Annotated in this window: 51 protein-coding genes (2 of these 51 running past the window's edge); 29 read left to right on the forward strand and 22 right to left on the reverse strand. The window is 68.8% G+C overall.

What is annotated here, in order from left to right:
* Both ACMGFH_RS04115 and ACMGFH_RS04120 read right to left on the reverse strand, forming a co-directional pair.
* Window positions 1-1,119, reverse strand: the 5' portion of a protein-coding gene (locus ACMGFH_RS04115) for a sodium:solute symporter family protein (RefSeq protein ID WP_415381509.1). Its footprint begins 387 nt before the window's first position; 1,119 of the gene's 1,506 nt are visible here — the first part of the coding sequence; its start codon is at window positions 1,117-1,119; its stop codon lies beyond the left edge, outside the window.
* Window positions 1,112-1,333: a DUF3311 domain-containing protein gene (locus tag ACMGFH_RS04120; RefSeq protein WP_415381511.1), complete on the reverse strand. Its 222-nt coding sequence runs from the start codon at window positions 1,331-1,333 to the stop codon at window positions 1,112-1,114. Before ACMGFH_RS04120 ends, ACMGFH_RS04115 begins: the two co-directional genes overlap by 8 nt.
* A 335-nt stretch (window positions 1,334-1,668) precedes the next feature.
* Here ACMGFH_RS04120 and dnaG point away from each other — a divergent pair, with 335 nt between their 5' ends.
* Window positions 1,669-3,126, forward strand: coding sequence for a DNA primase DnaG (gene dnaG / locus ACMGFH_RS04125; RefSeq protein WP_415381513.1), 1,458 nt, complete (start codon window positions 1,669-1,671; stop codon window positions 3,124-3,126).
* A 9-nt stretch (window positions 3,127-3,135) separates the two neighbouring features.
* Here the strand turns inward: dnaG and ACMGFH_RS04130 are convergent, their stop codons facing one another.
* Window positions 3,136-3,642, reverse strand: coding sequence for a GNAT family N-acetyltransferase (locus tag ACMGFH_RS04130; RefSeq protein ID WP_415381514.1), 507 nt, complete (start codon window positions 3,640-3,642; stop codon window positions 3,136-3,138).
* Window positions 3,639-4,988, reverse strand: a complete 1,350-nt coding sequence (locus ACMGFH_RS04135) for a DUF92 domain-containing protein (RefSeq protein ID WP_415381516.1) — start codon at window positions 4,986-4,988, stop codon at window positions 3,639-3,641. The genes ACMGFH_RS04130 and ACMGFH_RS04135 overlap by 4 nt, the downstream gene beginning before the upstream one ends.
* A 151-nt stretch (window positions 4,989-5,139) precedes the next feature.
* Here ACMGFH_RS04135 and ACMGFH_RS04140 point away from each other — a divergent pair, with 151 nt between their 5' ends.
* Window positions 5,140-5,748 (forward strand): undecaprenyl diphosphate synthase family protein, encoded by a 609-nt coding sequence (locus ACMGFH_RS04140; protein WP_415381517.1) that lies wholly within the window; start codon window positions 5,140-5,142, stop codon window positions 5,746-5,748.
* A 95-nt stretch (window positions 5,749-5,843) separates the two neighbouring features.
* Here the strand turns inward: ACMGFH_RS04140 and icd are convergent, their stop codons facing one another.
* The gene (gene icd, locus ACMGFH_RS04145; RefSeq protein WP_415381518.1) at window positions 5,844-7,118 is read right to left on the reverse strand and encodes an NADP-dependent isocitrate dehydrogenase; all 1,275 of its coding nucleotides are present in this window, start codon (window positions 7,116-7,118) and stop codon (window positions 5,844-5,846) included.
* A gap of 248 nt (window positions 7,119-7,366) precedes the next feature.
* Between icd and ACMGFH_RS04150 the strand changes: the two genes are divergently transcribed.
* Window positions 7,367-8,032: a hypothetical protein gene (locus ACMGFH_RS04150; RefSeq protein ID WP_415381519.1), complete on the forward strand. Its 666-nt coding sequence runs from the start codon at window positions 7,367-7,369 to the stop codon at window positions 8,030-8,032.
* Window positions 8,033-8,144: 112 nt separating this feature from the next.
* Here ACMGFH_RS04150 and ACMGFH_RS04155 read toward each other — a convergent pair whose 3' ends face one another.
* Window positions 8,145-9,020 (reverse strand): homoserine kinase, encoded by an 876-nt coding sequence (locus ACMGFH_RS04155; RefSeq protein ID WP_415381520.1) that lies wholly within the window; start codon window positions 9,018-9,020, stop codon window positions 8,145-8,147.
* Window positions 9,021-9,200: 180 nt separating this feature from the next.
* Between ACMGFH_RS04155 and ACMGFH_RS04160 the strand changes: the two genes are divergently transcribed.
* Together ACMGFH_RS04160 and ACMGFH_RS04165 are read left to right on the forward strand one after the other, a co-directional pair.
* Window positions 9,201-10,511: an NAD(P)/FAD-dependent oxidoreductase gene (locus tag ACMGFH_RS04160; RefSeq protein ID WP_415381521.1), complete on the forward strand. Its 1,311-nt coding sequence runs from the start codon at window positions 9,201-9,203 to the stop codon at window positions 10,509-10,511.
* 531 nt (window positions 10,512-11,042) lie between these two features.
* Entirely contained in the window at window positions 11,043-12,446 is a 1,404-nt protein-coding gene (locus ACMGFH_RS04165; protein ID WP_415381522.1) for a hypothetical protein, read from the forward strand.
* A gap of 31 nt (window positions 12,447-12,477) precedes the next feature.
* Here ACMGFH_RS04165 and ACMGFH_RS04170 read toward each other — a convergent pair whose 3' ends face one another.
* Window positions 12,478-13,671, reverse strand: coding sequence for a hypothetical protein (locus tag ACMGFH_RS04170; RefSeq protein ID WP_415381523.1), 1,194 nt, complete (start codon window positions 13,669-13,671; stop codon window positions 12,478-12,480).
* Between the two features lie 76 nt (window positions 13,672-13,747).
* Here ACMGFH_RS04170 and ACMGFH_RS04175 point away from each other — a divergent pair, with 76 nt between their 5' ends.
* The gene (locus ACMGFH_RS04175) at window positions 13,748-15,439 is read left to right on the forward strand and encodes a BGTF surface domain-containing protein (protein WP_415381524.1); all 1,692 of its coding nucleotides are present in this window, start codon (window positions 13,748-13,750) and stop codon (window positions 15,437-15,439) included.
* 21 nt (window positions 15,440-15,460) lie between these two features.
* On the opposite strand, the gene ACMGFH_RS04180 is transcribed toward ACMGFH_RS04175, so the two are convergent.
* On the reverse strand, window positions 15,461-16,054 hold the full coding sequence (locus ACMGFH_RS04180; protein ID WP_415381525.1) for a DUF6149 family protein: 594 nt from the start codon (window positions 16,052-16,054) through the stop codon (window positions 15,461-15,463).
* Window positions 16,055-16,252: 198 nt separating this feature from the next.
* On the opposite strand from ACMGFH_RS04180, the gene ACMGFH_RS04185 reads away from it, so the two are divergent.
* The 7 genes from ACMGFH_RS04185 (at window position 16,253) to ACMGFH_RS04215 (ending at window position 23,758) form a co-directional block, all read left to right on the forward strand.
* Window positions 16,253-17,533 carry an NAD(P)/FAD-dependent oxidoreductase gene (locus tag ACMGFH_RS04185; protein WP_415381527.1) on the forward strand — a complete coding sequence of 427 codons (1,281 nt, stop codon included), beginning with the start codon at window positions 16,253-16,255 and terminating at the stop codon, window positions 17,531-17,533.
* A 108-nt stretch (window positions 17,534-17,641) separates the two neighbouring features.
* Window positions 17,642-18,466 (forward strand): hypothetical protein, encoded by an 825-nt coding sequence (locus ACMGFH_RS04190; RefSeq protein ID WP_415381529.1) that lies wholly within the window; start codon window positions 17,642-17,644, stop codon window positions 18,464-18,466.
* A 38-nt stretch (window positions 18,467-18,504) separates the two neighbouring features.
* Entirely contained in the window at window positions 18,505-18,921 is a 417-nt protein-coding gene (locus tag ACMGFH_RS04195; protein ID WP_415381530.1) for a hypothetical protein, read from the forward strand.
* Between the two features lie 75 nt (window positions 18,922-18,996).
* Window positions 18,997-19,530 (forward strand): DUF5815 family protein, encoded by a 534-nt coding sequence (locus tag ACMGFH_RS04200; protein WP_415381531.1) that lies wholly within the window; start codon window positions 18,997-18,999, stop codon window positions 19,528-19,530.
* A 99-nt stretch (window positions 19,531-19,629) separates the two neighbouring features.
* Window positions 19,630-19,860 carry a hypothetical protein gene (locus ACMGFH_RS04205; protein ID WP_415381532.1) on the forward strand — a complete coding sequence of 77 codons (231 nt, stop codon included), beginning with the start codon at window positions 19,630-19,632 and terminating at the stop codon, window positions 19,858-19,860.
* Window positions 19,861-20,172: 312 nt separating this feature from the next.
* Window positions 20,173-23,511 (forward strand): carbamoyl-phosphate synthase large subunit, encoded by a 3,339-nt coding sequence (gene carB / locus ACMGFH_RS04210; RefSeq protein WP_415381533.1) that lies wholly within the window; start codon window positions 20,173-20,175, stop codon window positions 23,509-23,511.
* A gap of 100 nt (window positions 23,512-23,611) precedes the next feature.
* The gene (locus tag ACMGFH_RS04215; protein WP_415381534.1) at window positions 23,612-23,758 is read left to right on the forward strand and encodes a hypothetical protein; all 147 of its coding nucleotides are present in this window, start codon (window positions 23,612-23,614) and stop codon (window positions 23,756-23,758) included.
* Window positions 23,759-23,796: 38 nt separating this feature from the next.
* Here the strand turns inward: ACMGFH_RS04215 and sugE are convergent, their stop codons facing one another.
* Window positions 23,797-24,120, reverse strand: coding sequence for a quaternary ammonium compound efflux SMR transporter SugE (sugE, locus tag ACMGFH_RS04220; RefSeq protein WP_415381535.1), 324 nt, complete (start codon window positions 24,118-24,120; stop codon window positions 23,797-23,799).
* A 130-nt stretch (window positions 24,121-24,250) separates the two neighbouring features.
* Here sugE and ACMGFH_RS04225 point away from each other — a divergent pair, with 130 nt between their 5' ends.
* From ACMGFH_RS04225 to ACMGFH_RS04240, 4 genes are all read left to right on the forward strand, one after another.
* Window positions 24,251-24,655, forward strand: a complete 405-nt coding sequence (locus ACMGFH_RS04225; protein ID WP_415381536.1) for a CBS domain-containing protein — start codon at window positions 24,251-24,253, stop codon at window positions 24,653-24,655.
* A 229-nt stretch (window positions 24,656-24,884) separates the two neighbouring features.
* Window positions 24,885-25,199: a HalOD1 output domain-containing protein gene (locus ACMGFH_RS04230; protein WP_415381537.1), complete on the forward strand. Its 315-nt coding sequence runs from the start codon at window positions 24,885-24,887 to the stop codon at window positions 25,197-25,199.
* A 68-nt stretch (window positions 25,200-25,267) separates the two neighbouring features.
* Window positions 25,268-25,432, forward strand: coding sequence for a hypothetical protein (locus ACMGFH_RS04235; protein WP_179918330.1), 165 nt, complete (start codon window positions 25,268-25,270; stop codon window positions 25,430-25,432).
* Between the two features lie 156 nt (window positions 25,433-25,588).
* The gene (locus ACMGFH_RS04240; RefSeq protein WP_415381538.1) at window positions 25,589-26,302 is read left to right on the forward strand and encodes a hypothetical protein; all 714 of its coding nucleotides are present in this window, start codon (window positions 25,589-25,591) and stop codon (window positions 26,300-26,302) included.
* Window positions 26,303-26,399: 97 nt separating this feature from the next.
* On the opposite strand, the gene carA is transcribed toward ACMGFH_RS04240, so the two are convergent.
* The gene (carA, locus tag ACMGFH_RS04245; protein ID WP_415381540.1) at window positions 26,400-27,470 is read right to left on the reverse strand and encodes a glutamine-hydrolyzing carbamoyl-phosphate synthase small subunit; all 1,071 of its coding nucleotides are present in this window, start codon (window positions 27,468-27,470) and stop codon (window positions 26,400-26,402) included.
* 103 nt (window positions 27,471-27,573) lie between these two features.
* Between carA and ACMGFH_RS04250 the strand changes: the two genes are divergently transcribed.
* Window positions 27,574-27,987, forward strand: a complete 414-nt coding sequence (locus ACMGFH_RS04250) for an Lrp/AsnC family transcriptional regulator (protein WP_415381541.1) — start codon at window positions 27,574-27,576, stop codon at window positions 27,985-27,987.
* 69 nt (window positions 27,988-28,056) lie between these two features.
* Here ACMGFH_RS04250 and ACMGFH_RS04255 read toward each other — a convergent pair whose 3' ends face one another.
* Window positions 28,057-28,725, reverse strand: a complete 669-nt coding sequence (locus tag ACMGFH_RS04255) for a CehA/McbA family metallohydrolase (protein ID WP_415381542.1) — start codon at window positions 28,723-28,725, stop codon at window positions 28,057-28,059.
* Between the two features lie 50 nt (window positions 28,726-28,775).
* On the opposite strand from ACMGFH_RS04255, the gene ACMGFH_RS04260 reads away from it, so the two are divergent.
* The 3 genes from ACMGFH_RS04260 to ACMGFH_RS04270 all read left to right on the forward strand — a co-directional run bounded on the left by ACMGFH_RS04260 (window position 28,776) and on the right by ACMGFH_RS04270 (window position 31,801).
* Window positions 28,776-29,681: a diacylglycerol/lipid kinase family protein gene (locus ACMGFH_RS04260; RefSeq protein ID WP_415381543.1), complete on the forward strand. Its 906-nt coding sequence runs from the start codon at window positions 28,776-28,778 to the stop codon at window positions 29,679-29,681.
* Between the two features lie 80 nt (window positions 29,682-29,761).
* Window positions 29,762-30,367 carry an isopentenyl-diphosphate Delta-isomerase gene (idi, locus tag ACMGFH_RS04265; RefSeq protein WP_415381544.1) on the forward strand — a complete coding sequence of 202 codons (606 nt, stop codon included), beginning with the start codon at window positions 29,762-29,764 and terminating at the stop codon, window positions 30,365-30,367.
* A gap of 60 nt (window positions 30,368-30,427) precedes the next feature.
* A complete protein-coding gene (locus ACMGFH_RS04270; protein WP_415381545.1) occupies window positions 30,428-31,801 on the forward strand; it encodes an NAD-dependent succinate-semialdehyde dehydrogenase in 1,374 nt (457 codons plus the stop codon).
* An 81-nt stretch (window positions 31,802-31,882) separates the two neighbouring features.
* Here the strand turns inward: ACMGFH_RS04270 and ACMGFH_RS04275 are convergent, their stop codons facing one another.
* From ACMGFH_RS04275 to ACMGFH_RS04285, 3 genes are all read right to left on the reverse strand, one after another.
* Window positions 31,883-33,673: a histidine kinase N-terminal 7TM domain-containing protein gene (locus ACMGFH_RS04275; RefSeq protein WP_415381546.1), complete on the reverse strand. Its 1,791-nt coding sequence runs from the start codon at window positions 33,671-33,673 to the stop codon at window positions 31,883-31,885.
* 115 nt (window positions 33,674-33,788) lie between these two features.
* Complete coding sequence (locus ACMGFH_RS04280) at window positions 33,789-34,085, reverse strand: hypothetical protein (protein WP_415381547.1); 297 nt, start codon at window positions 34,083-34,085, stop codon at window positions 33,789-33,791.
* A complete protein-coding gene (locus tag ACMGFH_RS04285; RefSeq protein WP_415381548.1) occupies window positions 34,078-35,124 on the reverse strand; it encodes a zinc-binding dehydrogenase in 1,047 nt (348 codons plus the stop codon). The genes ACMGFH_RS04280 and ACMGFH_RS04285 overlap by 8 nt, the downstream gene beginning before the upstream one ends.
* 125 nt (window positions 35,125-35,249) lie before the next feature.
* Between ACMGFH_RS04285 and ACMGFH_RS04290 the strand changes: the two genes are divergently transcribed.
* Together ACMGFH_RS04290 and ACMGFH_RS04295 are read left to right on the forward strand one after the other, a co-directional pair.
* Complete coding sequence (locus ACMGFH_RS04290; RefSeq protein WP_415381549.1) at window positions 35,250-36,491, forward strand: molybdenum cofactor synthesis domain-containing protein; 1,242 nt, start codon at window positions 35,250-35,252, stop codon at window positions 36,489-36,491.
* A 225-nt stretch (window positions 36,492-36,716) separates the two neighbouring features.
* Window positions 36,717-38,858 carry a beta-glucosidase gene (locus ACMGFH_RS04295; protein ID WP_415381550.1) on the forward strand — a complete coding sequence of 714 codons (2,142 nt, stop codon included), beginning with the start codon at window positions 36,717-36,719 and terminating at the stop codon, window positions 38,856-38,858.
* On the opposite strand, the gene ACMGFH_RS04300 is transcribed toward ACMGFH_RS04295, so the two are convergent.
* Complete coding sequence (locus ACMGFH_RS04300) at window positions 38,855-39,520, reverse strand: HD domain-containing protein (protein WP_415381551.1); 666 nt, start codon at window positions 39,518-39,520, stop codon at window positions 38,855-38,857. The genes ACMGFH_RS04295 and ACMGFH_RS04300 overlap by 4 nt on opposite strands.
* 87 nt (window positions 39,521-39,607) lie before the next feature.
* On the opposite strand from ACMGFH_RS04300, the gene ACMGFH_RS04305 reads away from it, so the two are divergent.
* Window positions 39,608-40,315, forward strand: a complete 708-nt coding sequence (locus ACMGFH_RS04305) for an MBL fold metallo-hydrolase (protein WP_415381552.1) — start codon at window positions 39,608-39,610, stop codon at window positions 40,313-40,315.
* A 31-nt stretch (window positions 40,316-40,346) separates the two neighbouring features.
* Here ACMGFH_RS04305 and ACMGFH_RS04310 read toward each other — a convergent pair whose 3' ends face one another.
* Both ACMGFH_RS04310 and ACMGFH_RS04315 read right to left on the reverse strand, forming a co-directional pair.
* Window positions 40,347-41,021 (reverse strand): hypothetical protein, encoded by a 675-nt coding sequence (locus tag ACMGFH_RS04310; protein WP_415381553.1) that lies wholly within the window; start codon window positions 41,019-41,021, stop codon window positions 40,347-40,349.
* A 51-nt stretch (window positions 41,022-41,072) separates the two neighbouring features.
* The gene (locus tag ACMGFH_RS04315; RefSeq protein WP_415381554.1) at window positions 41,073-41,411 is read right to left on the reverse strand and encodes a CTP synthetase; all 339 of its coding nucleotides are present in this window, start codon (window positions 41,409-41,411) and stop codon (window positions 41,073-41,075) included.
* Between the two features lie 110 nt (window positions 41,412-41,521).
* Between ACMGFH_RS04315 and ACMGFH_RS04320 the strand changes: the two genes are divergently transcribed.
* Window positions 41,522-42,856: a PQQ-binding-like beta-propeller repeat protein gene (locus ACMGFH_RS04320; RefSeq protein WP_415381556.1), complete on the forward strand. Its 1,335-nt coding sequence runs from the start codon at window positions 41,522-41,524 to the stop codon at window positions 42,854-42,856.
* A 30-nt stretch (window positions 42,857-42,886) separates the two neighbouring features.
* Here ACMGFH_RS04320 and guaA read toward each other — a convergent pair whose 3' ends face one another.
* From guaA to ACMGFH_RS04340, 4 genes are all read right to left on the reverse strand, one after another.
* Window positions 42,887-43,804 (reverse strand): glutamine-hydrolyzing GMP synthase, encoded by a 918-nt coding sequence (gene guaA, locus ACMGFH_RS04325; RefSeq protein ID WP_415381558.1) that lies wholly within the window; start codon window positions 43,802-43,804, stop codon window positions 42,887-42,889.
* The gene (locus tag ACMGFH_RS04330; protein WP_415381559.1) at window positions 43,804-45,489 is read right to left on the reverse strand and encodes a CTP synthase; all 1,686 of its coding nucleotides are present in this window, start codon (window positions 45,487-45,489) and stop codon (window positions 43,804-43,806) included. The genes guaA and ACMGFH_RS04330 overlap by 1 nt, the downstream gene beginning before the upstream one ends.
* Before the next feature lie 132 nt (window positions 45,490-45,621).
* Window positions 45,622-46,293 (reverse strand): alpha/beta hydrolase, encoded by a 672-nt coding sequence (locus tag ACMGFH_RS04335; protein WP_415381560.1) that lies wholly within the window; start codon window positions 46,291-46,293, stop codon window positions 45,622-45,624.
* 41 nt (window positions 46,294-46,334) lie between these two features.
* The gene (locus ACMGFH_RS04340) at window positions 46,335-49,139 is read right to left on the reverse strand and encodes a GAF domain-containing protein (protein ID WP_415381561.1); all 2,805 of its coding nucleotides are present in this window, start codon (window positions 49,137-49,139) and stop codon (window positions 46,335-46,337) included.
* A gap of 307 nt (window positions 49,140-49,446) precedes the next feature.
* Here ACMGFH_RS04340 and ACMGFH_RS04345 point away from each other — a divergent pair, with 307 nt between their 5' ends.
* On the forward strand, window positions 49,447-50,328 hold the full coding sequence (locus ACMGFH_RS04345) for a PspA/IM30 family protein (RefSeq protein ID WP_415381562.1): 882 nt from the start codon (window positions 49,447-49,449) through the stop codon (window positions 50,326-50,328).
* Window positions 50,329-50,369: 41 nt separating this feature from the next.
* Here the strand turns inward: ACMGFH_RS04345 and ACMGFH_RS04350 are convergent, their stop codons facing one another.
* Window positions 50,370-52,442 carry an SLC13 family permease gene (locus tag ACMGFH_RS04350; protein WP_415381563.1) on the reverse strand — a complete coding sequence of 691 codons (2,073 nt, stop codon included), beginning with the start codon at window positions 52,440-52,442 and terminating at the stop codon, window positions 50,370-50,372.
* Between the two features lie 128 nt (window positions 52,443-52,570).
* Here ACMGFH_RS04350 and ACMGFH_RS04355 point away from each other — a divergent pair, with 128 nt between their 5' ends.
* The 3 genes from ACMGFH_RS04355 to ACMGFH_RS04365 all read left to right on the forward strand — a co-directional run.
* Entirely contained in the window at window positions 52,571-54,421 is a 1,851-nt protein-coding gene (locus ACMGFH_RS04355; RefSeq protein WP_415381564.1) for a threonine--tRNA ligase, read from the forward strand.
* 83 nt (window positions 54,422-54,504) lie between these two features.
* Window positions 54,505-54,939 carry a universal stress protein gene (locus ACMGFH_RS04360; protein WP_415381566.1) on the forward strand — a complete coding sequence of 145 codons (435 nt, stop codon included), beginning with the start codon at window positions 54,505-54,507 and terminating at the stop codon, window positions 54,937-54,939.
* 10 nt (window positions 54,940-54,949) lie between these two features.
* A protein-coding gene (locus ACMGFH_RS04365) for a CBS domain-containing protein (protein WP_415381567.1) crosses the window boundary here: on the forward strand, window positions 54,950-55,205 show its 5' portion. 179 nt of this gene lie beyond the right edge of the window; 256 of the gene's 435 nt are visible here — the first part of the coding sequence; the start codon lies at window positions 54,950-54,952; its stop codon lies off the right edge, out of view.

Here is a 55,205-nt window from a genome sequence, read left to right on the forward strand (position 1 = left end):
CACGCCGACGCGACCGAGGAACGCCTCCCGTTGCTCGCTCGCTTCTTCGACGAGCGGGCGGTACACGTCGCGGGTGAAGTACGACGAGCCCGAGAGCAGCATCGAGTCGCTGGAACTCATCATCGCGGCCATCGCGCCGGCGACGACGAGGGCGGCGAACCACGCGGGCGTATACTCCGCGAGCAGCAGCGGCAGGACGTTCTCGTTCGGTCCCGCGGCGATGCCGAGGCCCTTGGCCCACGCCCCGAGCATGAACGCGGGAACGAACAGCAGGACGACCAGCACGGGCCACAGCGGCAGCGTGCGCTTGATGACGGCCTTCGACTCGGCGACGAAGAAGCGCTGGTTGACCTGCGGGAACATCGTGACGCCGAAGGCGATCGAGATGGCCGTCGACAGGACGTACTGGGGCGAGTACAGTCCGCCGCCGAGCGCGAGGAAGTTGCCGTCCACGTCGCCCAGCGTCGCCGTCGCACTCCCCATGCCGCCCGCGGCGGAGGCGACCCAGACGAACGCGGCCCAGACCATCACGAGCATGAACGCGCCCTGGAGCGTGTCGGTCCAGGCGACGCCGCGCATCCCCGAGAGGGCGACGTAACCGATCATGAACAGCGTGATCCCGCCGGCGCCGGCCCAGTAGGGGACCGCGCCGCCGGTCAGCGCCTCGATGGCGGTGCCCGCGCCCTGCTGCTGGAGCATCACGTACGGGAACAGCCAGAAGATGCTGATCGCGGCGACGAGCACGCGCAGCGCCAGCGATCCGAAGCGGTCGCCGAGCATCTCGCCCAGGGTGACGTAGCCGTTGGCCTTGCCGACGAGCCACTGCTTGTACCCCAGCACGTACCAGAGGATCCCGAAGATGACGCCGTCCATCAGGCCCATGACGAGTATCCACTCGGGACCGGCCGCGTAGCTGATGTTCGGGCCGGCGAAGAACGTGAAGGCCGAGAGGAGCGTGGCGAACGTCGTGAACAGGAGGACGACGGTGCCGAGCGTCCGGGACGCGAGGTAGTAGTCTTCTGCGGTCCGTTCGGTGAGTCGGTACGCGACGACGCCGATGCCCAGCGCGACGAGCATGTACCCGAGGATGATCCCGATCTGCAGGGTCGCCTCAGCCATCGCGACTCACCTCTTCGACGCCGAGCCCCCACGCGCGGCGCGTGAAGGCCCAGAAGACGACCGCGGTCAGGCACAGCCAGCCGACGTGCCACCAGACCCAGACCGGGAGCCCGGCGGCCACGCCGTCGCTGCCCCACATGAACCACGGTACGGCCAGCGCCGCGAGCAGTACTCCGACCGCCGACCAGCCGAGCAAGCGCGCCCGTTCGTGCATACACCCCGTGTCCGACTGCGTTCCCGTTAACTTTTCGCCGATCGCAAACGAAACACCATTTCGAAGAGGAATTCTCTTCAACATCGAGGCGCCGTCGGCGGGCGCGACGGGCCGCCATCGTCGGTCGCGCGGGTCGCCGCCGGAGACCCGCCGAGATATCGGACAAAGCCGGACCGAACGGGGGAGTCGGCGGACGCACGTCCGGGTGGATTCGGAGGGAGTCCGCCGATCCGCAGATATTAGAGTGTTCGAGTGACAAGTTAGGAGTGGTTCCATGAGACGGTTCATGGACGGACATTCACCATCACAGCGCCCCGATGAAGGGCAGTTCATCAATGTACGATTCAGCGAAATATCTCATTCACGCGGACATCAGGACGAGCGGGGTGGTCGAGCGGAGTGACGTCGTCGGCGCCGTCTTCGGCCAGACCGAGGGCCTGCTGGGCGGCGAACTCGACCTCCGCGACCTGCAGGAGTCGGGGAAGCTCGGTCGGATCGACGTCGAAGTCGAATCCGAGCGCGGGAGTTCCTTCGGCGAGATCACGATCGCCAGCGGACTCGACCGCGTCCAGACCGCTATCCTCGCGGCCGCCCTGGAGAGCATCGAACGCGTCGGCCCCTCCCAGTCCGACGTCGAGGTACGAGACATCGAGGACGTGCGCTCGGCCAAGCGCCGGCAGGTCGTCGAGCGCGCGAAGGAGCTCCTCGCGGAGTTCGACGCGACGACCATGTCCAGCGAGGACCTCGTCGAGGAGGTCCGCCGGAGCGCCCGCGTCGAGGACATCACCGAGTTCGCGGGCATGCCCGCCGGCCCGCGCGTCGCGGACAGCGACGCCATCATCGTCGTCGAGGGCCGCGCCGACGTGCTGACGCTCCTGAAGTACGGCATCAAGAACGCCATCGCGGTCGAGGGGACGGACGTGCCCGACGCGGTCGCGGAACTGACCGCCGACCGCACGGTAACCGCCTTCCTCGACGGCGACCGCGGGGGCGACCTCATCCTCAAGGAGCTCGCGCAGGTCGGCGACATCGACTACGTCGCGCTCGCGCCGACCGACCGCTCCGTCGAGGACCTCTCGCGCGCCGAACTCATGAGCGCGCTCCGCGACAAGGTGCCCTTCGAGACGGTCTCGGCCGCCGACGCCGAGACCGACGAACCCCACGGGCTCGCCGCGACGGACGGGAGCGCCCAGCCCTCGCCGCCCGACGGCGACGCCGGGATGGTCGACCCGGACTCGCCCGTCGAACCCGACGGCACCGCGGCGACAGACGAGGCCGCCGTCGACGCGACCGACGCCGGCGCCGCGCCGACCGACGCGGACCCGAGCGGCGACGCAGCGCCGACTGGCGACTCCGCGGACCTCGCCGGAAGCGGCGACCCCTCCACGGAATCTCCGGGATCCGAGGGCGATCCGACGACGGACTCGACGGGCGGGTCCGCGGAGGCCGCCGTCGCCGAACCCGACTCCGAGGCGACCGACCAGTCCACCGACGCGGTCGCGCCGGACACGCTCGCGGCCCACGTCGAGGAGGTCGTCGGCGCCGCGAGCGGGACCGTGCGACTGCTCGATGCGACGTACGAGCCGATCGCCGAGGGGCCGGCCGACGATGCGTTCGACCTCCTGGAGTCGGCCGACCAGGTGCCGTCGTCGGTCGTTCTCGACGGCGAACTCTCCCAGCGCGTGCTCGACGTGGCCGCCCAGCGTGGCGTCGACGTCGTCGTCTGCGGCGCGGAAGGCGAGTACGTCAAACAGCCGGTGAACGTCCGGGTGCTCACCGCGGACGAGGTCTGAGTCCCGGACTCACTCGTTCTCGCCGCCGATCTCGCGGACGAGCAACAGGCCGTCCCCTGTCTCGTAGTGGTCGGCGATCCGATCGCGCCGCTCGAACCCGCGGTCGCGGTAGAACTCGCGGGCGCGCTCGTCGACCTCCCTGACGGTCACGCGCAGCTCTCCGACGCCCGCGTCGCGGAGCCGCTCGACCAGCGCGTCGACGAGCGCCGAGCCGAGACCGCCGCCCTGCGAGTCGGGCGCCACCGCGAGTTCCGCCAGATAGCCGGCGTCGCCGTCACCGTCCGTGACCGCGAGCGCGTAGCCGACCGGGGTCGCGGGTCCGTTGCTCGTCGCCGCGGCGTCGTTCGGCGCCGCGTCGTTGCCCCCTTCCGTCTCCGATCCAGTGGCGACCAGAAGTATCGGCGGCCCGTCGACGGCCACGGCGAGGAGCTCCTGCCAGGGTTCGGCCAGCACTACCTCTTGAATGGCTCGCAGCGCGGGCAGGTCCCCTGGTCGCCCCTCGCGGATCCCGGTCATACGGCGACGGAGCCGACGACGGCGACCGCGGCGAGTCCCGCTGCGATGCCCGCGGCGAGCGTCGCGAAGAAGTTGACGCCCTCGTTTTCGAGGAAGACGCCTTCGACGGTCGCGCCCAGCAGGCTGTCGACCGTCATCCCGACGACGCCGCCGAAGACGACGATGCCGGCGCCCAGAGCGCCGACCGTCTCGAAGACGCCCAGCGAGATGGCGGCGATGAGGACGGCGCCGGCGAGGCCGGCGACTTCGCCCTGCCAGGTGACCGCGCCGTCGGTGCCGGGTTCGACGCGCTCGAAGGTCGTGATCAGCCGCGGGTCGTCGAAGACGCCGCCGATCTCGCTGGAGAGGGTGTCGCTCATCGCCGCGGCGATGGACCCGGCGAACGCGAACAGGAACAGCTGTGGTTCGAGCCCGGTCAGCGTCGGGCTGGCCGACCACCCGAGCAGGGCGAACAGGCCGACCAGCGAGTTGGCGAGGACGTTCCCGCTGCCGCGGGCGCCGTCGTTCTCCTCGGCGATCCCGCGGGCTTCCTTCTCCTCGTAGCGGAACTTCGTCGAGAGCCCGCCGACGCCGAAGAAGGTGACCAGCAGGAGGAACCAGCCGGCGTCGCCGAGCACGATCGTCTGCAGACAGAGGAAGACGCCGGTGATCATCCCCGGGAGCGACGCCGTCTCGAGCGCGTAGGCGAGCGCCCCGAGCAGGACGGCGACGGCGAGTGCGACCGCGACGCCCGAGGTGTGGACCGACAGCGGCAGGTCGGCGAACAGCCAGAGGAGCAGGCCGACGGAGATCATGACGAGCGGGTCGTCGCGCTCGAAGAGGACCGCTCGCAGGAGCGCGCCGAGCAGCGCGCCGCTCGCCGCGAGGAAGGCGACCAGCGGCCAGTCGACCGCGGCGTCGATAAGCAGCGCGGCTGCGTACTGTCCGGCGGTGCCGGCGGCGAAGCCGGAGACGACGAACCCGGCTGTCGCGATGACGGGCTCGTCCCGGACGGTCCGGACGAGGTGGCCGCCGAGATTGCCCCACGACAGCAGGAGGACGGTCCCGACGAAGACGGGCGCGGGCATCGCGAACTGCACCACGAGGAGGGCGAGCGCGGCGGCCGCGAGAGCGAAGCCGGCGAGTCCGTAGAGTCGGCCGTCGCGGCGGTCGCCAGGCCTGGCGAAGAGTTCGAACAGCGGTCCGTCGTCGACGACGTAGAGTGCGAGCGCCGTGACGAGGAGGAACGGGCCGGGCGCTGCGACGGTGGCGAGCGCCCGGCTCGTGTTGCTGACGATCGGTGGGACGGCCAGCGCCAGCGTCCCGACGAGGGCGAACGCACCCGCACGTCGGACTGTGGGTGTCACGCTACTGTCGGTATCCCGCGGAGAGCTACTTACCGTTTCCGAACCGTCCCGCCCCGTACAGCCGGCGTGACACGTTCCTCGACTCCCTCGCCGCTCGCCGTCGCCCGCTGCCGAACGTGAGATTTAGGGCGCATCCGACGGAAGCCCGGTTGTGGTCCTCTACGACCGATACCTCGCCCTCCGCCTGCGCTACAGCGACGCGGACCTCCCGGAGACCGTCGCGGTCATCGTCACCGAGCGCGACCTCCTCGAACAGGACGGCTACCGCACGCTCGAACGCTCTTTCGAGTGGGCCGTCGAGTTCGGCGCCGAACGGATCGCCGTCTACGTGAGCGTCCTCGACGCCGAGGTCGTCGAGACCATCCGCGGCGAACTCGCGGACGTGCGAGCCCCCCGCGAACTCGCGGTCCGCGGTCCCGACGACGAGGAGCAGGCCGACGCCCCCATCGTCGTGAGTATCGGCCTCGGCGGGAAACACGAGTTCGCGACCGCCGTCCAGAGCCTCGCTGCGGAGGTCGAGGCCGGCGAGTTGGCCCCCGAGGACATCGACGAGACCGCCATCGAGCGGGAACTGGTCTTCCCGGTCCAGCCCGACCTGGTCATCAAGACCGGCGCCGAGCGCCTCTCCGATTTCATGATCTGGCAGTCCGTCTACTCCGAACTGTACTTCACCGACGTGAACTGGCGGGACTTCCGCCGGCGCGACTACCTCCGCGCGCTCCGGGACTATCAGAACCGCCAGCGGCGATTCGGTCGGTAGGCCGAGTCACGTAGGTCTTTAATTCGCGGCAGTTCGCCGCTCAAATGGTGAGTACGTCGAGTCAGAGATCCGTTACGTTCCGGCGACGCTGTGTCTCAGGTCGACGACCGAGCGGCGATCCGCTCGGCGACTTCCGTCGCGAACTCGCTGGTCCCGAGTCGTTCGCCGCCGTCGAGGTTCCGTTCGATGTCGTACGTCACTCGACCCGACTCGATCTGCGCTCGCAGGGCGGTATCCACCGCGTCGGCCGCATCGTCCCACCCGAGGTACTCGAACAGGAGCGCTCCCGAGCGGATCATCGCGGTGGGGTTGACCTTGTCCTGGCCGGCGTATCTCGGGGCGCTCCCGTGGACGGGTTCTGCGAGCGCGCGCCCGTCACCGACGTTTATGCCCGGCGAGATGCCGAGGCTGCCAGTCTGCGCGGCAGCGGCGTCCGAGAGGTAGTCGCCGTTAAGGTTCGGCATCGCCAGCACGTCGTACTCGTCAGTCCGCGTGAGCAGTTGCTGGAGCATGTTGTCCGCGATACGGTCGTTGACGACGACGGCGTCGTCGGGGACCTCGCCATCCCGCACCTCCCAGAGGGTATCTTCGGTGATCACCTCCTCCCCGTACTCGTCTTCGGCGACCTCGTAGCCCCAGTCCCGGAACCCGCCTTCGGTGAACTTCATGATGTTGCCCTTGTGGACGAGCGTCACCAAGTCTCGATCGCGGTCGAGCGCGTAGTCGATCGCCTCGCGGACCAGCCGCTTCGTCCCGAACTCCGAGATGGGCTTGACGCCGAACCCGGCCGGACCGTCGTGGAGCAGCCCCTCCTCTCCCATCTCGTCTTCGACGAACTCGCGGACGCGTTCGGCCTCCTCGGTGCCCGCTTCCCACTCGACGCCGGCGTAGACGTCCTCGGTATTCTCCCGGAAGACGACCACGTCCAGTTCCCCGGGGTCGCGCCGCGGTGACGGAACGCCGTCGAGGTAGGTTGCCGGCCGGACGTTCGCGTACAGGTCGAGTCGCGTCCGGAGCGCGACGTTCAGCGAGCGGAACCCCGCACCCACCGGCGTCGTCAGCGGTCCCTTGATCCCGACGCGGAACTCTTCGAGCGCCGTCACTGTCTCGTCGGGTAGGTTGGCACCGTACCGCTCTCTGGCGGATTCACCCGCGTAGACGCGCATCCAGTGGATCTCTCGTCCGCTCGCTTCCGCCGCTTCGTCGAGCACTCGCTGGGCGGCGGGACCGACCTCCGCGCCCGTCCCGTCGCCGTGGATGATCGGGACGATGGGGTCGTCCGGAACGTCGAGTTCGTTCGCGTCCGCGTCACTCACCGCGACAGGTTCCCCGCCGGTCGGGACATCGACTCGTTCGTATCGATCGTTCATCGCTCGCACTTGTCTCCGAGTCGAACAAGTAGTTGATAATCGAACAAATATTACGTCGAGGACCGGGCGCTCCGGGACTATCAGAACCGCCAGCGGAGATTCGGTCGGTAGACCGACCGCCGCCCGTCGAGCGGAGCGAGTCTCTCGGAAGGTTGGCCGATGGGCCGCGCCTCTTGTGGAGCGTTTCGCGGGGCGGACGCTGGCCGATACGGCAATTTATGCCGCTGGTGGCCGAAGTGGGTTCTGTAATGAGCGACCCACTCCAGCCGCGGATCATCGACGAGTTACTTCGCAGGGGTCGGTACCTCTATCCGACCGACGTCGTCGACGTGATCGAGCGCTTCCACGGGGTCGCGGGGCCCGGCGTCCCGCGGACGGTCGTCAGGCAGTACGTCGGCGAGCTGTTGAACCAACTCGGGGCCAGGGCACCGTACACTCTCGAACGGTTCGAACGGATCCTCGACGGCCGCGTCACCGATCTCGATCTGTGGCTTCCGGACGCCCTCTACGAGGTCGGGGCCGGCCGGGTGAGCGTCTACCCCGCCCACTGGCACCGGGCGCTCGGAGGCGTCCGCGATCCCGTTCGGTACGTGGAAGTTATCGCCGCCGATCTGGCGGCCGCCAGGGGCGCCACCCCGGACGAACCGTCGCCGCCCGTGCCGAGACCGATCCTGGTCGACGCGATGATGGTTCTGGGCGGGACGAGTCGCCCCGAGGCGGGCGGGGCCCTCCAGGCGGCCCGCCTCGACGGCCGGCTCGTCGTCGAACCCTTCCAGAACCCGGAAGCCGACGTCTGGGTCGCCAAGGCGAGTAGGCGTCGACCCGCGCCGGTCGATTCGACCCCGCCGGTCCGCTCGACGGGCGCGGCAGATCCCACCGGGCGACCGGCGGAACGCGACGTTAGTCGACCGTAGCCGACGCTCGGTCCGGTGTTCGAGGTAGGCAGTAGCCGCCGAGCCGGAGAACGGGCGATCGGGGCGGACCGGAACGACTCGCGGTCGGACCCGCGATGAGAGGGGAACGGGTTCAGTGAAAGGTCGCGCCGTCGCCGATCCGCGTCTGGTAGACGCGAGATTCGACGCCGACGTCCTCGAAGGCGTCGACCATGGCCGAAGCGATGGTCCGCTGGTCGGACTCGTAGCAGGCGGCGATCACGCTCGGGCCGGCGCCGCTGATGGTCACGCCGGTCGCGCCGGCGTCGAAGGCGGCCTGCCTGACGGCGTCGTAGCCGTCGATGAGCTTCGCACGGGCCGGCGTGACGACCGCGTCTTCCATCCCGCGGCCGACGAGTTCGGGGTCCGAGCGGTGCATCCCCGTGGTCAGCGTCGCGGCGTTGCCGACGGTCTCGACGATGTCGCTGACGCGCGCCCCTTCGGGGACGACCTCGCGGGCGTCGCGGGTCGAGACGACGATGTCCGGCAGGCACGTCACCAGCGGGATGTCGGCGTCGACCTTCGAGACGCCGTGAGGTGTCGCGATCGTGAACCCGCCGAGGATCGCCGGCGCGACGTTGTCGTCGTGGGCGTCGCCCGAGACGACGGCCTCGCCCTCCGCGGCGATGGGGACGAGCTCCTTGCGAGTGAGACCGCGGTCGTAGAGGCGGTTGAGCGCGACCGCGGCGGCGGCGGCGCTGGCGGCCGAGGAGCCCAGTCCCGAGGCGGGTCGGACGCCCTTGTCGATCTCGATGTGCGCCGGGGCGTCGAGCGCCTCGGCGACCGCGCCGACCGTGTTCTCGTCGGGGTCTTCGGGGATGAACTGGCTGCCGGCGCCAGTCACGTCGATCGTCGTCTCCGAGGCGCGCTCCACTCGGACCACGTCGGCGGGTCTGTCCAGAGCCACACCGAACACGTCGAAGCCACTCCCGAGGTTCGCGCTCGTCGCCGGCGCCCGCACCGTCACCATATGCGTCGCAATTCCCGGACTGCGGGCAAAAAGGTAGCGGACTGCCGTACTGCCGCGCCAGTGATCAGACGCGCCGTCCGGGAGTTGGGTCGGAGCGTTCGCTGCAGATTGCTCCACCACGCGTTCGCCCGCGGGTAAGCGAACGAAAGTGCTATTCCCGTCACGGCGGAACGTGCGGGTATGATCGGTGTCGTCGGCGGCGGTATCGCCGGCCTCGCGGCCGCGTATCGCCTCCAGCAACGCGGCCGCGACGTGCAGGTCTTCGAGGCGAGCGACCAGGTGGGCGGGCTAGCCGCGGTCTACGAGACCGCCGGCGACCCCATCGAGACGTTCTACCACCACCTCTCGGCCTCCGAGGGAACCATCGTCGAACTGATCGAGGAACTCGGCCTCGGCGAGGACCTGGAGTGGCGCTACAAGACCGACTCCTACTACGTCGACGGGGTCGTCCACCCGATGGAGAAGGCGTGGGAGATCCTCGCCTACCCCCACCTGTCGATCTACGACAAGTTCCGCCTCGCCATGCTCGTCAAGGAGATCGACGTCCGCGGCGGCTGGCCGAAGTTCGACACCTACGACGACATCACCGACTTCGAGGACGTGCCCATCAAGGAGTTCCTGCTGGAACACACGACGCGGCACGTCTACGAGTCGTTCTGGGAGCCGCTGCTGGACGCGAAGTTCGGCTCGCGCAAGGAAGACGTCTCCGCGGCGTGGCTGCTCGGACGAGTGAAGTTCCGCGGCGAGCGCGACCCGATCCGCGGCGAACAGCTGGGCTATCTCGACGGCGGATTCGGCCGACTCCTCGACGAACTGCTGGCCGCGGTCGGCCGCGACACGGTCACCACGGGTGCGCGCGTGACGGAACTGGTCGAGTCCGACGGCGCGGTCGAATCGCTGACCGTCGAGCGCGACGGCGAGCGGGAGACGCACGACGTCGACGGCGTCGTCGTCGCGGCGATGCCGAACGTCCTCGAAGACCTGACGGGCTATCCCTGCGAGATCGACTTCCAGGGGACGGTGTGTTCGGTCTGGAGCATGGAGGAGTCGCTGTCGGACACCTACTGGCTCAACATCAAGGACGAGGCGCCGTTCGGCGTGTTCATCGAGCACACGAACTTCGTCCCGCGCGAGCGCTACGGGGGCGAACACCTCTACTACACGGCGAGTTACATCCAGGACCCCGAAGAGGATCTCTGGCAGATGTCCGACGCCGAGGTCGAGGCCCACTGGCGGGAGGGGATCGGCGATCTCTTCCCGCAGTTCGACCCCGACAGCGTCAACTGGGTGAAGACGGCGCGCAACCCGCGGACGGCGCCCATCTACGAGCGCGGCTACCTCGATATGGTCGTCCCGTACGATCTGGGCGACGAGGTGGCCGAGGGCGTCTACTACGCCGGCATGGCCTCCCGGGCCCAGTACCCCGAGCGGTCGCTCAACGGTGGAATCGAGGCCGGCTACGCCTGTGCGGACCTGATCTCCGAGAAGTAGCCGAATCGAGCGTCCGATTCGGGGCTATCACTCCGGGAGCGAGACGCCGGCCGCCCACAGACCCGCCCCGTCTGTGTCGTCTACCAAGTCGAGCCGGCCGGCGACGAACAGCTGTCCGTCGGCGACCGTTGCGACCCGAGGTCCTCGCGGACGAAGTCGTACGTCCACCGGCGCCGTCCGAACCGGTCGGTCCCGTGGACCGAGTGTCCGGCCCCGACGACGAACCCGTCGCCGACGCGCACGAGGCCCCGACCGGGAATGACGGACGCGAGTGCGTAATTGAGGGCGCAAGCGCGGAACCGAGGCCGCGGAACCGAGGTTGCTGGCTCAGAACTGGGACCGATCAGGTTCACACGACTGACCGTCTCTTCGACCACCCTTTCCCGACCGTCTCGGTTGGTACGCACTCCGCAAACAAATGAAATAATTCTGCGAGTATGTGTCTGATTGTGGTATTGTCAGTAAGTGAGAACGGGTTATGACAGCAATACTGAAGGACCTGGGACCGTTGATTGTGGTCGTCGGTGACGAATGACCGAAACCCTCTCTCTGGCGGTCTCGAAGCGGCTCGTGACCGACGGGTACGCGTATCCGTCGGTCCGCCTGCGAATCGCGGCAGACGCGGGTGAACCGGTCGCGGTTCGGCTCGTCGAGTCGCTTCCCCCGGGTGTGGACGAGACCGCCGTGGGATTCCACGAGGACGAGGGGTACGAACACTGGTCCGTGACGGGTGAGTCTCGGATCGTCTACGAGGACGTCGTTCGGGAGTCGCAGCCGGCGTCGACGCTCTACGCGATCGTCGACGCCTCGCGAGACCTGCTCGCCGCGTGTCTGGAGACCCCGGACGTCGAAATCGCGCGGACGGACGATCTCGACGCAGTCGACGCCGCCGACTGGACGCCGCTCGCCGACGACCGGATCGACGTGTCGATCGGTGGCGCGTCCGGCGGCGACGCCCGCCCTGTGGACCGACAGACCAGTCCTGGGGGCGGGGATTGGGGCGGTTCGGAAACCACGATGACCGAGGACGAACAGCGGACGACAGGTGAACAGAACGGTGAATCGACGGAGTGGGGCGAGCGGACGGACGGTGACGAACGGACCGAGCGCGACGATCAGACGATGCGCGCGACCGAGTCGGGCGAACAGCGGGGAGACCCTTCACAGGCGGCCTCTGATGGCGGATCGGGGGCCCTGACTCGCGGTGGGTCGGCCGACACCGAAGCGTCGGCGTCGGACGAACCGACGACGAAGCCGGACGAGACTGCCTCGGCCGGGACTCCCGTATCTGATGCGACTGCAGCCAGCGAAACAGTCGATCCCGGCGAAACGACCGGTGAGACGGCCGGTCCGGCGGTACCGACCCAACCGGAACCGCACGGGTCGGTGGTCGAGCAGTTCGCCGAGGAGCTCCGGCGCGACGAGCCGTCGTCGCAGGCGGTCGCGACGCTCCGGGACCACCTCGGCGCGGACACCTCGGGGAGCGTCGACGCGAAACTCGACCACTGCATGTCGCGGATCGGCGAACTCGACGCGTACGTCGACGCCCTCGAAGCGTTTCTCGACGACGAGGGCACCGCCGAGCAACTACTGACGGAAGTACGCGAGGACCTGCGGACCATCGAGTCGCGCGTCGAAGACGTGGAGCGACGGGTCGACTCGGTCGAGGCCGCCCAGTCGCGGCTGGACGACCGACTCGCGTCGGTCGAGTCCGACCTCGATACCGTTGCGGAACTCGACGATGCGGTCGACGACCTCGACGCGTCGGTGGCCGAGACGCGCGCGGAACTGACCGACGCGGTCGCGGAGGTCGAAGCGGAGGTCTCGGCGCTCGGCGAGGACGTCGAGAGCGTCGAGGAGTGGCGTTCGACAGTCGTACAGGCGCTCTCGGCGGCCCAGGAGAATTCGTCGGACGGCGACTCAGACGCGGACTGACCGGCCGCCGTCTCGCCCGATTTTTCGCGGGTTACGACTCCGGGAGCGAGACGCCGGCGGCCCACATCTCGGGACTCCCCCCTCGACTCATGGAGTCGACCTGCCCGGCGACGAACAGTTGCTCCTCGGTGGCCGTCACGACCTGCATGTCCTCGTACTCGAACGTCCGGTCCCAGTCGCGTCGCCCGATTCGATCGGTCCCGAACAGCCGGGTGCGAGTCGCCACGGCGAACCCCTCGTCGAGGGGGACGAAGTCGGTCGGTGCGAGGCCTTCGAACCTGCGGCGCCAGACGGGGGAGCCCCGGTCGTCGACGACGGACAGAACCACCTCCTGTCTGTCGTGGTCGAATATCTCCCCGAGGATGGCCGCGCCGCCGGACCGGGGGAAGACACGGAGCGCCCCCTCGGCGTATCCCGCGAGCGTCCGGCGCCACTCCTCGCGGCCGGACTCGTTGGTCGCGAGGAGCGCGGGGACGGTCCCCTCGACCGAGGGCGGTCTCGACTCGCCGACGAAGAGGTAGCCGCCGTCGTGACGGGCACTGACGTCGTGAACGTCGAATCCGTCGAAGGAGTACGTTCGGAACCACTCCCGGTCGCCGTCAGAATCGGTCCCGACGGCCCACGCGACACGGTCCTCGTCCTCACCCATGCCGCCGCCGACGACGACCCCTCCGTTCGGTCGCCGACCACTCGCCGTCGAATTCGGTTCGAGTGCGCTACCTAGCTCGATGTAGCTGTCCCATCGGCGCTCGCCGTCGGGCCCGAGCGACAGGATCCACGGCCGGCTCTCGTCGCTCGCGTGGGTGACGGCGACGTACCCGTCGTCAGTGCGGACGAACCACCCCTCGTACCACTCGGGGGCATCGATGCGAGCGTCCACGTCCGTGGTCCCGTCGTGCAGGAACTGAACCACTCGGAGTCCGTAGTCCGTCTCGCGGGGGCTGACGAGGAGGGCGGCGCCCTCGCCGTGTGCAGGCACCGCGCCGATGGGCTTGTCGTCCAGCGTTCCCAAGGTCTCCGTCCAGACCGCGTCGGACCGCGAGGTCGTCCGCGGCGTAACGGTGTCGGTGCCTCTGTCGACGGATCCAGCGCGACCCGACCCGCGCCTCCCGGCTCTTTGCGCGTCGGCTGTCGACGCCGAGCGAGCGACGGCGCCGAGGACCCCGACGCTCGCGACGCCGCCGAGCGAGGCGAGGAACCGTCGGCGAGGCTGTTCGGAGGGCATCGTCGGCGGGACGCCGCCCGCGGACAAAACCGTTCCGACAAAAGACATTTATCCCGGCCGGCCGGGCGAGCGATCGATGCCCTCCACGCAGACGACCGGGTTCTCGATAGCCGCGATCACCGTCGCGGTCGTGATACTCGCCGCCGCCGTTCCACCCGGCGTGGCCGCGGCACCGGAACCCGACCCGCCGACCGAGGCGACGGCCGATCGGACGGCGGTCGAGAGCGACGGACTGAATCTCACCTTCCGGACCGGAGCGCGCGTCGAGTTCGGCGACCTGGACTCGACGGGCGCCGTCCGCCGACAGGTCGCGGCCGGGCGCCTCCCCGAGGAGGCGATCTTCCCGGTCGGCGACCCGTTCGTCGTCGAGATCACGCACGCCGGTCTTGCGGAGGAACTCGGTGACGGGAACGCGACGACGGCGTTTCTCGACACGTTCGGGACGCCAGCGGCGAACCTGACGTTCGAGGGGAAGACCGGACCGATGCGGGCCTCCAAATGGATCGACCCGTTCCCGAACGGGACGCGTGCGTTCGTCGACGCGGCCAACGACACGACGTACGTCGTCGTGGACACGGACCGCGTTGCGGTCGTGTACTCGGACGCGCCGGGCCCGGGGGTCAACCGGAACGTCTCGCAACCGATCGTGGATCTCCCACCGAGTCTGGTGCAATCCGACCACTTCCGCGCCAAACTGACCCTGGCTGGCGGGTCGAACCTGACGGCGGGCGACGAGCGCCTCGTCGCGACGCGGGATTTCGTCGTCCGGATCCGGACCGCCGAGATCCGGTACGACGACGAACTGCGCGAGCGGGTCTACCTCGACTCGGCGCCGAACCAGACGATACGAGGAGTGACCAACGTCCGGCCCGGGCTGAACATCACCGTCCGTCTCCGGTCCGACTTCACCGCGTCGGATTCGGACGACTGGGTCGCCCGCCAGACGACAGCCACCGTCGCGGAGGACGGGACGTTCTCGGCGGTGTTCGACCTGAGCGACGTCTCGGACGGTACAGTGGTAGACGCGACCGTCCGTTTCGACGAGCGAAACATCCTGGACCGTGAGGGCTACGATTCGCCGGAGTCGGTGACCGTCGTCGTGACTGCTCCGACCGGGAGCGTCGAACTTCGGGGGACCGAACGGAACGCCTCCGGGAGTTACGACGCGGTCACCGTCGACGCGACCCTCTCGCGCGGCGGCTTCGTCGTCCTCCACAGGGGGACGGCGACGGGACCGATCGCTGGCGTCTCGGGGCATCTGTCCCCGGGGAACCACGAACGGATTCCGGTGTACGTCGGCTACGCCACGGAGAGCACCGACGCGCTCGTCGCCGTCGTCCACCGCGACGAGAACCAGAACGGGTGGTTCGACAACGCCTCAGTCGACCGACCGTACGCCACGAGCGGTGACGCCGTCGCGGACACCGGCTTCGCGCCCGCGTCCCCCGAGCCGACGATCAAGACCGCGACACCGGGGACGGCGACTGACACGCCCGCGTCCACCGCGACGGCCACCCCCGCCACAAACGGGACGGGAACGCCCACGCAGGCGAGAGTGGATACGGATACAGGGGCGCCGATGTCACCGACGGCAGATGTGTCTGCGGGCGCGAGCGGATCGACCACCGTGAGCCAATCGGCTTCGCCCGCGTCGGCGACTGAAACAGAAACGAAGGGGACGACCACAACGGGAGCCGGCCCCGGGTTCGGCGTCGTCGCGGCACTCTTCGCCGCAATTATCGTGATCTGCCGTCTCCGACAGCGCTGACGCCACAGCGCTCCGATTTTGTCAGACTTCGCTATCTTCGCCCTCGACGCCCGGCGCCGCCTCGACGTCGACGTCCTCGGGTTCGTCCCGTCCGCCGACCACGAGGTCGCCGTCGGCTGTCTCCACATAGGCGTCGTCGGCGAAGCCGCCCTCGGCGTGAGGATGCTCGGGGTCCTCCAGTTTCTCGGGGGTCGATGGCGCGTCGGCGACGCCGTCGGCCGGGCGGAACTCGCCGAGCGGGTCGTCGATGGTGATGCCGTGGCCCTCGAAGAAGTCGGCGTAGCGGTCGTAGTGAGCCTCCAGTTCGTCGCTGGGGAACTCCATCATCTCCGTCCAGCCGTGGTTGTAGAAGTCGAAGTTGGCCTGGATATGGGTGATCTCGCGAGCTTCGGCCTCGGGGAACCCCTCCTGGAGTGCCGCGACGTAGGTGTCCATCGTCGCGGCGAAGAAGTCGTCGAGGTGGGCCCGCCGTTCGTCGCGTCGTCCCTCCTCGGCCTTCCCGGCGAAGATGTCCGTGTGCATCCCGACGAGCCGGTCGGTTACCTTCTCGCCGACGACCGGGAGCGTCAGCGCCTGCTTCGCCGCGAAGTGACGGACGTTCTGGCGGAGTTTCATCTCGTCGGAGCGGTTAGGACGGGACGCTCTTGAACGTCTCGCTCGCGCGGTCGGTCACTCGATCCGTGTTCACTCCCGGGTACGAATCCCGTTCCAGATGACGGAACGATCAGAATTTCCGTTCATGGCGTGCGTTTGCCAACCAACCCCATGGAGAGATAGCAACCCACATTAACCACGGTTACGAAGATGTCGGGCATGAGCGCATCCCACGTCATCATCGGTGATGGCATCGCGGGGAGTTCGGCAGCGGAGACGATTCGCGAGGAGGACCCCGACGCGGACATCACCGTGATCACCGATGAGGGGGAGGCACTGTACAACCGGATTCTGATCAAGGAGTTCGCCAAGGGGAAACTCCCCGAGGCACCTATCTCTATCCACGAGCCGGAGTGGTACGACGAGCGCGACATCGACCTCCAGCTCAACACGTACGTCACGACAATCGACACCGAGGCCAACGAGGTACACACCCACGAGGGCACGGTCTACGACTACGACAAGCTCCTCGTCGCGACGGGCGGGACGCCCGCCAGCCTGGCGAGCTTCGGTATCGAGAACGCCGACGCCGAGGGCATCGACCACTTCTGGACGTTCCAGGACGCCCGCTCGATCAAGGAGAACGTCGAGAACGCCGACCAGGGTATCATCGTCGGCGCGGGCCTGCTCGGCATCGACCTCGCGGCTATCTGCGGCGCCCAGGACCTGGAATCCAACTACCTGATGCGCGGCGAGTGCTGGTGGCGCTACGCCCTCGACAAAGAGGGCGCCGAGATCCTCCACGACGCGATGCGCGAACGCGGCGTCACGCCGGTGTTCGACTCCGGCGTCGACCGCTTCGAGACCGACGAGACGGGGCAGGTCGAGGCGGCCGTCGACCCCAACGGCGAGCGCTTCGACGGCGACTGGGCCGGCGTCGCCATCGGGCTGAGCTTCAACACGGAGTTCCTGCAGGAAACGCCCGTCGAGACCAACGACAACGGTATCGTCACCGACGAGTTCATGCGCACCAACGTCGACGACATCTACGCAGCCGGTGACATCACCTGGTTCTACGACACCATCCTCGGCGAGATGGGCGAGAACGGGTCGTGGGGATCCGCCAAGGAACAGGGCTCGATCGCGGGCGAGAACATGGTCGAGGACCTCCGCGACGGCGGGGAGACCGACGACCCCGAGGAGTTTCGCTGGGTCTCCTCGTACTCGATCACGCACTTCGACTTCCCGTTCCTCTCCTTTGGCCACCCGACTATCGGCGACGACGAGGCCAGCCAGAAGTTCAGCGACACCGAGTGGCGGCGCCTCGCGTTCAAGGACGGCAAGATCGTCGGTGGCGTCCTGATCGGCGACCTCTCCCAGCAGTCCAAGTACAAGAAGCTCATCCGCGAGGAACGCGAGGTCGCCCAGCACAAGGACCTCCTCATGGAGGAAGACGTCGACATGGACAAGCTCGAAGAAGCGGCGCCCAAGGCCGAGTAAGGCTCCGGTTCGAATTTTCCGCGATTCGGTCGATTTTCGGATTCGCCGCAGAGCAGTCAGCTAGACTGAATGAAATCCTTTAAGTGACAGAGCCGTCCAGTCCGCGCCATGTCAGTTTCGGTGGGTGACACGTTGGAGGACGCGGTGCAGCGACTGTTGACCGTCCCGGGGCTCCTGGTGGTGGTCCTCTTTCTGGGGTTCAGGCTCGCCAACCCGGTGATTTACGAGACGTTCTTCGCGCGCGGGATCGAGTTCGCGCTCAGGGAAGCGGGGGGGTACACGATCAGGGAACTGGAAGCCGAACTGATCGAACGGGGGTACAGCTCGTTGCTCCCGCTCCTCGACGGCCTGACGGAGACGGGGATGGACGTCTCCTTCCCGATCGCCGTGGCGATGCTGGCGGTGCTCCCCTTCGTCGCGGAACTCCTGCACGTCGTCGGAGTGCGGGCGCTGGCGGCGCGAGACCCAAACAGCGTCCCGCTGGAGGAGATCACGTCGGGCCTACCCGGCGCGTACGCGAAGTCGCTGGTCGCGAACTTCGTCGCGCTGGTGTTGATCGTCCTCGGAGCGCTGTTTTTCCTGATTCCGGGTATCGCGCTGGCGGTCCTGTTTTTCTTCGTTCGCCACCGGATCGCGCTGGCGGGCGACGGGGTCTTCGAGGCGATCTCCCAGAGCTACGCGCTGGTGAAGGAGAACGCCCTCCAGATGTTCGCGCTCGCGGCGGTCTTCTGGTTGACGTACCTCGTCGTGACGTTCATCAGCGGGCTGGTCCCGCTCGGTGATCTGACGGGGCCGTTCCGACGGGCGGTCGAGACGGGCGTTATCGTCTTCGGCATCTCGATGCTGACGAGCGCGTACCTGCAGGCGGTCGGCGGCGTCGGCGGCCGGGCGAGCGCCGCGGCAGCGGGTCAGACCGACGGGCTCGGGGCCTGATCGAAGCCGTTTTCCCCCGTCCTGTGCGTCTGTCGAGTATGGACAGCGGCGGCAGCAGCGACATGACGCTCGCGTTCGACCTGGACGCGCTGAAGGAACTGGCCTACCCCGATCGAGTGTTTCAGGACGCGCGCCAGTGGAGCGAGTACGTCGGCGTCGTCTCCGACCAGCCGACCTACGTCGTGACGAACTTCACGCGCAAACACCGGATCCGGCAGGACTTCTTCTCGGGACCCCGCTCGCGCGCCGAGAGCCTGGAGAACGTCCAGCGCCAGTTCGGCACCGAGCGGCACGTCTTCGTCGGCATCGACGACGAGGACGCCGACCTGGCCGAGGAGGTCGGCTGGGAGTACCTCGCTATCGAGGACGCCGCGGAGGCGGCCGACTGGGAGCTCGGCGAACCGGAGACCCCGGACGACGTGGCCGGCGACGACGAGCGCGACGACTGGCCGTAGTGCTCCCAGTCCCGCCGCGCCGTTCTCGCGACCCGTACCGCGGCGTTTAAACGGCTGACAGCGGTACCTCCGACAATGGCAGAGCCGCGCGTCCCCGGGAGCGAGGGGGCCGACATCGAGTTGCCCTGCGGCGAGACGGTGGCCGTCCACGACCTGGACATGGGCCTGCGGGAGTACGACTGCACCTGCGGCGACGTCCACGCCGTCGTCATGGACGTCCACCCGCTGGGCCGGTTCGTCCCCGAGTTCCTCGTCGAGGTGCTGACGGACACCATCGAGACCGCCGACGAGTTCCCGGAGTTCACGACCGCCCACGTCATGGCCAGCGTGATGGAGGAGTTCCCCCAGGAGGTCGTCGTCGAGGACGTCTCCGACGACGGACAGGCCGGCTACTCGATGGTCTGGCTCACCGACTTCGACGCGCGCCGTCTCCACGAGGTCGTCGTGGAACTCGTCGTCGAACTGATGGACCACGCCGTGAGCCACGCCGACGACGAGGAGGCCACCGCGCAGTTCGAGCAGTGGCTCCACGAGTTCGACGTGGCCGCGTTCGTCGACCAGTACCGCGAGGAACGCGAGTTCGAGACCGAACACGACTCCGCGGTCTGAGGAGCCCTACCGACTTCGATTGTCACACCCTCGACGATGCTCGGCCGTCAGACGGCTGTCTGACGGCGTTTGATGATATCGGCGACCGAAGGGTCCCGCATGCGCACCCGTCAGCGCGAGTTCGAGCGCATCCGCTCGGTGCTCCGGGAGGCCGACGCCGAGGAACCGCTGACGGCGCGGGAGATCCTCGACGTCCTCGAAGCGCACGGCGAGGAGTTCGACAGCGCCCACCGCGTCGCGACCGTCCTCGGGCAGCACGCGCGGTCTGGCGAGGTCGAGGTCGTTCGCGACCAGCCGTTCCGGTACCGCGTGAGCGACCGGACCGGCTGACCGCTGCCGACCCCGAATCGGGCCCCGCCGACGCTCGACGAGGGGGCCGGCCGCTCCGAACCGTCGGTGATTTATGCGTCGTCGCGCTGGATTCGGTAGCGACGCGGCCGCCGTACCGACCCGCGCCGGCGGCCGGCCCGATCACCCGGAGGGCCCCTCGAATCGGGGCCGGAACCAGCCATGGGCGACACCGTTTTCCTCGAATCCGTCGGACAGACGGACGACGCCCGTAGAATACGATTTTCGAAACTGGGTTTCGATATCCGTATTCTTTCGCCGGGTTTATTACGACGAGCGGACTCCCCCCGAGTAATGACACAGGAAGAGGACCGTACGATCTTGCTCATCGGGAGCGGCCCGATCAAGATCGGGCAGGCGGCCGAGTTCGACTACTCGGGGGCACAGGCGTGTCGCGCGCTGCAGGAAGAGGGCGCCCGCGTCGTGCTCGTCAACTCGAACCCGGCGACGATCATGACCGACCCGGAGATGGCCGACGCCGTGTACATCGAGCCGATCAACACGGAGGCCATCTCGGAGATCATCCGGAAGGAACAGCCCGACGGCGTCATCGCCGGCCTGGGCGGCCAGACCGGCCTGAACGTCACCGCGGAACTCGCCGAGGAGGGCGTCCTCGACGAGTACGACGTGGACGTGATGGGCACGCCGCTCGACACCATCTACGCGACCGAGGACCGCGACCAGTTCCGCCAGCGCATGGAGTCCATCGACGAGCCGGTCCCCGAGTCGGTGACTATCGAGTCCATGGACGAGGTCGAGGAGGCCGTCGAGAAAGTCGGCGGCCTTCCGGTCATCATGCGCACGACCTACACCCTCGGCGGTGCCGGGTCGGGCGTCATCGACGACATGGACGAACTCAAGAAGGCCGTCCGCAAGGGCCTGCGACTCTCGCGCGACGACCGCGTGATGATCACGGAGTCCATCGACGGCTGGATCGAACTGGAGTACGAGGTGATGCGCGACGCCGACGACTCGTGTATCATCATCTGCAACATGGAGAACCTCGACCCGATGGGCATCCACACGGGCGAGTCCACGGTCGTGACCCCCTCGCAGGTCATCCCGGACGAGGGCCACCAGGTCATGCGCGACACGGCCCTCGACGTCATCCGCGAACTCGGCATCCAGGGCGGCTGTAACATCCAGTTCGCCTGGCGCGACGACGGCACGCCCGGCGGCGAGTACCGCGTCGTCGAGGTCAACCCGCGCGTCTCCCGGTCCTCGGCGCTCGCGTCGAAAGCGACGGGCTACCCCATCGCCCGCGTCACCGCGAAGGTCGCGCTCGGCAAGCGCCTCCACGAGATCGAAAACGAGATCACCGGCCAGACCACGGCCGCCTTCGAGCCCGCCATCGACTACGTGGTCACGAAGGTGCCGCGCTGGCCCAAGGACAAGTTCGGCGACGTCGAGTTCGAACTCGGGCCGGCGATGAAGTCCACCGGCGAGGCGATGGCCATCGGCCGCACCTTCGAGGAGTCGCTCCTCAAGGCGCTGCGCTCCTCGGAGTACGACCCCGCCGCGGACTTCTCGACGGTCTTCAACGACGAGCTCGAAGACCACTACCTCGAACGCCCCTCGCCCGACCGCCCCTACGCCATCTTCGAGGCGTTCAGTCGCGGCTACACGGTCGAGGAGATAAACGAGATCACCGAGATCCGCGAGTGGTACCTCGAACGGTTCCAGCGCATCGCGGACGCGGCCGAGGCCGCCCAGAACGGCGACTACCAGGCCGCGGCCGACGTCGGCTTCACCGACCAGGAGATCACGGCGCTGGCCGGCGGCGAGTTCAACGACACGCACGCGTCCTGGCTCCCGGTTGTCGAGGGCCCGGACGCTCCCGACGACGATACCGCGATGGCCGACGGGGGTCTCGCGAGCGACACGAGCGAGACCTCGTCAGAGCCACGCTCTGACGGTGGGGCGGAGACCGAGTCCGCGGATGCAGCGAGTTCGCCCGGTCCCGATGCGACCGTCGACGAGGTCGACGCCCAGACGTCGGACCGCGACTTCAAGCTCGTCGACACCTGCGCCGGCGAGTTCGCGGCGACGACGCCGTACTACTACTCCTCGCGCGACCCCATCTCGGGGCTCGGCCGCGACGAGGTGCAGGTCGACCGCGACCTCGAGAGCGTCGTGGTCGTCGGCGGCGGCCCGATCCGCATCGGACAGGGCGTCGAGTTCGACTACTGTTCCGTCCACGCCGTCCGCGCGCTCGAAGAGGTCGGCGTCGACGCGCACGTCGTCAACAACAACCCCGAGACCGTCTCGACGGACTACGACACTTCCGACGGGCTGTTCTTCGAGCCTATCACGGCCGAGGAAGTCGCCGACGTGGTCGAGGAGACCGGCGCCGATGGCGTGATGGTCCAGTTCGGCGGCCAGACGTCCGTCGACATCGGCCACCCGCTGAAAGCGGAACTCGACCGCCGCGGCCTCGACTGCGAGATCATGGGCACCTCGGTCGACGCGATGGACCTCGCCGAGGACCGCGACCGCTTCAACCGCCTGATGGACGATCTTGGCGTCGCCCAGCCCCAGGGCGGCTCCGCCACGAGCGAACAGGAAGCGCTCGACCTGGCCCACGAGATCGGTTATCCGGTCCTCGTGCGTCCCTCGTACGTTCTCGGCGGGCGCGCGATGGACATCGTCTACAGCGACGAGGACCTCAAAGAGTACATCGAGGAAGCTGTCCGCGTCAGTCCGGACAAGCCGATCCTCGTGGACGAGTTCCTCGAGGGCGCCGTCGAACTCGACGTCGACGCCGTCTCCGACGGCGAGGACGTCCTCATCGGCGGCATCATGGAGCACGTCGAATCCGCAGGCGTCCACTCCGGCGACTCGGCCTGCATGATCCCGCCGCGCTCGCTCGGTCGCGACGTGAACCGCAAGGTGCGCCAGGTGACCGAGGACATCGCCCGCGCGCTCGACACGGTCGGGCTGATGAACGTCCAGCTGGCCGTCAAGGACGGCGAGGTGTACGTCCTCGAAGCGAACCCGCGCTCTTCCCGTACTGTGCCGTTCGTCTCGAAGGCGACCGGCGTCCCCATCGCGAAGCTCGCGGCGAAGGTCATGGCCGGCGAGACCCTCGAAGACCTGGACGTCCACGAGCAGGTCCCCGAGCAGGTCTCGATCAAGGAGGTCGTCCTCCCGTTCGACCGCCTGCCGGGCTCGGACCCGCGTCTCGGCCCCGAGATGAAGTCCACCGGCGAGGTCATGGGCACCGCCGACTCGTTCGGCAAGGCCTACCAGAAGGCCCAGATGTCCGTCGGCAAGGCCATCCCGCTCGAGGGGACCGCCGTCGTCGACCTCTCCGAGAGCGAGTTCCCCGGCCGCGAGACCGAGGCCGGCGAGGAACTGGTCGAGGGCTACGCCGAGCACTTCGACCTCGTCCAGTTCGACGACGAAGACGAGTTCGTCGCGGCCATCGAGAACGGCGAGGTGGACATCATCGTCTCCCGCCAGCGCAAGCCGCTGCAGACGGCCGTCGAGGAGGAGATCACCTACTTCTCGACGCTCGCGAGCGCCCGCGCGGCCCTGGAGGCCATCGAGGCCGCCGACGAACCGCTGGACGTCCAGCCCGTCGGCCAGCGCGTCAAGCGCGACGAGTACTGGGGCCAGCCCAAGGAGAACTGAGCGGCGGCTGACTGCGGCGACCGAGCCCCCCTCCGCTCTCCTCCGCTCCCGTTTCTATCGCCGGCCGAGCGTCTTTCCGTTCACGCCACGAACGAGCCGTATGGCCTACCAGACGACGATCGGGTGGTCGCTCGTCTCGTCCGGAATCGTGACGCTACTGCTCAAAGCGATCCCGGGCGACTCGCTGTGGTGGGGCGTCCTGTTGCTGGTGGTCGGTGTCGTCGTCCTGCTGTATCGGCAGTTCTGAACGCCGACAGCTGGTCGGAAGCGGAGCCCGGTTCCGCGTCAGTGGCCGCCCGAAGAGAGGTTGAGGCCGACGATGCCGACCACGATGAGGCCGATGAAGGCGATGCGGAGGGGGTCGCCGGACTCGTCGAAGAGGACGATCCCGAGCGCCGCGGTCCCGACCGCGCCGATGCCCGTCCAGACGGCGTAGGCGGTCCCGACCGGCAGGGACTCGACGGCCTTCGCGAGCAGGACCATACTGATGACGAGCGCGACGACCGTCGCGGCCGTGGGGACCGGTCGGGTAAGCCCCTCGGAGTACTCCAGCCCGACGGCCCACGCGATCTCGAACAAGCCGGCGATACCGAGCAGATACCAGGACATGTCGCCGTGCTTGCGGCGGGTCGGGCCTGTGCCTTCCGGTTCGGTCCGTGGAGCGCGATGAGGTGTGATCGTCGCCCGTCGAGCGGTGAAAATCGTCGGTGTTTATATTCTGGATATGTGATGAACTGGTATGGACGACATCTTCGTCGCTCGACTGATGAGTTCAGGAATCCAGTCGGTCGGACCGGAAACGCTCGTCGAAGACGCCGCCGAGCAGATGCTGAGCCGCGATATCGGGTCGCTGGTCGTCGTCGACGACGACAACCAGTTGCTGGGCATCCTCACGACGACGGACTTCGTCGACATCGTCGCCAAGAGCAAGCCGAAGGCCCAGACCACCGTCGAGCGCTACATGACGACCGACGTCGTCACGACGACGGCACAGGCCTCGATCGTCGACGTCGCCGACCTCATGATCGAACACGGGATCCACCACGTCCCCGTCATCGACGACGAGGAAGGCGTCATCGGCATGATCTCTACGACCGACCTCACGGGCTACATCTCGACCGTCCAGACGCCGTCGCCAGCCTGAACGCCTTCGCCCTCTCCTCGGTCGCTCCGTCCGCCGCTGTCGGCGACCGGACAGCGTGTCGTCGGTCGGTGTGCACCGGGTCGGCAGATCGCTTCCGTTCGGGCGTCCCGATGGCCCCGAACCCGCAACTCGACCGCGTCACTCGGTCACTACTCGCGCGGTTACCGGTCCGTAGCTGACCGAACGGTGGCAACTACACTTGTCCCGGGCGCTCCGTATCTCACAGTGTATGGGACAGGGCCCGTCCGACGAGGCTGACGAGACAGGAGGGGACCCCCCAGGGATCGTGCGGGCACAGATCGAACCGCGGTCTGCGACGGCCGAGAACGAGTTTCTCGAACTGATCGCGCGACTCGAAGGGGTCGACCCGACGGAGTTACCGTCGCTGTACCGCGAGGTCGACCACGCCGTCGAGAACCTCTTCAAGCGGCCGCCGTCGTCCGAGGCGCAGATGGAGATCGCCTTCTCCTACGCGGGATACAGAGTCACGATCGACCAGCGAGGGCACGTCAGGCTGGTCCGGGTCGGCGACACGGTCCCGTAGCCCGCGAGCGGTCCAACCCGTTCGGTGACCGGTCAACGTATTTCCCGGTCGCCCTCCAACGGCAGCACATGGCCTTTCCCAGCTACTCCGAGTACTGGAACGAGATCGAGCCGAGCCTGCTGATCCTGGTCGGGTTCGTGCTGTTCGTCTTTCCCGAACCGGCCACGTCCGTGCTCGGCGCGGGGCTCCTGCTGCTCGGCGCGTCGTGGTGGTTCTACGAGTGGGAACGGTGACCGCTTCGCCGGCTCAGGACCCCCTGGTCACCCGACCGAGACGTATTAGGACGTACCCTGTCCACAAGGAATCGTAGGCGTATTCTGATAAGATCCGGGTGACAACGTCGGGGTAATGACCGCCGAGACGTGCGCGACGTCGCCCGGAGGGAGTCGATGAGCGACGGTAGTCCCCTCGACAGGGCGATGACACTGGCGGAGATGGCGCCTCACGCGTCCGTGACCGTCGGCGTCCTCGCTGGACGCGAGGAGTCGTTTCCCGACGGGCGGCTGCACCAGCCGCCCGTCACGCGCCTCGACGGGACGGAGGCGCCGGCGTACGTCCTGACCAACGGGAAGCGCGGTATCGGCCTGGGAACGAAGCGCAACACGACGAAGCCGGCCGGCGACCGCGGGACGGCGATCGTGGTCACGGACCGCCGGACGCTCTGTCTGGTCGGCGGCGACGAGGCGGACAGCGTGATAGAGGTACCCCACGATTCGGTCGTCGCGGCTTCGTACCACACGGGGCTGCTCGCTACCCGGTTCGTCCTCCGGACGCCGCGCAAGCAGTACCACTGCTGGGCCAAGCGGTCGACGAGCGAGTCGCTGCTCGCGGCGGCCGCGGAGTACGTCGAGGAGCGCACGACGGAGTCGCCCGAGGAGATCGAGACCGACGACGGCGCCAACCAGCTGACCTATCGCGGCCAGCCCATCAGTCGCGAGAATCACCCCGGCGTCCCCGACGACCCACCGTCGGATTCCGGGGCGACGGACGACGGTGAGGGGACGGATAGCGCGACGCAGAACGGGAACGGCACCGACCACACCGAGGAAGGGTCGGAGTCGCGGATCCAGTACCGTGGGAAGCCGGTCGACCGGTCCGAGTGAACCGGTCCGGAGAAGGGTTCGGAGCGCCGGAAAAGCGCGTAGAGCGGTCGGAAAACGGGTAGAGCGGCGGAGAAGGGGTCGAAGGCGGTTCCCGTCGTTAGTTCGTCTGCGTCGCGACGGTGTCGTCCTCGGCCATCGCGAGCACGTCGTCGAAGAAGTCCTTCGAGTCGTTGGGGCCGGGGTTGGCCTCGGGGTGGTACTGGCGGGTGATGATGTCGAGTTCGTCGTTCTCCAGGCCCTCGGGGGTGTCGTCGTTGACGTTGATCTGCGTGACGTCGAGGTTGTCGCCGGGGTCGGCGACGGTGTAGCCGTGGTTCTGGGTGGTCATGACGACCTGGTCTGTCCGCAGGTCGCGGACCGGCTGGTTGACGCCGCGGTGGCCGAACTCCATCTTCTCGGTCTCGCCGCCGAGCGCGTTGGCGACGACCTGCTGGCCGAGACAGATGCCCGCGATGGGTTTCTCGCCGACGTAGCTGTCGACGAGTTCGTTGGCCTGGTCGAAGTTCTCCGGGTCGCCGGGGCCGTTGGAGATAAAGAGGACGTCGGGGTCGAGGTCGGCGACCTCGTCCTCGGTGGTGTCGTGGGGCATGAGGTGGACCGTCGCGTCGCGCTCGACGAGCGACGTGATGATCGACCCCTTCGCGCCGCAGTCGATGAGCGCCACGTCGGCGCCGTCGCCCTCCTCGTTGTAGACGACTGTCTCGGGCGTGGTGACCTGGTCGCCGATGTCGACGTGGTCGCTCATGTGCTTGCACTGGTCGAGTTCGTCGAGCGCGTCCTGCTCGGTAACGCCCTCGCCCGCGGCGATGCCGCACTTCATCGCGCCGGAGTCGCGGATCTCGGTGACGAGGTCGCGCGTGTCGAGCTTGTCGACCGCCGGGACGCCTTCCGCTTCGAGCCACTCGGCCACGTCGTCGGTGAGGTCGCGCGCGACGACGCCGCGCGGGTGGACACGGTCGGACTCGAAGCGCTCCTCTCGGACGCCGTAGTTGCCGATCAGGGGGTAGGAGAACGTGAGGATCTGCTCCTCGTAGGACGGGTCGGTCAGACTCTCCTCGTACCCGGTGTACGCTGTCGTGAATACCAGTTCGCCGCGAGTCGTGCCCGGAGCGCGAGCGCGCGCCTCGACGACGCGTCCTCCCTCCAGTGCCACGTAGGCGTCCGTCATTACGAGATGCGTATACCACCTCCGTGCATAAGCCTTGCTTTCGAAGCCAGGTTACGAATTTCGTAACGGTCAAGTGGGGGCGCGGGGAAGCCACGGGTATTCGATGGACGACCTCGACCGGCAGATCCTGACTATCCTCCGCAGGGACGCGCGGACGCCGTACACGGAGATCGCGGACAGCGTGGGGACCTCCGAGGGGACCGTCCGCAACCGCGTCGAGTCGCTCGTCGACGAGGGCGTCATCGAGCGCTTTACCGTGGCGACGCGGACAGGGAACGTCAAAGCGATGATCGAGGTCGGCGTCGACGTCAGCGTCGACACGCACGACATCAGCGAGCGCGTCGCAGAGTGGCAGGAGGTCGACTTCGTCTGGCAGGTCTCCGGCGAGGAGGACGTCGTCTTCGTCGTCGACGCCCAGGACACCGAGCGCGTCAACGAGATCATCACCCAGACCCGGGAGCTGGAGGAAGTCGTGAGCACGAAGACGAGACTGATTCTGGACGAGCGGGTCGGATAACTGCCCCACCCCGAAATCGACAGAACTCGGCCGGTTCTCTGCAGACCCGTCGGCCGACGTCGCTTCTCCTCAGCCGGGGACCGCTCGCTGTAGTACGTCGCGAGCGTCGTGGATCGCGTCGTACATCGGTAGCAACAGCCTGTCGGTGAGGTACGTCTGTCGCCGGGGCTCGACCCGCCCGTCCCGGATCGCGGCGACGAGGCTCTCGGGCGTGAGTTCGTCGGCGTAGACGAGCGTATGGACGCGGCCGAGTTCGAACGGGAAGTGGGCGTCGCTACCGCCGACGACGGGTATCTCGCGCTCGTCGGCGATCCGCTCGATCTCCGACCGGCGTTCGGGGTGTTTGCCGTTGACCTCGATGGCGTCGAAGGGCGCGTCGGCGTCCAGAACGGTGCTGTCCCGGAAGGGGTGCGCGATCACGGCCACACACCCGCGGCCGTGGGCGTCTTCGACGACCGCGGCGGGGTGGCTCCTGTCGCCGTACGTCCGGTCCGGGGGGTCCGGTCCGACGACGAGGACGTGGCCGTGGCGGGTCGTCACCTCGATGCCGGGGACGAACACCGGGTCGTCGTTCACGTACGGGACCCGGTAGTTGTGGTTCGTGAAGGCGACCCCGTCGATCCCCCTGTTGCGGGCCGACGCGGCCATCAGCCTCGCTCCGTACGGGTCGAACGCCGTCGGGGCGCCACGCGGGTTGTGGAAGGGTCGCGTGTGCAGGTGGAGGTCGACTGCGAACACGTGCTAGCAAGGGGCGATAGTCGTAAAGACCTGCCGCCCCTCGTCTCCACATGCGCCGCGTCATGGTCCGAAATCCGACCGGCGGCGACGGGACTGACACCGAGACCGCCCGCGAGCGCGCGGGCGAACGGGGTATCGAGGTTCGAGACAGCGACGAACCCGGAGACGCCGTGACGCTGGCGCGAGCGGCGGCGGACGAGGCCGATCAGATCCTCGCGTGCGGCGGCGACGGCACGGTGAACGAGGTGGTCCGCGGCGTCGCGGAGGCCGACGCGCTAGACGAGGTTGAACTCGCCGTGGTCCCGGCCGGGACGGGCAACAACTTCGCCGAGAACCTGGGGATCGAGTCCGTCGAACAGGCGTTCGAGGTCGCCGAGGAGGGGGACCGTCGGCGGCTCGACCTCGGCGTCGCGGACGGGGACGTCTTCGTCAACTCCTGCATGGGCGGCCTGATCGCGGAGGCCAGCGAGGACACCGACGACGAGACGAAGGCGCGGATCGGGTCGCTCGCTTACGCGCTCCAGACGCTCTCGGACGCCCGCCACTACGAGGGGCCGCTGCTGGAGATACGCGCCGGCGCGTCTCACGATCCGCTGTGGTCGGGGACGGCGCTCGTGTTGCTGATCGGGAACGGCCGCCGCTTCCTCGGTGGCGGCCGCGGTCAGGCGAACCTGGAAGACGGGCGACTGGAGGTCGTGATCGTGGAGCAGGCGCCCGCTATCGACTACCTCGCCGAGGGCGCGCTCCAGCGATTGCTGAAACAGGATGCCTCGCACCTCACGCGACTCACCACCGAGGAACTACTCGTCACGACGACCGACCGGCCGATGGCGTTCAGCTTCGACGGCGAGATCGTCGAGCGACAGTCGATCGACGCGAGCGTCCGCGACGGGGCGATGCAATTTCGCGTCGGCGACACCTACGAGCCGACACCGTCGCCGTGGCCGGACGAGTGAGGCGGATCGGCCGTGGTCCGCGTCTCGACGGACCGCCGTGAGTCGAAGACTGTTTGAACCCGCTCGCCGATGTAAATCTCATGAGTTCGGAGGACGCGGGGGCTTCTAGCGGTCCCGACGACGCGCCGGGCGCCGGTGCGAACGACGAGTACCACGAGAACGCCGAGCAGGCCGTGATCGCGGTCGACGAGAACGACGAGGAGCAGGGCCTCGTCAACCGACTCGACGCGCACACGGGAGACGGACGGCGCCATCGGGCGTTCACGTCGCTGCTGTTCGACGAGGAGGGACGGATCCTGCTCGCCCAGCGCAGCCCGAAAAAGCGCCTCTGGGACACCTACTGGGACGGGACCGTCGCGTCGCACCCGGTCCAGGGCCAGACCCAGGTCGAGGCCACCCGCCAGCGCCTCGAAGAGGAACTGGGCGTCACGCCCGACCAGTACGACGACCTCCGCGTGACCGACCGCTTCGAGTACAAGCGCTACTACATGGACGAGGGCGTCGAACACGAGGTCTGCGCGGTGCTGAAGGCCACCCTGCTCGACACGTCCCTCGATCCGGACCCCGACGAGGTCGGCGGGCTGATGTGGGTCCCGTACGAGCGCCTCTACGAACACCCGCGGTGGTACCGCCAACTGCGCCTCTGTCCCTGGTTCGAGATCGCGATGCGCCGCGACTTCGAGTGAGGCACCGGGCCCGGCTTTTCCTGCCGAAACTACATTCGGTGTCGCCACGCTAGCTAAGGCATGGCACGCGTCAACCCGGCGACCGGCGACCCCCTGGAACCGGTCGCGACGGACGACGGCGAGGACGTGGAAGCGGCGCTCGCGACCGCGACAGAGGCGTTCGAGTCCTGGCGAGAGCGACCGATCGAAGAGCGGACGGAACTGATCGAACGCGCCGGCGAGGTCCTCCGCGAGCACGTCGACGAGTACGCCGAACTGATGACCGCGGAGATGGGCAAACCGATCGACAGCGCGCGGGGCGAGGTCGAGAAGTGCGCCTGGGTGTGCGACTACTACGCCGAACGGGCGCCCGAGCACCTGCAGGACCGGCGGATCGGCGGCCAGTCGGGAGCGAAGACGTACGTCGCCCACGAGCCGCTGGGGCCGATCCTGGCGGTGATGCCCTGGAACTTCCCGTTCTGGCAGGTGTTTCGGTTCGCCGCGCCGCACCTCACGGCGGGTAACGTCGGCCTCCTGAAACACGCGTCGAACGTCCCGGGCTGCTCGCGAGCGATCGCCGAGGTGTTCGAGCGCGCGGGCTACCCCGACGGCGTCTTCCAGTCGCTCGTGGTCGATTCGGACGCCGCGAACGAGGTGATCGCCGACGACCGCGTCGCCGCGGTGACGCTGACGGGGAGCGAGCGGGCGGGCCGCGCCGTCGCCGAAACCGCCGGCCGCGAACTGAAGAAGTCGGTGCTCGAACTCGGCGGGAGCGACCCGTTCGTCGTCCTCGACGACGCGGATCTCGCGGCGGCGGCCGAGACCGGCGCGCGCGCCCGCTGTATCAACTCCGGGCAGTCCTGCATCGCGGCCAAGCGCTTCGTCGTCCACGCGGACGTGGCCGACGCGTTCACCGAGCGGCTGGTCGCCGAGATGGAGTCGCTGACAGTCGGCGATCCGACCGACGAGGCGACCGATCTCGGCCCGCAGGCGCGCGAGGACCTCCTGGAGGACCTGCACGACCAGGTCGAACAGAGCGTCGACGCCGGCGCGACCGTCGAGTGCGGCGGGGAGGTGCTCGACCGCGAGGGGTTCTACTACCCGCCGACGGTGCTGACGGGCGTGCCGCGCGACGCGGCCGTCGCGACGGAAGAAGTGTTCGGACCGGTCGCGGCCGTCTTCGAAGTCGAGGACGAGGCGGCCGCGATCGACCTGGCGAACGACACCGACCTGGGACTGGGGGCGTCGGTCTGGACCGGCGATCTGGACCGCGGGGAGCGGGTCGCCCGCGAGATCGACGCCGGCTGTACCTTCGTGAATGAACTCGTCAAGTCCGACCCGCGGCTCCCCTTCGGCGGCGTCAAGAACTCGGGGTACGGTCGGGAGCTCGGTCGGGACGGGATCCGCGAGTTCGTCAACCGCAAGACGGTGTGGGTGCAGTCCGCCGGCGAGTGATCGGGCGGCGAGTGCTCGGGCGGCGGCTAATCGGCCAGCCAGTGAGCGGCCAGCGGGTGAGCGGTGGTCGCGACGGGGGACTCAGTCGTCGGCTCCCAGTCCGGCGCGCTCGTCCGCGTCGAGCAGTGCGTCGTCCGTATGGACGTCACCGGAGGCGTCGCCGGATCCGCTCCCGGCGCCGAGCCCACCGTCGGCGTCAGCGTCGGGTAGCGTGACGACGACGACCGTCCCCTCGTCGCACTCACCGAACTCGATGTCGCCGCCGCACTCCTGGACGACCCAGTTGACGAGCCAGAGGCCGACGCCGCTGCCGTGTTCGAGCGCGGTCTCGCGGCCCTCCTCGATGACGACCCGCTCCTGTCGGTCGATCCCCGGTCCGTCGTCCTCGACCCGCACGGCGGCGAACGGGCCGTCGGTCCGATCGGCGGTCACCTCCACGGTCGGGGCGTCGCCGGCGTGTTCTGCCGCGTTCTCGAAGAGCTCCTCGAAGGCGCGCTCCAGCGACGGCCCGCCGACGACGGTCAGGCCGTCGGGGACGCGGACGCGGACAGTCAGGTCGGGGTGACGGTCCTCGACGGCGGCGGCGAGTCCGTCCAGTCTCGTCGCCGCGTCGAAGTCTCCGTCGCAGTCGCGGTCGAGCGCGCGAGAGACCTGCCCGATCTTCTCGCTGCGGGCGGAGACGGTGTCGACGGTGCCCTCGATGCGGTCGAGGCGGCGCTCGACGTCGGTGTCTGTCGGTTCCACCTCGCGGCGGAGCAGTTCGGCGTTGCCGCGGACGACGTTGAGTTCGTTGCGGAGATTGTGGCGGAGGACGCGGTTGAGCACGTCGAGGCGCTGTTCGTGCAGGCGGCGGCCGGTCACGTCGCGGACGCTGACGACGCGGCCGGCGACGCCGCCGTAACTCCGGTACAGCCGCGAGACGCGGACGTCGTAGTAGCGGCGGCCCTCGGGGCCGTCGATGGCGAGTTCGGCCTGGCCGTTCTCCAGGGCGTCGATGGCGTCGGCGAGCCTCGCGGCGATCCGCTCCAGCTTCGCGCCGACGACGTCGTCGGGGTCGACGTCGAAGAGTCGAGCGGCGGCGGGGTTGACGTCCACGATCCGGTCGGCGTCGTCGAGGATGACGATCCTGTCGTCCATCTCGTCGATGACGGCTTCACGACCGAGCCGGCGCATTGCCGGCGTGATCGAGAGGAGCCGTCCCCGGAAGAGCGTCGCTGTCATGACGAGGCCGGCGAAGACGAATCCGAGCCCGATGAGTTCGTACTGCGCCGGGACGACCCCGTAGAGCGAGAGCGCGACGATGCTGACGGGGACGAAGGCCGCCGCGAGGAGGGCGGTGCCCTGGCTGCGGAAGTAGTCGTTCGAGCGGACGGTCACGCGGAGGAGTTCGAGTCCGCCGACGGCGACGAGCAGAAAGGCGTACCCGACGTGGGCCCACATCGCGAGTCCGAACTCGGCGACGAGGACGGAGGCGCCGTCGACCGTCTCGATCCAGCGGTCGGTCCAGACGAGCGCGTGATCGGCGTTCGTCCAGACGAGTGCGGCGAAGAGAGCCGGTTCGAGAAGCAGGACGGCGAGCGTACGCCCGCGGACCGCGCGGTCGCTCTCGGCGTACGCGAGGACGGTCGCCAGCCACGCCACTGGGAGCGCGGTCGAGACTGTCGCGGCGACGTTCGACCAGTAGATCTTGGTCGCGAGCGGCGGCGTCGCGAGCGACATCCCCTGCGCGAGCGCCATCACGCTCGCGGCGATCATGAACACGCCGAGCGGTTTCGCGCCCGGCGTGTCGCGGAACACCCACACGAACGCGGCGACGCCGCTCCCCAGAATCGCCCCCAGCAAGACGACCGGTGTGAGCAGCGGCGTCGACATCGATACTGGGGAGGTTCTCCGGTCCCCGAAATAAGTGTAAGTGGCTGGATATCAAAATTGGATCGGCGGCCGGGCGGATCGCGCCGCGGGTCCGCTCCTCGAGACGGTCCGACCGTCAGGAACGGCGGTTGGCGACGGCCGTCCAGGCGCCGATCAGGCCGAGGAACAGGGCGGGAACGAACGGCAAGACGAGATAGGCGTCGCGCCACCCGAGCGGCAGCGATTCGAGGACGTGATCGGCCCCCGGCAGCGCGACGATGGCCACCGGAATCACGATCAGCGTCACGACGAGCGTGAGGACCAGTCCCCAGCCCCGGAGTCCGAACTCCTGTTCTTCCGGGTCGGGAACGTCGTACCCCGCCGTGTCGGGATTCGAGCGGACCGCCTCGTCCGCGTCGGTCGCGTCACTCATCGAACTCACTGTCCGGGACGACGACGACTTTTCCGAACCCTTCGCGGTCTTCGAGGAGTTCGTGCGCGCGCGACGTCTCGCTCATCGGCAACCGCCCGCGGACGCGCACCTCGAACGTGCCGTCCCACACCTTCGAGAGGACGTCGTCCACCTCGCCCGGGGTCGCCATCGTCGACCCGAGAATCGAGAGCTGATTCCAGAACACGCGGTTGACGTTCGTCTCCGGTCGACTGCCCGCGGTCGCGCCGCAGGTCACGAGCCGGCCGCCCTTGGCGAGGCTCTTCAGCGAGTCGTCCCAGGTCTCGCCGCCGACGTGGTCGACCACGACGTCGACGCCGCGGCCGTCGGTCAGGTCGTCGATCTGCGCCGCGAAGTCGGTCTCCGCGTAGTTGATCGCGTGGTCGGCGCCGACCTCGCGGGCGTAGTCGAGCTTCTCCGCCGTGCTCGCGGTCGCGACCACCTCGGCGCCGGCGAAGTCGGCGATCTGGACGGCGGCGTGGCCGACGCCGCCCGACGCGCCGAGGACGAGCACGGACTCGCCGGCGCGGACGTCGGCGCGCGCCATCAGCATGCGCCAGGCGGTCTGGAACACCAGCGGGGCGGCCGCGGCGGTCGCCCAGTCGACGCCCTCGGGGACGGCGACGAGGTTGTCCTCCGGGACGGCGGCGTACTCGGCGTGGACGCCCGGGACGTGCTCGCCGATGATGTAGTAGTCGACGCACTGGGACTGTTCGCCGTGGCGGCAGAACTCGCAGTCGCCGCAGCTGACGCCCGCGCTGACCGCGACGCGGTCGCCCGGTTCGAACCGCGTCACGCCCTCGCCGACGGACTCGACGACGCCCGCCGCGTCGCTCCCGGGAACGTGCGGGAGTTCGAGGTCGATCCCCGGGAGGCCGCGCCGGGTCCACACGTCGAGGTGGTTGAGCGCGCCCGCCTTCACGTCGACGAGCACCTCGTCGCGCCCCGCGGAGGGCTCGGGCCGCTCGGCGTACTCGATGACGCCGCGGTCGCCGTGGTCCGCGAACTGGACTGCGTGCATACGTGCAGCCAGTCGCGCGCCGGGCAAAACTGTGGCGACCGGCCCGCGCCCGTCTGACCGACGTAGTGGGCCCGACGCCGCCCTGGCATGCTGGGGTTTTTGGTCCGCTGTCGGGTATCGATCCCATGGTCGATTTCCAGTCCCGCGACACCAGCAGGGGGTACGGTGACGACGAGGAGCAAGGGGACTCGGCAGCGGACGGATCCGCCGAGGGGGACGAATCCGCCGGAGAGTCCGGCGAGCAGGAAGGGGACGAATCCGCTACAGATATCGACGAGCAGGAGGGGGACACGGCCGAAGCGGCCGACCAGCGCGCGTCGGACGCCGCTTCGGCCGAGTCGTCGCCGGATCCGGAGCCCCGGGGATCCGACACGGCGGAACCGAGTTCGGACCCGCTTGCGCCGTCTGGATCGGCCGGGGCAGCCGAATCCGATCCGGACGCGTCGGGCGAGTCGGACACCGATCCGCTGGCGCCCGGGGGTTCGGACGGGGAGACGCCGCCGACGGCCGACGACGCCGATCCGCTCGCCGACTCCGGGGACTCGTCGACCGAGCAGACGGCTTCCGGCGAGCACGCGGAGCCGCCGAGTCGGGACTCCGCCGAGCCGGAGAACGGTCGAACCACCGGAGAGAGCCGACCCGAGGACTCTCTCCCCACCGGTCACAGCGATCCCGACGAACACGGGCACGACGACAGTCACGGCGCCGGCGATAGCCAGGGCGACGGTAGACGCGCCGATAGCGACGTCCATTCGCACGATGACGGTCAGTCACACGATGACGGCCACTCGCACGATGACGGCCATTCGCACGAAGACGGGCACTCGCACGAAGACGGGCACTCGCACGAAGACGGCCACGACCACGGGCACACGCACGCGGCAGACGTCGACCTCCTGGGCGTGGCGGTCGTGACAGTCTCGTCCACCCGCACGGCTGACGACGATCCGAGCGGCGACGTCATCGAGGCGGTCGTCGAGGCGGCGGACCACGAAGTCGTCACCAGGGAGATCCTCCGCGACGACCTCGACGGCGTCCAGAACGCCCTGTTGCACCTGACGGGCCGGGACGACGTCGACGTGGTCGTCACGACCGGCGGGACCGGCGTCACGCCCGACGACGTGACCGTCGAGGCCGCCCGGCCCCTCTTCGACCGCGAACTTCCGGGGTTCGGCGAGCTGTTCCGCATCCTCTCCTACGAGGAGATCGGGACCCGGGCGATGGCCTCGCGAGCGACGGCGGGGATGGTCGAGGGCGTCGCGGTGTTCTGCCTCCCCGGCAGCGAAGCCGCCGTCAGACTCGCCACCGAGGAACTCGTCGTCGAGGAGATGGGTCACCTGGTCGGTCTCGCCCGCCGCGACGACTGAGCGCCGGCGGCACCATCGTCGAGCACTGACGCCGGACGCTCGAACCTGATCCGCGACGGGCCGCTCTCCCCACTCTCGCTTTCACTCCCCACGCTCCGCCTTCCCCGTCTCTCTGTTGCGACTCTGTTCGATCCCGTTTTCGCCGGTTCGCGTCGACAGTAGCTGGACCGTCCCGCTGGAAGCCGGGAGTAACGATTAAGTCGGTCCTGACTGAACGTTCAGTCAATGAGTTCAGCCGCAGTGAAACGGCTCCTGTCAGCGCTCACGATCGAAGAGAAGGTACGGCTCACGCACGGTGCGACCGACACGGACGGGACGTCGACCGGCTTCGTTCCCGGGGTGGAACGGCTCGATATCCCGAACGTCCGGCTCTCTGACGGGCCGCTCGGCGTCCGGACGGACGAACCGGCGACCGCGTTCCCGGCGTCGATAGCCCTCGCCGCTTCGTTCGACGCAGACCTCGCCCGCGAGTTCGGCGCCGCGCTCGGCCGCGAGGCGACCGCCCGGACCCAGGACGTGTTGCTGGGCCCCGGACTCAACCTCGTCCGGGTGCCCCACTGCGGACGCAACTTCGAGTACTTCTCCGAGGACCCGGTCGTGACGGGGCAGTTCGCGGCTGGCGTCGTCGAAGGAATCGAATCAGAAGACGTGATCGCGACGCCGAAGCACTTCGCTGCGAACAACCAGGAGACGGCCCGTGCCTCGGTCAGCGCCGAGGTCGACGAACGCGTCCTCCGGGAGCTGTACCTGCCGGGCTTCCGCGACGCGGTCGAGGCGGGCGCCGGCGCCGCGATGTCCGCGTACAACCGCGTCAACGGGACGTTCATGAGCGAACACGAGCATCTCCTCAGCGAGGTGCTCAAAGACGAGTGGGGCTTCGAGGGAGTCGTTATGTCCGACTGGTTCGGCACCGAGAGTGTGGTCGGCACGGCCAACGGAGGCCTGGACCTCCAGATGCCCGGCATCTCCGCCGAGGAACTGTTCGAGTCGATGGGGATGCCCGCCGACGAAATCGACCCCGGCGGCTTCGACTACGCCGACGGGATGCCCGACCCCAGGACCGGCGGGCTCTTCCGCGAGAAACTCGCCGACGCCGTCGAGGCCGGCGACGTGCCCGCGTCCCGTCTCGACGACATGGTCGAGCGGTACCTGACCCAGCTCGAACGCCACGGCCTGCTCGGCGAGAGCGGTGGCGGTAGGGCCGACGACGAGGGCGGAGCGGACCGTGGCGAGGGCGCCATCGACACACCGGAACACCGGGAACTGGCGGAGCGGATCGCCGTCCGCGGGACGGTCCTGCTGGAGAACGACGGCGTCCTCCCGCTCGCCGACGACGCCGACGTGGCGGTGATCGGGCCGAACGTCGACGAGGCCATCCTGGGCGGCGGAGGGTCCTCGGAGACGACGCCGTTCACCGACACGAGCCCGGTCGAGGGGATCGAGGCTCGCGCCGACGGCGATGTCTCGGTCGCCCGCGGCATCCCGCGGATCGAAGACGTGTCGCTGTTCGACGGATTCGGCGGCGACGACGAAGCCGAGGACGAGGAGAGCGCGGACGCGTCCGTCGACGACGCCGTCGCGGCCGCCGAAGACGCGGACGCGGCGGTCGTGTTCGTCCGCGACCAGGCCACGGAAGCGGCGGACCGCGAGACGCTCGCGCTCCCCGGTGAGCAGGACGAACTGGTCGACGCGGTCGCGGCCGCTAACGACCGGACGGTCGTCGTCCTCGACACGAGCGGTCCCGTCGAGACGCCCTGGCGGGAGGACGTGGCCGCGGTGCTCGCGGGCTGGTACCCCGGGCAGGCCCACGGCGACGCCGCCGCGTCCGTCCTCTACGGCGACAGCGACCCGGGCGGTCGGCTCCCGGTGACGTTCGCGCCCGAGGGCGAGTACCCCGCGAACACCGAGCGGCGGTTCCCCGGCGTCGACGGCGAGGTTCACTACGAGGAAGGGCTGCTCGTCGGCTATCGGCACTTCGACGCGACCGACGCCGAACCGACCTATCCGTTCGGTCACGGCCGCTCGTACGCCGAGTTCGCCTATCGCGACGCCGTAGCCGTCGACGACGCGACCGTCGAAGTCACCGTCGAAAACACGGGTGAGCGACCGGGTCGAGAGGTCGTGCAGGCGTACGTCGACGCGCCCGAGGCGCCGGACGATCTGGAGCGGCCGCCGCGGGAACTGGCCGGCTTCGCCGCGCTCTCGCTCGACCCGGGCGAATCCCGTCGGGTCGCCGTCGCCCTCGACGAGCGGGCGTTCGGACGCTACGACGAGTCCGACGGCTGGACCGTGGATTCGGGCGAACACGTGGTCTCGGTGGGCCGTTCCTCGCGAGACCTACGTCTCGGCGTCTCCATCGACCGCTAGCGCTCCCCGCGCCACTCGGCCTCGAACCGATCGACGAATTCCTCGACGTAGGCCGCCCGCTCCGCGGCGAGTTCGCGACCGGCGTCGGTCTCCATCGCCTCGGGCAGGCGCAGCAGTTTCTCGCGGACGTGCTGGATCACGGTGTTGTCGCGGTCGCGCCGGTCGTACGTTTCGCGCACCTCACGGTCGGGGTCGTACATTCCCTGGCCGTGGTGGGCGCCGAAGGTGAACGCCCGGCCGATCCCGACCGCGCCGAGCGCGTCGAGGTTGTCGGCGTCCCGCAGCACTCGCTCCTCGGCGGTCGGTTCGTGGTCGAGGTGGGTCGTCTCGGCGAAGTCGTACTCCTCGTGGTGGGCGACGCAGTGACAGACCGCGTCGCGCCCGTCCGTCGGGAAGTCGGCGTCGGCGAGGACCCGCCGGACTTCGGGGATCGTCTCGCGCGGATGGACGAACCCGTCGCCGCGCAGACGGTGCAGGTCGTGGACGAGCGCCGCGGCGCCCACCACCTCGAAGTCCGCGTTCTCGCGCTCGGCGAGGCGACGACCCAGCCGATAGACCCGCCACGCGTGGGCCGTGTCGTGGCCGGTGTCGTCGCCGTCGAAGTGGTCGCGGACCTCGCCGGCGACTCGCTCGTGGACCGGCGGCACCTCGTCAGCTCGCATAGGTCACCCGCCGCGGGGACCGAGCAAAAACGTGCCGGCCTGTCGACCGGACGACGCTTTATCAGTGCCGCGGCCGAACGCGACGACATGGTGACGCAACTGCGCGAGGGGGTGTGGTGGATCGACCTGCGCGGCGTCAACGCGTATCTCGTCGACGACGGCGGCGACCTGACGCTCGTCGACGCGGGGATGCCGTGGCAGGGCGGGGAACTCGTCGACGCCGTCGTCGAGGCCGGGTTCGCCCTCGACGACCTCGACCGGGTGCTGCTCACCCACTACGACGTCGACCACGTCGGCGGCCTCTCCCGACTCGACGGTCTCGATGTCTCGATATACGCCGGTCGGCACGACGCACCGCTGGTCACGGGCCGGGGGACACCGCCGTTCTCGATCCCGAAAGGCGCTCTCCAGCGGTTACTCGGCCCGCTGTACACCCCACCGAACAACGGGGTCATTCCGCTCGCCGACGGCGACGAGATCGGGTCGTTCACCGTCTACGAGACGCCGGGGCACACCTCCGGGCACGTCTCGTACGTCAGCGAAGAACTGGGCGTCGCCCTCTTGGGCGACCTCGTCTCGGAGTCCGACGGCCGCCTCGATCCGATGCCGTGGATCGTCACCGACGACGCGGGACAGGTCCGCGAGAGCGTCCGCCGACTCGCCACGGACGCGCCGGCGTTCGACGTCGCGGCCGTGGGTCACGGTGTTCCGTTCGACCGGGGCGGGCGAGCGCGGTTCGACAAACTCGCGGCGCGGTTCGGCCACGACCGTGAACCCGCGCGAATTCGCCGCTAACGAGCGCCCGCCGACGGCGACCGAGTGGGGGTCACATGTAGTCGCCGTCGATCGAGTCGTCGCTGCCGACGTTGCTCTCGGCGCCGCGATCGTTCGAGGCGTGGCCCGGTGACTGGCGACTCGTGCCGCCGGTGAAGTCGGCGCTCACGCCGCCGCCACCGCCGGGGAAGTTGCCGTTCTCGAGGTCCGCGGCGGTGACGCCGGACGGACGCGAATCTCCGGCGCGAGCCACCTCGGACCGCTCGATCTCCTCCCCCGCGTGCAGCCGTTCGACCAGGTCGGGGTCCGTCACGACCGCCGAGCGGGGGAGCGGTTCGTCCTCCGGCCAGCGTCGCCAGGCGACGCGCTCCCGCTGAAGCGCCGTCCGAACTGCCTCGTCGTCGGCCGCCTCGGCCCGCTCCCGCGGCGCCGGCACGCGGCCGCCGAGCGCCCGCTCCACTCCGTCGGGTTCGGCGAGGTGGGAGAGCCTGACCGTCGGCTTCCCCGATCGGATCAGGTCGTAACTCCCGGCGCCGAGCAGCCGGTCGAGCCGCCCGTCGCGGCGAACGACGAGGTCGACCTCCTCGGTAGAGACGGTCTTCGACCCCCAGACGAGGCCGCGCAGTCCGCCCCGATCGTACTCGAACCGGTCGCGGAAGACCTGTAGCTCGGACCGGACCCCGGGGACGGCCCCGGCGAACCGCTCGCTCGGGATCTGATCGGTCATCGTGCTAACTATTCGGCGACCGGGTAAAAGCTTCGTGGGGTCGCTCCGGCGTCAGCCGTCCGTGTCGGTCTCCGCGGTCAGTTCCTCGGCGACGGTCTCGGCGTCGAACAGCGCGGGGTCCATCCCGAGGACCTGCTGGCCGCTGACGAACTCCGGGAGCGACTCGTCCGTGTACGTGACGACCCGGATGTCGGGGTTGAGGTCCCGCGCGACGACGATAGAGGTCGCCTGGGCGACGTCGGTGAGGACGTACAGGTCGGCGTCGACGACGCCGGCTTCTTCGAGCGCCGGCCGGTTGACGACGCCGTCGACGACGGCCACCGACGCTCCCCGGTCGCGCAACTCGTCGGCCAGCCCTTCCGTGTCGCTCCCCGCGAAAACTGCGTTCATACCGACACCGACGATACCAGGGGGCTTGTGTCTCACGTTTCGGGCGGCCGCCCGCGAACTAGTCACACAGTCATGAAAAAGCACTTACCAGTCGGTCTGAATTGTCCGATATGGAACGGTCCCTCCGACGGCGGTCCCTCCTCCGCGCGGCAGGTGCGGTCGGTGCGGCCGCACTCGCGGGCTGTCCGGCCGGTATCGGCGAATCCACCGAGTTCGAACCCGGCGAGACCGACTGGCCGAGCTACCGGTTCGACGCGCGCAACACCGCGGTCCATCCGACGGCCCCCGGACCGGGCGGCGACCTCTCGGTGGCGTGGACGGCGCGCTTCCGGGCGGACGCGGGCGGCGAGTTCGCCGATGTGGGCACGGCGGGCCACCCGATAGTCCTCGACGGGACCGTCGTCGCCGCGGCCTACGACTTCACCGGCGAGGTGCAGTTGACCGTCGTCTCCGCGTTCGACCTATCGAGCGGCGAACGACAGTGGGAGCGGACGTTCCAGGTCGGTGAGGCCGACGCCGAGAACGGCATCGAACCGGCGCGAACGCTCGGGTCCGACGGCGAGCGAGTGTTCGTCGAGACGCTGTCGGACGGCCCGACGCTCACCGCTCTCTCGCCGGAGTCGGGCGAGACCGAGTGGGCCCACCCGCTCGACCGCCCCATCGCGTCTCCCATCGTGACCGACGCGGGATCGGTCCTGGCCGGCGAGCGACTGTACGCGAGCTACGACCCAGCGGACGGGACCCGGCAGTCGCGCTATGAGACCGGCGACGGCCGGTACTGGCGGAGCAGGTTTCCACCGACGGTGACTGAGGACGCGATATACGCTCCCGCGTTCGACGAACTCCACGCGGTCGACCGCGAGAGCGGCGAGCGCCGCTGGACGGCGACCAACGACTTCTACTCGATCCTCTACCAGCAGGAGGGAGCGCCGTTCCACCCGCCCGTCGTCGCCGACGGCGTCGCCTACGCGATCGCCGGCTACATCGACAACGCCGACACGGGCGGGATGGTCGCGGTCGACACCGAGGACGGCTCGGTCCTGTGGACGGCGATCCCGGAGGGCGCCACCGGATCGGACTACGAGGGGCGGGATATCAGGACGAAACAGGCGGCCCTCTACGGGATGCCGCTCGTGCTCGACGGGGCCGTCTATGCACACGGCTACGAGCGCGGCGAGTGGGGCTTCTTCGCCATCGACCCCGAGGACGGGTCGGTCGAGCGGATGGGGACGCCAGGGGGCCTCGTCGCGAGCCAGGGACTCCTCTACGGGCTCGCGGGGTCGGATGTTACGCGGGTCAACGCGGTCGACCCGGCTGCCGACGAGGTGGTCGGAACCGCGACAGTCGAAGAGTGGGACCCGGTGGCCGGCGGCGGTCACGCGGTCGCCGGCGAGTACCTGCTGGTCACGACGACCCAAGGGGTCGCCGTGTTCGGGCCGGAGTGACAGAAGGGGTCCTGGCGTGCCGACCGAGCCTTACTCGTACTCGATAGTCGCCGGCGGCTTGTGAGTCACGTCGTACAGCACGCGGGAGACGTTCTCGTTCTCGCCGGTGATGCGCGACTGGATGCGCTGGAGCGTGTCCCAGTCGACCTCCTGGGCGCGGGCGGTCATGCCGTCCCGGCTCTCGACGGAGCGGACGGCGACGACCCAGCCGTGGACGCGGTTGTCGCCCTTGACGCCGGTGGCCTTGCCGAGCACGGCCGCGAGCGCCTGCCACGGGTCGTGGTCTTCGAGTTCCTCCTCGACGACGTGATTCGCCTCGCGGGCGACCTCGAGTTTCTCCTCGGTGACCTCGCCGATGATGCGGACGGCGAGGCCGGGGCCGGGGAACGGCATCCGCTCGGAGATGATCTCCTCCAGGTCGAGTTCGCGGGCGACCTCGCGGACCTCGTCCTTGTAGAGGTCCCGCATCGGCTCGACGATGCCGTCGAAGTCGATCCGCTCGGGGAGGCCGCCGACATTGTGGTGGGACTTGATGGTCCCCTCGCTCTCGATGCGGTCGGGGTAGATAGTCCCCTGGACGAGGTAGTCGGCGTCGACCTCGCGGGCGACCTCCTCGAACTCGCGGATGAACTGCTCACCGATGATGTGGCGCTTCTCCTCGGGGTCGGTGACGCCGGAGAGCGCCTCGACGAAGCGGTCCTGGGCCTCGACGATCCGCAGCGACTCCATGTAGTCGAAGGTCTCGCGGATCTCGTCGGTCTCGCCCTTGCGCATCAGGCCGGTGTCGACGTAGACGGCGGTGAGCTGTTCGCCGATAGCCTCGTAGGCCAGCGCGGCGGCGGTCGAGGAGTCGACGCCGCCGGAGAGGCCGATGACCGCGTTGGCGTCGCCGACCGCGTCAGCAATCTCATCGATCTTCTCGTCGATAAAGGAGTCGACGTCGACCATCAGACCTCCACCTCCTCGGAGCCGCGGGCGCCGTCACGCGTCTGCTCGCCCTCGCCGGCCTGCTCCTGCAGGTCCAGTGCGGCGCCGAGCAGCCCGACGAACGGCGGGCTGGCGCGGCCGGGCCGCGAGCGGAACTCGGGGTGGAACTGCGTCCCGACGAAGTAGGGGTGCTCGGGGAGTTCGAGGATCTCCATCCGACGGCCGGACTTGCCCGAGAAGCGCAGGCCGGCGGCTTCCAGGTCGTCGATGTACTCGGGGTTGACTTCGTAGCGGTGGCGGTGGCGCTCGGTGCAGGTGTCGTCACCGTACACCTCGTAGGCGAGGGTGTCCTCCTCGATCTCGGTGACGTGCGCGCCGAGGCGCATCGTGCCGCCCATGTCGTCGACGCCCTCCTGTTCGGGCAGGATGTCGATGACCGGGTGGGGGGTGTCCTCGTCGAGTTCCGCAGAGTGCGCGCCCTCGAGATCGAGGACGTTGCGGGCGTACTCGACGACCGCGAGCTGGAAGCCGAGACAGAGCCCGAGGTACGGGACGCCGTTCTCGCGGGCGTAGCGGATGGCCTCCATCTTGCCCTCGGTGCCCCGGGAGCCGAAGCCGCCGGGGACGACGACGGCGTCCATGCCGTCGAGTTCGCCGTTGTGACCGTCGGCGAGCTTCTCGGCGTGGATCCACTCGGTGTTCACGTTGACGTTGTGGGCGAGGCCGGCGTGTTTCAGCGACTCGTAGATAGAGAGATAGGCGTCTTCGAGGCCGTATTTCCCGACGAGGGCCACGTCGACGGAGCCGGTCTGCTCCTGGGTGACCAGATCGCGCCACTCGTTGTGGCGCTCGGCTTTCGGCAGGGCGCGGTCGCTCAGGTCGAGGCGGTCCATGACGTACTCGTCGAGGCCCTCGTCCTCGACGACGAGCGGGACCTGGTAGATGTCCTCGACGTCGGGGTTCGAGAAGACGGCGTCGGTCGGCACGTCGCAGAACAGCGCGATCTTCTCCTTGGTCCCCGGATCGAGCGGGTCGTCGGCGCGACCGACCAGAATGTCCGGCTGGAGGCCGATCGAGCGAAGCTCCTTGACGCTGTGCTGGGTCGGTTTCGTCTTCTGTTCGCCGTTTTTCGAGTAGGGGACCAGGGTGACGTGGACGAACAGGATGTCGTCCTCGTCCTCCTCGTGGGCGAACTGGCGCAGGGCTTCGAGGTAGGGCATGCCCTCGATGTCGCCCACCGTTCCGCCGACCTCGATGAGACACACGTCGCTGCCCTCGGCGACCTCGCGGATGCGCCGCTTGATGTCGTTGGTGACGTGCGGGATGACCTGGACGGTCTTCCCGAGGTAGTCCCCCGAGCGCTCCTTCTCGATGACGGACTGGTAGACCTTGCCCGTGGTCACGTTGTGCTTCGAGGTCATGTCGATGTCGAGGAACCGCTCGTAGTTCCCCAGGTCGAGGTCGACCTCGCCGCCGTCCTTGAGGACGTACACTTCCCCGTGCTGGAAGGGGTTCATCGTCCCCGCGTCGACGTTGAGGTACGGGTCCACCTTCACGGCGGTCACGTCGAACCCGGCGTTCGATAGTAGTCGGCCGGTACTCGCGGCGGTGATACCCTTGCCCAGGCCGGACATCACGCCCCCTGTGACGAAAACGAACTTGTTCCCCAGAGTTTCGTCGTACTCTGTTTCTGGCTCCGTCGGCATACTGACCGTCGGCGGTGCCGGCCCAAAACCGTTTCGGGAGACACTGCAAACCTGCCTAATTGTGAACGGTTACCGGTCGCACCGGCGATCCCGCAGATCGCTGTCGGTTCGGACGGACCCGCTTCCCGGCGGTCACACCTCGTCGCCGAGAAAGTCCGCGACGAGCGCGCCGACCTTCGCGGACTGGCCGACGAAGTGGTGGTCCGCGGCCAGTCCGGTCACGGCGAATCCGCGTTCGACCGCGCGCTCGACGACGGGTCGCCAGTCGACGGTGTCGTCGCGCTCGCCGTAGACTATTTGGCCGGGACACGCGATCCGCTCGACGGCCGCCACGGCGTCGATGTCTTCGTCGATCCTCGCCGCGGGAGCGAGCGCGGAGACGGCCACGAGGTCCGCGTCGGCGGCCGCGACCGGTGACTCGTCGGGGGCGGGGGTCGACTCGCCGGCCGCGGCGACGAGCGCAAGGCAGCCGCCGAAGCTGTAGCCGAACAGCCCGACCGCGTCGTAGCGCCCGCGGGCCCACTCCAGGGCGTTCCGCGCGTCCCGCACCTCGCCGGGCCCCTCGTCCCACGGGCCGTAGTCGAACCGGAGACAGGCGATCCCGCGCTCGGTCAGCGCGTCGGCGACGGCCGTCAGCCGGCGGTCCGAGCGCGAGCCGCCCAGCTGCGGATGGGGCGGACAGGCGACGACGCAGGCCCGCGCGTCGGCGTCCTCGGACTCGCCGGCGACGGCCTCGGATTCGTCGGGCACGTCGAGCGACCCGCGCACGTCGCGGGCACCGGGGATCACGACTGCATCGCTCATGCGTGGACAGAGGCCGCTCGGCCCCTCAAAACTATCGTCGCTCAGTCGTCGCTACGGGCGCGCGTGGCAGACTCGACGCCGGTGATCTCGAACCTGGCTCCGCCCGATTCGCTCTCGGTGACGGCGACGTCCCAGCCGTGGGCTTCGACGATCCGCTCGACGATCGCGAGGCCGAACCCCGTGTTCTCCGGCGAGGTCGAGAAGCCGGACTCGAAGACGCGATCGCGCACGTCCCCCGAGATGCCCGGACCGTCGTCCGCGACGTAGAACCCGTCGTCGAGATCACCGACCGTGATGCGAACGTCGTCGCCGCCGTGCTCCAGCGCGTTCCGGAACAGGTTCTCCAGCAACTGCGGGAACCGGTCCCCGTCCGCGACGATGGCCCCGTCGGTCTCGATCGCGAGCTCCCCGTCACCGGACTCGACGTTCGCCCAGCTCTCGGTCGCGATCCGGCCCAGGTCGACGGGCTCGGGCTCGGCGATCGTCTCGCCCTGTCGGGACAGCGTCAACAGGTCCTCGATTAGGTCCTCCATCCGCCGGACCGAGCGGCGACAGCGCTCGAAGTGCTCGCGCTCGCCCGTGTCTTCGGCCATCTCCAGCGCGCCGTTGAGGACCGTCAGCGGGTTCCGGAGGTCGTGCGAGACGACGCTCGTGAACTCCTCCAGGCGCTCGTTCTTCCGTTCGAGTTCGTCACGCTGGTGCCTGAGTTCGGCCTCGTGGTCGGCGCGCTCGAACGCCGCGTTCGCCGCGGTCGCGAGGATCCGTCCGAGGAAGACGTCGGTCTCGTCGAACGTGGCGGGCTCCGTCGAACCGGCCGACAGCGTACCGAACTCCCCCATCGGGAATATCAGGAGGCTCTGCAACGGCGTGTCCGCGTCGACGGCCTCCTCGTGCTTGCTGATGTCGTCGAACGCGCGGGACTCGCCGGTCTCGAACGCCTCCCAGTTGAAACTCTCGCCCTCGGACGTGAACGTCGGACGGCCGTCGAACACCTCGTCGACCAGGTCGCTGGAGGCGACGGGGACGAGGCCGCCCTCGTCGGCGTCGTACGTCCGTACCATCACGAGCGGGAACCCGAGAATGTCCTCGGCCTCTTCGACGACGAGGTCGGCGATCGACTGCCGCCCCTCGGTCTGCATGAGATCGAGCGTCACGTCCTGCAGCCGTTCGAGACGCTGCTCGCGCTCGCGGCGCCGACCGGCTTGCTCGACCCGGTCCAGCGCCGTCGTGAGCGTCGTCGACAGGATCTCCACCAGCGTCTCGTCGGTCTCGGTGATCGCGCCCGGCTCGTCCGAGGAGACGATGAACACGCCGTGGTCGTCCATCGGGTAGAGGATGACGCTCCGGGCCGGCGTGTCCTCCGTCAGCGAATCGTGGCCCGGTACGTCGTCGATGCGGAGCGGTTCGCCGCTCTCGAACACGTCCCAGACGAGGGCGGCGCGCGTCCCCTCGGGCGCGTCTCGGGGGTACGTCGGGATCTCGTCGAACACGTCGCGGACCGAGTCGACGACCGCGACCGGGGTGAGGTGGTCGCCGTCGTCATCCACCAGATGGACGGAGCTCAGGCGGGCGTCGATGACTTCGTCGGCCGCGTCGGTGGCGACCCGCGCGGTCTCGGTCTTCGTCCGCGTGTGCATCAGCGCGCGCGTCCGCTCCTGGAGGCGATTGAGCTTCCGTTCGCGGGTCTTCTGGGCCGTGACGTCGCGGTACACCCAGAGGTGGCCGTCGCCGTCCGCGAGTTCGATCGGTCGATAGCTCCGGGAGACGGTCCGCCCGTCCCGCAGCGAGAGCGGTTCGTCCCGGACCCGCTCGCGGTTTGCGACCAGTTCGCCGACTCGGTCGACGAAGCCCTCGGGGTCGGCGAACGACTCGCCGATCGTCTCCGCGAGTCGCTCGGAGTCCGAGCCGACGACGTCCGCGGGCGTCTCGGACAGGTCGAACAGGTCGAACAGCTGCGCGTTGGCCGTCAGGACGTTCCGCGACCCGTCCTCGGCGAGCACGCCGACGGGAAGCGTGTCGAACAGCGTCGAGAGCAGGGCGTTCGTGCGTTCGAGCTCTCGCTCGCGCTCCTGTCGCTCGGTCACGTCGACGGAGATTCCCAGGACGGCCTCGGTGTCGGTGTCGGCGAAGTCGTAGGGGAGCAACTGCGGCTCGAAGACACGGGTCTCTCCCGTCTCGTTCCGCAACTCGACTTCGTGGAACCGCTCGGGGGCGTTCGATTCTATCACCTCGAGGGTGGCCGTTCGGAGGCCCTCGGCGACGTCGTCGTCGAGGAAGTCACCCACCTTCGCGCCTTCGAGTGCCGAGACGGAGGTGCCGTAAAACCGCGCAAGTGACTCGTTCGCGAGCAGGCAGGTCCCGTCCTCGTCGATCACGTAGAGGAGCTCCGGGAGCGAGTCGACGATCTCCCGGAGGCGGTTCTCGCTCCGCTCGGCGAACCGGCGCGTCCGGTAGTGCTCGACGGCGTTGGCGACGCGGTTGGCCAGCACCGTGTACTGGTCGGTGCCGCCTTCCTTCTGCAGGTAGTCCGTCACGCCGGCGGAGATGGCGTCGCTGGCGACCGCTTCCGACCCCTTCCCGGTGAAGAGGACGAACGGCAGTTCCGGGTGGTCCGCCCGCACCGCCTCGAGGAACTCGATGCCGTTCCGACCCGGCATGTCGTAGTCGGACACCACGCAGTCGAACGCCCCGGACGTCAGCCGGTCCAGCCCTTCGGTCGCGTCGCTCGCCGTGTCGACGACGAACCGGTCGTCCTCGCGTTCGAGAAACGTCGCCGTCAGGTCCGCGACGTCCGGGTCGTCGTCGACGTGGAGCACTCGAATGTCGTCCGTGGCCGCAGCACTCATTGCCTGGAATGTCAGCGACACCGGCAATAACCGTTGGGGCGCGAATCTCGGTCGTGAAACCGGCGGCGTCGCCGTGGAGGCCCGCTGGCGCTCTCAGACCGGAATCCCCGCAGGGACAGTACCGTATCGCCCCTCGCCCACGGCGGCGGTCGGTGCCGGGTTGTTCGTCGACGCGGTGCGAGACTGCCTACCGGCTCGGTGTGGGACTGTCTGTCAGCTCAATCCGGGACAGTCGGCCGGTGTTCGTGCGTGGACTCACCAAATTCGGTCTGAAAAACAATTAAAGGCTCGGGCACAAAGCGGGGGTATGGGAATACTCTCGCGCGCCTCCTACGTCGTCCGCTCGAAGATCAACGCTGTCCTGAATCGGGCGGAAGACCCCTCCGAGACGCTCGATTACTCGTACGAGCAGCTGCGCGACCAGCTTCAGGACGTCAAGCAGGGCATCGCTGACCTGACGACCCAGAAGAAGCGCCTGGAGATCCAGAAGCGCCGCCTGGAGGAGAACGTCGAGAAGCACAACGAGCAGGCCCGCGAGGCGGTCCGACAGGACCGCGACGACCTCGCGAAGAAGGCCCTCGAGAAGAAGAAACAGAAGATGAACCAGATCGAGGGGCTGGAGAGCCAGATCGCCGAACTGCAGGGCCAGCAGGACAAGCTCGTCGAGCAGAAGAACAAGCTCCAGAGCCGCATCGAGGAGTTCCGCACGAAGAAGGAGACGATGAAGGCCCGCTACGAGGCGGCCGAGGCCAGTACCAAGGTCTCTGAGGCCATGACCGGCGCCGGCGACGAGTTCGAGGACGTCGGTCGCGCCATCGAGCGCGCAGAGGAGCGCACCGAGGACATGGAAGCGCGCTCGCAGGCGATGGACGAACTGCAGGAGAGCGGCGCGTTCGACGACGCGCTCTCGGACAAGGACTCGATCGACCGCGAGCTCGAACAGCTCAGTACCGACAGCTCCGTCGACGCCGAGCTGAACACGCTGAAAGGCGAGATGGGCAAGGAGACCGAAAGCGAGAGCGCCGACGCCGGGTCGAACGGCGGGAGCGATAGCACGGAGACGGAGGCCGAACCGGCCGACGTGGACGCGCCGGACGTCGACGCCAACGGCGAGGGCGGCGAGGACGTCTCGGTCGACGACTCCGAGGTCGAGGCCGAGCTGGAAGAGCTGAAAGAGGACGAGAAGTAGTCACCCGGTCGGACGGCGGCCGGTTCGAGCGGAACTCCTTTTCAGGGCGGCCACAGCGTCGCGATCGACAGCGTCGTGACGACGGCGAGCAGTAGCTGGAGCGGTCCGCCCACGCGGAGGTAGTCGGTGAACTTGTAGCCGCCCGGTCCGTAGACCATCAGGTTGGTCTGGTAGCCGATAGGGGTGATGAACGCGTTCGCGGCGGCGAACGTGACCGCGATCAGGAACGGGAACCCGGCGAGACCGAGCTGCTCCGCGGTGCTGACCGCGACGGGGATCATCAGCACGACCGTCGCGACGGGCGTGATGATCGCGGCGACGACGGCGGTGAGGAGGTAGAGCAGGCCGAGCAGGACGACCGGGGGCAGGGCCTCCCCCGCACCGACGAGGGCGCCCGCGATCGCCTCGGCGCCCCCGGTCGCCTGCATCGCGACGCCCAGGGGAAGGAGGCCTGCGAGGAGGAAGACGACGCTCCAGTTGACGGCGTCGTAGGCCTGGTTCGCGGTGATCGTCCCGGTGGCGACGAGCGCGAACACGCCGCCAAGCGCCCCGATCGTGATCGGGACGACGTTCGTCGCAGCGAGGGTGATGACGGTCGCCAGCACGCCGATAGCGACCGGCGCCCGCGGACCGAGGCCCGGTCCCTCCGGTTTCGCGTCGGTCTGGTCGGTCACGCCGGCGAGAGCGCCCGTTCCCTCGGTCTCTGGCACGCTGGTTCCCTCGCCGGCTCCGTCCGCCGAGACGGCGCGTTCGGTGACAACGAGGTAGTCAGCCTCCTCGAAGTAGTCCACCGAAGCGGGCGTCGTCTGGAGCAAGAGCGCGTCGCCGGCCTGGAGTTCGACCGCGTCGAGGTCCTCTCGACGGAGGTCGTCGCCGCGCCGGAGCGCCAGGACGGTCGTGTCGAACCGCTCGCGCAACTGCAGGTCGCCGAGTTCGCGGTCGGCGATCCCCGATTCGGGGTGGACGACGGCCTCGACGAGCGTCGCGTCGTGGGGTGCGGCGGCGAGGCGCTCCTCGGTGACGGCTTCGCGGGACCGCTGGGCGAGCCCGTACCGGTCCGCGAAGCCGTTGACGGCCTGGAGGCTCCCGCGGACGGTGAGGCGGTCACCGGCGGCGAGCGCTCGGTCGCTCCCGCTCGCGACGTAGGCCTCGCCGTCGCGCTCTATCTGGAGCACGTCCACGTCGTGGTCTCGGGGTGTGTGTGCGTCGTGGTCGACGGACTCGACCTCGGGTTCGGCGCCGCCCTCGACTCGACCGGCGGCGTCGGCCGGCTGCTGTCCAGATCCGAGCGTCGCTTCGCCGGCCACGCCGGCTCCGGCGACCGGCTCGTCGGGGGCTCCGTCGAACACGACGCCGTCGTCGCCGTCGTCGAGCGCCTCGGCGGCGGTGTGGCCGATCAGCGGCGAGTCATCGCGGACGACCAGCACGCTGAGGTGGCGGTCGAGGCCGAACTCGTCGGTGAAGTCGGCGCCCGCGGGGATGCGTTCCGGGACGAGCCAGCGACCGACCGTCATCAGGTACGCGAGGCCGACGACGAGGACGACGGCGCCGACGGGCGTGATCTCGAACATGGAGATCGGGTGGGCGAGGAGGTCCCGGGAGAGGTCGCTGGCGAGGAGCGTCGTCGACGTACCGATGAGCGTCAGCGTCCCGCCGAGCATCGCCGCGAACGACAGCGGCATCAGCAGCTTCGACGGCGAGATGTTCGCTCGATCGGCGAGGCCGGTGATCATCGGGATGAACACCGCGACGACGGGCGTGTTGTTGACGATGCCCGCCGAGAGGCCGGTCACGCCGACGGTCGCGCCGAGCAGGCGCGTCTCGTCGCCGCCGGTCACCTCCTCTAGGGCGGCGCCGAGGTAGTCGACGACGCCCGTGTGCTCGACGCCGGCGCTGAGGATGTACATCGCGAGGATCGTCACGGTCGCACGGCTGGCGAAGCCCTCGATGGCCTCGCCGGCCGTGACGCCCGTGTACGGTTCGAGGACGGCGAGGGCGACGAGGACGCCGATGGCGGTGATGTCGGGCGGCAACCACTCGCTGACGAACAGGGCGAGCGCGACGGCGATCAGCGCGAAGACGACCAGCGCCCCCGTCGACAGCCCGAATAACATACCAGCGAAGGTTCGCCCGTCGACATAAACGGTGGGGTACCGCGGTGTCCCCGGATCCGCTGGCAGGCGCCGACCCGACCGGTCGAGGCCGGCGGCACACTTTTGCGCGCGCGCCGACACGTTCGAGTATGCGTCTCCTGTTCATCCACTCGGACCACCTGGAGTTCGAGGCGCGCGAGCAGGCCGGCCCGGACGACCTCGCCGAGCGGGAGGGCGTCCCGATGGACGGCCGCATGGAGGAGTGCGTGACCGCTTTCATCAGCGTCGAGTCCGACGACGAGACCGACCTCGACGGCGTCGTCGCGAACGCGACAGCGGAACTCCAGGACGTGACAGGACAACTCAACACGAACCGAGTGGTGCTGTACCCCTACGCCCACCTCAGCGAGGACCTGGCGAACCCCGACGCCGCCAAGGAGGTCATGCGGAGGCTGGAGTCCGAACTCGAAGCCGACGGGTACGAAGTCCTCCGGGCGCCGTTCGGCTGGTACAAGTCCTTCGAAGTGTCCTGCAAGGGTCACCCGCTCTCTGAACTCTCCCGGCACGTCTCCGCCCACCGCGACGAAGGTGCGGGTGAGGCCGGCGAGCCGGACCGCGAGCCCAGCGAGTGGCAGGTGATGTGGCCCGACGGGTCGACCGAGGGGGCGGTCGCCGCGAAGGGCGAGGTGAGCGCGGACATGCAGGCGTTCGTCGAGGACGAGGTCGAGGACGTGACCGCCTCGCCGGGCGAGGAACCGCCCCACGTCGAACTGATGCAGGAGAAGTCGCTCGCGGGCTACGACGACCTCTCGGACGTGGGCAACCTGCGGTGGTACCCCCGCGGGAAGCTCGTCCGCGACTCGCTGATGGAGTACGTCAACGACCTGGTCGTCGACTACGGCGGGATGCCCGTCGAGACGCCGATCATGTACGACCTGGGCGCTCGCCCCATCGACGAGCACGCCGGCAAGTTCGGCGAGCGCCAGTACCGCTTCGAGTCGGGCGACCGCCGGATGATGCTCCGCTTCGCCGCCTGCTTCGGCCAGTTCTCCATCATGCGAGACATGCACATCGCCGCGAGCGACCTCCCGCTGCGGATCTACGAGATGTCGACCTACTCGTTCCGCCGCGAGCAGAAGGGCGAGGTCACGGGACTGAAGCGACTGCGCTCGTTCACGATGCCGGACATGCACACCGCGACGGCGGACATGGCGGGCGCTCGCGAGGAACTGATGCGCCAGGCGAAGCTCTCCCTGCGGACCAGCGACGACCTCGGACTGGACTACCAGCCCGCGCTGCGGATGACCCGCGAGTTCTACGAGGACAACGAGGCGTGGGTCGCCGAGGTCGTCGCCGAACTCGACAAACCCTCGCTGATCGAGGTCATCCCGGAGCGCCATCACTACTGGTCGGCGAAAATCGACTTCGCGGCCATCGACGGACTCGGCCGTCCCATCGAGAACCCGACCGTCCAGATCGACGTCGAGAGCGCCGAACGGTTCGACATCACCTACACCGACGCCGAGGGAAGCCACCATCCGCCCATCTTGCACTACTCGCCGTCGGGCGGGATCGAACGCGTCGTCGCCGCCTTGCTGGAGGAGACGGCGACGATGGAGACGCCGCGGTTCCCGACGTGGCTCTCGCCGACGCAGGTCCGCTTCATCCCCGTCGGCGAGGAACACACCGACTACTGCGACGAGCTGGTCGACGACCTCGCGGCGGCCGACGTGCGCGCCGACGTGGACGAGCGCTCCGAGACGGTGGGGAAGCGCATCGCCCGGGCGGAGACCGACTGGGTGCCGTACTACGCCGTCGTCGGCGACCGCGAGGTCGACAGCGGGACCCTGGACGTCAACGTCCGCGCGGACGACGAGGAGATCGAGATGACGCCCGAGGAACTCCGCGAGCGCGTCCGCGCGGAGACCGAGGGGCTCCCGCGGAAGAAACGGTACCTCCCGAAACACCTCAGCGACCACCCGAGTTTCACCGGTCGCTGAGGGCGGACGGAGCGTCGACGGCGGGCCCGCCGGCGTCCGGTCGGCCACCTACCACTATTTACCCGGGTCCCGAACTGTCGCGTATGTACGACGACATCCTGTTGCCGACGGACGGGAGCAAGGGGACGACGGAGACGGTAGAGCACGCGATTTCGATCGCCCGGGACAACGACGCGACGGTACACGTCCTCTACGTGGTCGATAGCCGGCGATACCGCGCCGCCGAGTCGGACACGAAAGACGAGATCGTCAAATCGCTGGAAGTCGAGGGCGAGCGGGCGATCGAGGACCTCCGGGTCGACCTCGAAGACGCTGGCCTGGTCGTCGAGACCGAGATGCGCGACGGCATCCCTCACCGCGAGATCGTCGACTACGTCGACGAGGTAGGGATCGACCTGGTGACGATGGGGACCCACGGTCGGACCGGCCGGGATCGCGTCCAGAACCTCGGGAGTGTCACCGACCGCGTCCTCGAGGACGTGAAGGCGCCCGTCCTCGTCGTCGACATCGGGGACTGAACGGCGGGCGATGCTCGTTCGGGACCTGATGTCGACCGACGTGGTGACCGTGGGCGTCGACGCGACGCTACGCGACGCCGCCGGAAAGATCCTCGCCGAGCACGTCGGGAGCGTGGTCGTGGTCGACGACGGAACGCCGACGGGCATCGTCACCGAGTCCGACGCGCTCGGAGCGGCCCACGACCGTGACCAGCCGCTCGGGGAGATATCGGTCCGCGATCTGGCGCATCCGCCGCTCGTGACCACCGGCCCGGACCGGACTGTCC

The sequence above is a fragment of the Halosimplex rarum genome (genome assembly GCF_047715405.1).
Lineage (GTDB): Archaea > Halobacteriota > Halobacteria > Halobacteriales > Haloarculaceae > Halosimplex > Halosimplex rarum.

Excerpts from the sequence above, each read along its gene's own strand:
- ACMGFH_RS04120 (WP_415381511.1), bottom strand. The coding sequence starts at position 1,333 with ATGCACGAACGGGCGCGCTTGCTCGGCTGGTCGGCGGTCGGAGTACTG.
- dnaG (WP_415381513.1), top strand. The coding sequence starts at position 1,669 with ATGTACGATTCAGCGAAATATCTCATTCACGCGGACATCAGGACGAGC.
- ACMGFH_RS04130 (WP_415381514.1), bottom strand. The coding sequence starts at position 3,642 with ATGACCGGGATCCGCGAGGGGCGACCAGGGGACCTGCCCGCGCTGCGA.
- icd (WP_415381518.1), bottom strand. The coding sequence starts at position 7,118 with ATGAACGATCGATACGAACGAGTCGATGTCCCGACCGGCGGGGAACCT.
- ACMGFH_RS04150 (WP_415381519.1), top strand. The coding sequence starts at position 7,367 with ATGAGCGACCCACTCCAGCCGCGGATCATCGACGAGTTACTTCGCAGG.
- ACMGFH_RS04155 (WP_415381520.1), bottom strand. The coding sequence starts at position 9,020 with ATGGTGACGGTGCGGGCGCCGGCGACGAGCGCGAACCTCGGGAGTGGC.
- ACMGFH_RS04160 (WP_415381521.1), top strand. The coding sequence starts at position 9,201 with ATGATCGGTGTCGTCGGCGGCGGTATCGCCGGCCTCGCGGCCGCGTAT.
- ACMGFH_RS04165 (WP_415381522.1), top strand. The coding sequence starts at position 11,043 with ATGACCGAAACCCTCTCTCTGGCGGTCTCGAAGCGGCTCGTGACCGAC.
- ACMGFH_RS04170 (WP_415381523.1), bottom strand. The coding sequence starts at position 13,671 with ATGCCCTCCGAACAGCCTCGCCGACGGTTCCTCGCCTCGCTCGGCGGC.
- ACMGFH_RS04175 (WP_415381524.1), top strand. The coding sequence starts at position 13,748 with ATGCCCTCCACGCAGACGACCGGGTTCTCGATAGCCGCGATCACCGTC.
- ACMGFH_RS04180 (WP_415381525.1), bottom strand. The coding sequence starts at position 16,054 with ATGAAACTCCGCCAGAACGTCCGTCACTTCGCGGCGAAGCAGGCGCTG.
- ACMGFH_RS04185 (WP_415381527.1), top strand. The coding sequence starts at position 16,253 with ATGAGCGCATCCCACGTCATCATCGGTGATGGCATCGCGGGGAGTTCG.
- ACMGFH_RS04190 (WP_415381529.1), top strand. The coding sequence starts at position 17,642 with ATGTCAGTTTCGGTGGGTGACACGTTGGAGGACGCGGTGCAGCGACTG.
- ACMGFH_RS04195 (WP_415381530.1), top strand. The coding sequence starts at position 18,505 with ATGGACAGCGGCGGCAGCAGCGACATGACGCTCGCGTTCGACCTGGAC.
- ACMGFH_RS04200 (WP_415381531.1), top strand. The coding sequence starts at position 18,997 with ATGGCAGAGCCGCGCGTCCCCGGGAGCGAGGGGGCCGACATCGAGTTG.
- ACMGFH_RS04205 (WP_415381532.1), top strand. The coding sequence starts at position 19,630 with ATGCGCACCCGTCAGCGCGAGTTCGAGCGCATCCGCTCGGTGCTCCGG.
- carB (WP_415381533.1), top strand. The coding sequence starts at position 20,173 with ATGACACAGGAAGAGGACCGTACGATCTTGCTCATCGGGAGCGGCCCG.
- ACMGFH_RS04215 (WP_415381534.1), top strand. The coding sequence starts at position 23,612 with ATGGCCTACCAGACGACGATCGGGTGGTCGCTCGTCTCGTCCGGAATC.
- sugE (WP_415381535.1), bottom strand. The coding sequence starts at position 24,120 with ATGTCCTGGTATCTGCTCGGTATCGCCGGCTTGTTCGAGATCGCGTGG.
- ACMGFH_RS04225 (WP_415381536.1), top strand. The coding sequence starts at position 24,251 with ATGGACGACATCTTCGTCGCTCGACTGATGAGTTCAGGAATCCAGTCG.
- ACMGFH_RS04230 (WP_415381537.1), top strand. The coding sequence starts at position 24,885 with ATGGGACAGGGCCCGTCCGACGAGGCTGACGAGACAGGAGGGGACCCC.
- ACMGFH_RS04235 (WP_179918330.1), top strand. The coding sequence starts at position 25,268 with ATGGCCTTTCCCAGCTACTCCGAGTACTGGAACGAGATCGAGCCGAGC.
- ACMGFH_RS04240 (WP_415381538.1), top strand. The coding sequence starts at position 25,589 with ATGAGCGACGGTAGTCCCCTCGACAGGGCGATGACACTGGCGGAGATG.
- carA (WP_415381540.1), bottom strand. The coding sequence starts at position 27,470 with ATGACGGACGCCTACGTGGCACTGGAGGGAGGACGCGTCGTCGAGGCG.
- ACMGFH_RS04250 (WP_415381541.1), top strand. The coding sequence starts at position 27,574 with ATGGACGACCTCGACCGGCAGATCCTGACTATCCTCCGCAGGGACGCG.
- ACMGFH_RS04260 (WP_415381543.1), top strand. The coding sequence starts at position 28,776 with ATGCGCCGCGTCATGGTCCGAAATCCGACCGGCGGCGACGGGACTGAC.
- idi (WP_415381544.1), top strand. The coding sequence starts at position 29,762 with ATGAGTTCGGAGGACGCGGGGGCTTCTAGCGGTCCCGACGACGCGCCG.
- ACMGFH_RS04270 (WP_415381545.1), top strand. The coding sequence starts at position 30,428 with ATGGCACGCGTCAACCCGGCGACCGGCGACCCCCTGGAACCGGTCGCG.
- ACMGFH_RS04275 (WP_415381546.1), bottom strand. The coding sequence starts at position 33,673 with ATGTCGACGCCGCTGCTCACACCGGTCGTCTTGCTGGGGGCGATTCTG.
- ACMGFH_RS04280 (WP_415381547.1), bottom strand. The coding sequence starts at position 34,085 with ATGAGTGACGCGACCGACGCGGACGAGGCGGTCCGCTCGAATCCCGAC.
- ACMGFH_RS04285 (WP_415381548.1), bottom strand. The coding sequence starts at position 35,124 with ATGCACGCAGTCCAGTTCGCGGACCACGGCGACCGCGGCGTCATCGAG.
- ACMGFH_RS04290 (WP_415381549.1), top strand. The coding sequence starts at position 35,250 with ATGGTCGATTTCCAGTCCCGCGACACCAGCAGGGGGTACGGTGACGAC.
- ACMGFH_RS04295 (WP_415381550.1), top strand. The coding sequence starts at position 36,717 with ATGAGTTCAGCCGCAGTGAAACGGCTCCTGTCAGCGCTCACGATCGAA.
- ACMGFH_RS04300 (WP_415381551.1), bottom strand. The coding sequence starts at position 39,520 with ATGCGAGCTGACGAGGTGCCGCCGGTCCACGAGCGAGTCGCCGGCGAG.
- ACMGFH_RS04305 (WP_415381552.1), top strand. The coding sequence starts at position 39,608 with ATGGTGACGCAACTGCGCGAGGGGGTGTGGTGGATCGACCTGCGCGGC.
- ACMGFH_RS04310 (WP_415381553.1), bottom strand. The coding sequence starts at position 41,021 with ATGACCGATCAGATCCCGAGCGAGCGGTTCGCCGGGGCCGTCCCCGGG.
- ACMGFH_RS04315 (WP_415381554.1), bottom strand. The coding sequence starts at position 41,411 with ATGAACGCAGTTTTCGCGGGGAGCGACACGGAAGGGCTGGCCGACGAG.
- ACMGFH_RS04320 (WP_415381556.1), top strand. The coding sequence starts at position 41,522 with ATGGAACGGTCCCTCCGACGGCGGTCCCTCCTCCGCGCGGCAGGTGCG.
- guaA (WP_415381558.1), bottom strand. The coding sequence starts at position 43,804 with ATGGTCGACGTCGACTCCTTTATCGACGAGAAGATCGATGAGATTGCT.
- ACMGFH_RS04330 (WP_415381559.1), bottom strand. The coding sequence starts at position 45,489 with ATGCCGACGGAGCCAGAAACAGAGTACGACGAAACTCTGGGGAACAAG.
- ACMGFH_RS04335 (WP_415381560.1), bottom strand. The coding sequence starts at position 46,293 with ATGAGCGATGCAGTCGTGATCCCCGGTGCCCGCGACGTGCGCGGGTCG.
- ACMGFH_RS04340 (WP_415381561.1), bottom strand. The coding sequence starts at position 49,139 with ATGAGTGCTGCGGCCACGGACGACATTCGAGTGCTCCACGTCGACGAC.
- ACMGFH_RS04345 (WP_415381562.1), top strand. The coding sequence starts at position 49,447 with ATGGGAATACTCTCGCGCGCCTCCTACGTCGTCCGCTCGAAGATCAAC.
- ACMGFH_RS04350 (WP_415381563.1), bottom strand. The coding sequence starts at position 52,442 with ATGTTATTCGGGCTGTCGACGGGGGCGCTGGTCGTCTTCGCGCTGATC.
- ACMGFH_RS04355 (WP_415381564.1), top strand. The coding sequence starts at position 52,571 with ATGCGTCTCCTGTTCATCCACTCGGACCACCTGGAGTTCGAGGCGCGC.
- ACMGFH_RS04360 (WP_415381566.1), top strand. The coding sequence starts at position 54,505 with ATGTACGACGACATCCTGTTGCCGACGGACGGGAGCAAGGGGACGACG.